This window comes from Streptomyces sp. NPDC044061, from assembly GCF_056434305.1.
This window is the reverse complement of record NZ_JBWKFL010000029.1, coordinates 8,902-66,572: the sequence shown is the minus strand read 5'-3', so window position 1 is coordinate 66,572 and position 57,671 is coordinate 8,902. Positions and strand designations below refer to the sequence as shown.

Annotated in this window: 44 protein-coding genes and 3 pseudogenes (1 of these 47 running past the window's edge); 18 read left to right on the top strand and 29 right to left on the bottom strand. The window is 71.3% G+C overall.

The genetic code is table 11. The features are described 5' to 3' along the window. The 5 genes in view from pgi to tkt are tightly spaced (at most 28 nt apart) and all read right to left on the bottom strand, a layout consistent with a single transcriptional unit that may run on beyond the window. Positions 1–1,628, bottom strand: the 5' portion of a protein-coding gene (gene pgi, locus AC07CM_RS35740) for a glucose-6-phosphate isomerase (RefSeq protein WP_478880646.1). Its footprint begins 25 nt before the window's first position; 1,628 of the gene's 1,653 nt are visible here — the first part of the coding sequence; it begins with the start codon at positions 1,626–1,628; the stop codon falls past the left edge of the window. Between the two features lies 1 nt (position 1,629). After that, on the bottom strand, positions 1,630–2,556 hold the full coding sequence (gene opcA / locus AC07CM_RS35735) for a glucose-6-phosphate dehydrogenase assembly protein OpcA (protein ID WP_478880645.1): 927 nt from the start codon (positions 2,554–2,556) through the stop codon (positions 1,630–1,632). Next, a complete protein-coding gene (gene zwf / locus AC07CM_RS35730; RefSeq protein WP_478880644.1) occupies positions 2,553–4,145 on the bottom strand; it encodes a glucose-6-phosphate dehydrogenase in 1,593 nt (530 codons plus the stop codon). Before zwf ends, opcA begins: the two co-directional genes overlap by 4 nt. Then, complete coding sequence (gene tal, locus AC07CM_RS35725) at positions 4,145–5,278, bottom strand: transaldolase (RefSeq protein WP_478880643.1); 1,134 nt, start codon at positions 5,276–5,278, stop codon at positions 4,145–4,147. Before tal ends, zwf begins: the two co-directional genes overlap by 1 nt. A gap of 28 nt (positions 5,279–5,306) precedes the next feature. Beyond that, on the bottom strand, positions 5,307–7,382 hold the full coding sequence (gene tkt / locus AC07CM_RS35720) for a transketolase (RefSeq protein WP_478880642.1): 2,076 nt from the start codon (positions 7,380–7,382) through the stop codon (positions 5,307–5,309). Between the two features lie 146 nt (positions 7,383–7,528). Between tkt and AC07CM_RS35715 the strand changes: the two genes are divergently transcribed. The 3 genes from AC07CM_RS35715 (at position 7,529) to AC07CM_RS35705 (ending at position 9,081) form a co-directional block, all read left to right on the top strand. Further along, positions 7,529–8,434: a helix-turn-helix domain-containing protein gene (locus AC07CM_RS35715; RefSeq protein ID WP_478880641.1), complete on the top strand. Its 906-nt coding sequence runs from the start codon at positions 7,529–7,531 to the stop codon at positions 8,432–8,434. A 248-nt stretch (positions 8,435–8,682) separates the two neighbouring features. Then, complete coding sequence (locus AC07CM_RS35710; RefSeq protein ID WP_478880640.1) at positions 8,683–8,898, top strand: hypothetical protein; 216 nt, start codon at positions 8,683–8,685, stop codon at positions 8,896–8,898. Between the two features lie 9 nt (positions 8,899–8,907). Continuing rightward, positions 8,908–9,081 carry a hypothetical protein gene (locus AC07CM_RS35705; RefSeq protein WP_478880639.1) on the top strand — a complete coding sequence of 58 codons (174 nt, stop codon included), beginning with the start codon at positions 8,908–8,910 and terminating at the stop codon, positions 9,079–9,081. 66 nt (positions 9,082–9,147) lie between these two features. Here the strand turns inward: AC07CM_RS35705 and AC07CM_RS35700 are convergent, their stop codons facing one another. The 3 genes from AC07CM_RS35700 to AC07CM_RS35690 all read right to left on the bottom strand — a co-directional run bounded on the left by AC07CM_RS35700 (position 9,148) and on the right by AC07CM_RS35690 (position 12,902). Beyond that, positions 9,148–10,548, bottom strand: a complete 1,401-nt coding sequence (locus AC07CM_RS35700) for a glycoside hydrolase family 16 protein (protein ID WP_478880638.1) — start codon at positions 10,546–10,548, stop codon at positions 9,148–9,150. Positions 10,549–10,722: 174 nt separating this feature from the next. Continuing rightward, positions 10,723–11,979, bottom strand: a complete 1,257-nt coding sequence (locus tag AC07CM_RS35695; RefSeq protein WP_478880637.1) for a L,D-transpeptidase — start codon at positions 11,977–11,979, stop codon at positions 10,723–10,725. 116 nt (positions 11,980–12,095) lie between these two features. Beyond that, complete coding sequence (locus tag AC07CM_RS35690) at positions 12,096–12,902, bottom strand: DUF817 domain-containing protein (protein ID WP_478880636.1); 807 nt, start codon at positions 12,900–12,902, stop codon at positions 12,096–12,098. 184 nt (positions 12,903–13,086) lie between these two features. Here AC07CM_RS35690 and AC07CM_RS35685 point away from each other — a divergent pair, with 184 nt between their 5' ends. Further along, positions 13,087–14,382 (top strand): lipase family protein, encoded by a 1,296-nt coding sequence (locus AC07CM_RS35685; protein WP_478880635.1) that lies wholly within the window; start codon positions 13,087–13,089, stop codon positions 14,380–14,382. A 62-nt stretch (positions 14,383–14,444) separates the two neighbouring features. Here AC07CM_RS35685 and AC07CM_RS35680 read toward each other — a convergent pair. The 9 genes and pseudogenes from AC07CM_RS35680 to AC07CM_RS35640 form a co-directional block, all read right to left on the bottom strand. Then, a pseudogene (locus tag AC07CM_RS35680) lies at positions 14,445–14,543 on the bottom strand (IclR family transcriptional regulator); the annotation flags it as partial. 28 nt (positions 14,544–14,571) lie between these two features. Further along, positions 14,572–15,414 carry a hypothetical protein gene (locus AC07CM_RS35675; protein ID WP_478880634.1) on the bottom strand — a complete coding sequence of 281 codons (843 nt, stop codon included), beginning with the start codon at positions 15,412–15,414 and terminating at the stop codon, positions 14,572–14,574. Beyond that, the gene (locus AC07CM_RS35670) at positions 15,414–17,090 is read right to left on the bottom strand and encodes a histidinol-phosphatase (protein ID WP_478880633.1); all 1,677 of its coding nucleotides are present in this window, start codon (positions 17,088–17,090) and stop codon (positions 15,414–15,416) included. The genes AC07CM_RS35675 and AC07CM_RS35670 overlap by 1 nt, the downstream gene beginning before the upstream one ends. A gap of 19 nt (positions 17,091–17,109) precedes the next feature. After that, the gene (locus tag AC07CM_RS35665; protein WP_478880632.1) at positions 17,110–18,936 is read right to left on the bottom strand and encodes a LamG-like jellyroll fold domain-containing protein; all 1,827 of its coding nucleotides are present in this window, start codon (positions 18,934–18,936) and stop codon (positions 17,110–17,112) included. Positions 18,937–18,979: 43 nt separating this feature from the next. Next, positions 18,980–21,931, bottom strand: coding sequence for a glycoside hydrolase family 2 TIM barrel-domain containing protein (locus AC07CM_RS35660; RefSeq protein ID WP_478880631.1), 2,952 nt, complete (start codon positions 21,929–21,931; stop codon positions 18,980–18,982). Next, complete coding sequence (locus AC07CM_RS35655; RefSeq protein ID WP_478880630.1) at positions 21,931–22,767, bottom strand: carbohydrate ABC transporter permease; 837 nt, start codon at positions 22,765–22,767, stop codon at positions 21,931–21,933. The genes AC07CM_RS35660 and AC07CM_RS35655 overlap by 1 nt, the downstream gene beginning before the upstream one ends. A gap of 14 nt (positions 22,768–22,781) precedes the next feature. Next, entirely contained in the window at positions 22,782–23,738 is a 957-nt protein-coding gene (locus tag AC07CM_RS35650) for a carbohydrate ABC transporter permease (protein ID WP_478880629.1), read from the bottom strand. After that, positions 23,738–25,024, bottom strand: coding sequence for an ABC transporter substrate-binding protein (locus AC07CM_RS35645; RefSeq protein ID WP_478880628.1), 1,287 nt, complete (start codon positions 25,022–25,024; stop codon positions 23,738–23,740). Before AC07CM_RS35645 ends, AC07CM_RS35650 begins: the two co-directional genes overlap by 1 nt. Before the next feature lie 51 nt (positions 25,025–25,075). Continuing rightward, on the bottom strand, positions 25,076–26,095 hold the full coding sequence (locus AC07CM_RS35640) for a carbohydrate kinase family protein (RefSeq protein ID WP_478880627.1): 1,020 nt from the start codon (positions 26,093–26,095) through the stop codon (positions 25,076–25,078). 140 nt (positions 26,096–26,235) lie between these two features. Between AC07CM_RS35640 and AC07CM_RS35635 the strand changes: the two genes are divergently transcribed. The 4 genes from AC07CM_RS35635 to AC07CM_RS35620 are packed head-to-tail and all read left to right on the top strand — an operon-like array spanning position 26,236 to position 32,718. Continuing rightward, positions 26,236–27,000: a DeoR/GlpR family DNA-binding transcription regulator gene (locus AC07CM_RS35635; protein ID WP_478880626.1), complete on the top strand. Its 765-nt coding sequence runs from the start codon at positions 26,236–26,238 to the stop codon at positions 26,998–27,000. Further along, positions 26,997–28,334: a 6-phospho-beta-glucosidase gene (locus tag AC07CM_RS35630; RefSeq protein WP_478880625.1), complete on the top strand. Its 1,338-nt coding sequence runs from the start codon at positions 26,997–26,999 to the stop codon at positions 28,332–28,334. Before AC07CM_RS35635 ends, AC07CM_RS35630 begins: the two co-directional genes overlap by 4 nt. A 50-nt stretch (positions 28,335–28,384) precedes the next feature. Continuing rightward, a complete protein-coding gene (locus tag AC07CM_RS35625) occupies positions 28,385–31,465 on the top strand; it encodes an alpha-mannosidase (RefSeq protein ID WP_478880624.1) in 3,081 nt (1,026 codons plus the stop codon). 2 nt (positions 31,466–31,467) lie between these two features. Then, complete coding sequence (locus AC07CM_RS35620) at positions 31,468–32,718, top strand: alpha-L-fucosidase (protein ID WP_478880623.1); 1,251 nt, start codon at positions 31,468–31,470, stop codon at positions 32,716–32,718. 387 nt (positions 32,719–33,105) lie between these two features. Here the strand turns inward: AC07CM_RS35620 and AC07CM_RS35615 are convergent, their stop codons facing one another. Then, positions 33,106–34,788, bottom strand: a complete 1,683-nt coding sequence (locus AC07CM_RS35615) for a carbohydrate binding domain-containing protein (RefSeq protein ID WP_478880622.1) — start codon at positions 34,786–34,788, stop codon at positions 33,106–33,108. 556 nt (positions 34,789–35,344) lie between these two features. Here AC07CM_RS35615 and AC07CM_RS35610 point away from each other — a divergent pair. Continuing rightward, positions 35,345–35,851, top strand: a pseudogene (locus AC07CM_RS35610) (DinB family protein); the annotation flags it as partial. 118 nt (positions 35,852–35,969) lie between these two features. Here AC07CM_RS35610 and AC07CM_RS35605 read toward each other — a convergent pair. Further along, positions 35,970–37,091: an ATP-grasp domain-containing protein gene (locus tag AC07CM_RS35605; protein WP_478880621.1), complete on the bottom strand. Its 1,122-nt coding sequence runs from the start codon at positions 37,089–37,091 to the stop codon at positions 35,970–35,972. Positions 37,092–37,355: 264 nt separating this feature from the next. Here AC07CM_RS35605 and AC07CM_RS35600 point away from each other — a divergent pair, with 264 nt between their 5' ends. Then, complete coding sequence (locus AC07CM_RS35600) at positions 37,356–38,261, top strand: metallophosphoesterase family protein (protein WP_478880620.1); 906 nt, start codon at positions 37,356–37,358, stop codon at positions 38,259–38,261. Continuing rightward, positions 38,209–38,889, top strand: coding sequence for a 4'-phosphopantetheinyl transferase family protein (locus AC07CM_RS35595; protein WP_478880619.1), 681 nt, complete (start codon positions 38,209–38,211; stop codon positions 38,887–38,889). The genes AC07CM_RS35600 and AC07CM_RS35595 overlap by 53 nt, the downstream gene beginning before the upstream one ends. A gap of 27 nt (positions 38,890–38,916) precedes the next feature. Here the strand turns inward: AC07CM_RS35595 and AC07CM_RS35590 are convergent, their stop codons facing one another. The 3 genes from AC07CM_RS35590 to AC07CM_RS35580 all read right to left on the bottom strand — a co-directional run bounded on the left by AC07CM_RS35590 (position 38,917) and on the right by AC07CM_RS35580 (position 40,767). Further along, positions 38,917–39,144, bottom strand: a complete 228-nt coding sequence (locus AC07CM_RS35590) for a hypothetical protein (protein WP_478880618.1) — start codon at positions 39,142–39,144, stop codon at positions 38,917–38,919. Positions 39,145–39,532: 388 nt separating this feature from the next. Beyond that, positions 39,533–40,078, bottom strand: coding sequence for a toxin-antitoxin system, toxin component (locus tag AC07CM_RS35585; protein ID WP_478880687.1), 546 nt, complete (start codon positions 40,076–40,078; stop codon positions 39,533–39,535). 32 nt (positions 40,079–40,110) lie between these two features. Next, on the bottom strand, positions 40,111–40,767 hold the full coding sequence (locus tag AC07CM_RS35580; protein ID WP_478880617.1) for a helix-turn-helix domain-containing protein: 657 nt from the start codon (positions 40,765–40,767) through the stop codon (positions 40,111–40,113). 256 nt (positions 40,768–41,023) lie between these two features. Here AC07CM_RS35580 and AC07CM_RS35575 point away from each other — a divergent pair, with 256 nt between their 5' ends. From AC07CM_RS35575 to AC07CM_RS35545, 7 genes are all read left to right on the top strand, one after another. Continuing rightward, positions 41,024–41,695, top strand: coding sequence for an MmyB family transcriptional regulator (locus tag AC07CM_RS35575; protein WP_478880616.1), 672 nt, complete (start codon positions 41,024–41,026; stop codon positions 41,693–41,695). 123 nt (positions 41,696–41,818) lie between these two features. After that, on the top strand, positions 41,819–42,817 hold the full coding sequence (locus AC07CM_RS35570) for a LacI family DNA-binding transcriptional regulator (protein WP_478880615.1): 999 nt from the start codon (positions 41,819–41,821) through the stop codon (positions 42,815–42,817). A 119-nt stretch (positions 42,818–42,936) separates the two neighbouring features. Continuing rightward, positions 42,937–44,289 carry an ABC transporter substrate-binding protein gene (locus AC07CM_RS35565; RefSeq protein ID WP_478880614.1) on the top strand — a complete coding sequence of 451 codons (1,353 nt, stop codon included), beginning with the start codon at positions 42,937–42,939 and terminating at the stop codon, positions 44,287–44,289. A gap of 5 nt (positions 44,290–44,294) precedes the next feature. Next, positions 44,295–45,248 carry a carbohydrate ABC transporter permease gene (locus AC07CM_RS35560; RefSeq protein ID WP_478880613.1) on the top strand — a complete coding sequence of 318 codons (954 nt, stop codon included), beginning with the start codon at positions 44,295–44,297 and terminating at the stop codon, positions 45,246–45,248. Beyond that, positions 45,245–46,120: a carbohydrate ABC transporter permease gene (locus tag AC07CM_RS35555; RefSeq protein WP_478880612.1), complete on the top strand. Its 876-nt coding sequence runs from the start codon at positions 45,245–45,247 to the stop codon at positions 46,118–46,120. Before AC07CM_RS35560 ends, AC07CM_RS35555 begins: the two co-directional genes overlap by 4 nt. 33 nt (positions 46,121–46,153) lie before the next feature. Continuing rightward, entirely contained in the window at positions 46,154–47,761 is a 1,608-nt protein-coding gene (locus tag AC07CM_RS35550) for a glycoside hydrolase family 13 protein (RefSeq protein WP_478880611.1), read from the top strand. A 55-nt stretch (positions 47,762–47,816) separates the two neighbouring features. Beyond that, entirely contained in the window at positions 47,817–49,988 is a 2,172-nt protein-coding gene (locus AC07CM_RS35545) for a discoidin domain-containing protein (protein ID WP_478880610.1), read from the top strand. 161 nt (positions 49,989–50,149) lie between these two features. Here AC07CM_RS35545 and AC07CM_RS35540 read toward each other — a convergent pair. The 7 genes and pseudogenes from AC07CM_RS35540 to AC07CM_RS35510 form a co-directional block, all read right to left on the bottom strand. After that, a pseudogene (locus AC07CM_RS35540) lies at positions 50,150–50,546 on the bottom strand (2Fe-2S iron-sulfur cluster-binding protein); the annotation flags it as partial. An 84-nt stretch (positions 50,547–50,630) separates the two neighbouring features. Then, positions 50,631–51,356, bottom strand: a complete 726-nt coding sequence (locus tag AC07CM_RS35535) for a hypothetical protein (RefSeq protein ID WP_478880609.1) — start codon at positions 51,354–51,356, stop codon at positions 50,631–50,633. A gap of 43 nt (positions 51,357–51,399) precedes the next feature. Continuing rightward, a complete protein-coding gene (locus tag AC07CM_RS35530) occupies positions 51,400–53,562 on the bottom strand; it encodes a M48 family metalloprotease (RefSeq protein ID WP_478880608.1) in 2,163 nt (720 codons plus the stop codon). Beyond that, positions 53,559–54,329, bottom strand: a complete 771-nt coding sequence (locus AC07CM_RS35525) for a hypothetical protein (protein WP_478880607.1) — start codon at positions 54,327–54,329, stop codon at positions 53,559–53,561. Before AC07CM_RS35525 ends, AC07CM_RS35530 begins: the two co-directional genes overlap by 4 nt. Before the next feature lie 70 nt (positions 54,330–54,399). Further along, complete coding sequence (locus tag AC07CM_RS35520) at positions 54,400–55,272, bottom strand: hypothetical protein (protein WP_478880606.1); 873 nt, start codon at positions 55,270–55,272, stop codon at positions 54,400–54,402. A gap of 144 nt (positions 55,273–55,416) precedes the next feature. Continuing rightward, a complete protein-coding gene (locus tag AC07CM_RS35515; protein ID WP_478880605.1) occupies positions 55,417–56,148 on the bottom strand; it encodes a hypothetical protein in 732 nt (243 codons plus the stop codon). Positions 56,149–56,348: 200 nt separating this feature from the next. After that, a complete protein-coding gene (locus AC07CM_RS35510; RefSeq protein WP_478880604.1) occupies positions 56,349–57,518 on the bottom strand; it encodes a C40 family peptidase in 1,170 nt (389 codons plus the stop codon). Positions 57,519–57,671: the final 153 nt, after the last annotated feature.

The following is a 57,671-nucleotide window of genomic DNA, read 5'->3' as shown; positions in this document are numbered from 1 at the left end:
GCGACGAGGGCCGTGGTGGAGGGGTCGAGACCGGGCACGTCGGCGCCCGTCGTGAGGGCGGGTTCGACGCGCTTGGCGAGGACCTTGCCCAGTTCCACGCCCCACTGGTCGAAGGAGTCGATGTTCCAGACCGCGCCCTGCACGAACACCTTGTGCTCGTAGAGGGCGACCAGCTGGCCGAGCACGGACGGGGTCAGCTCGCGCGCGAGGATCGTCGTCGTGGGGTGGTTGCCGCGGAAGGTGCGATGCGGCACCTGCTCCTCGGGCACGCCCTCCGAGCGGACCTCGTCCGCGGTCTTGCCGAAGGCGAGGGCCTGGGTCTGGGCGAAGAAGTTGGCCATCAACAGGTCGTGCTGGCCCGCCAGTTCGTCGCTCAGCTCGTCGACCGGGCGGGCGAAGCCGATGAAGTCCGCCGGGATCAGCCGGGTGCCCTGGTGGATCAACTGGTAGTAGGCGTGCTGCCCGTTGGTGCCGGGCGTGCCCCACACCACCGGCCCGGTCTGCCACTGCACCGGGCTGCCGTCACGCTGCACCGACTTGCCGTTGGACTCCATGTCCAGCTGCTGCAGGTACGCGGTGAACTTGGACAGGTAGTGCGAGTACGGCAGCACGGCATGGGTCTGGGCGTCGAAGAAGTTGTCGTACCAGATCCCCAGCAGGCCCAGCAGCAGAGGGACGTTGGCCTCGGCGGGCGCGGTGCGGAAGTGGTCGTCGACGATCCGGAAGCCGTCGAGCATCTCCCGGAAGCGAACGGGGCCGATGGCGATCATCAGGGACAGGCCGATCGCGGAGTCGTACGAGTAGCGCCCGCCGACCCAGTCCCAGAACTCGAACATGTTGTCCGGGTCGATGCCGAACCCGGTGACCTTCTCCGCGTTCGTGGACAGCGCCACGAAGTGCTTCGCCACGGCCTTCTCGTCGCCGTCGAAAGCCTCGAGCAGCCAGGAGCGGGCCGAGGTGGCGTTGGTGATCGTCTCGATCGTGGTGAACGTCTTGGACGCGACGATGAAGAGGGTCTCCGCGGGGTCCAGGTCGCGGGTGGCCTCGTGCAGGTCGGCGCCGTCCACGTTGGAGACGAAGCGGAACGTCAACTCCCGTGCGGTGTAGGCGCGCAGGGCCTCGTACGCCATCGCCGGGCCGAGGTCGGAGCCGCCGATGCCGATGTTGACGACGTTGCGGATCCGCCTGCCGGTGTGGCCGGTCCACTCGCCCGAGCGGACCCGCTCGGCGAAGCGGGCCATCTTGTCCAGTACGGCGTGCACCTTGGGGACGACGTTCTCGCCGTCGACCTCGATCACCGTGTCCCGGGCGGCGCGCAGCGCGGTGTGCAGCACGGCCCGCCGCTCGGTGATGTTGATCCCGTCGCCGCGGAACATGGCGTCCCGCAGGGCGAACACGCCGGTGGCGGTGGCGAGTTCCCGCAGCAGGGCCAGGGTCTCGTCGGTGATCAGGTGCTTGCTGTAGTCGATGTGCAGATCGCCGACCCGCACGACGTACCGCTCGGCGCGGCCGGGGTCCGTGGCGAACAGCTCTCGCAGGAGCGGTTGCCCCTCGGCGCGGTGGTCGGCGAGGGCGGTCCACTCGGGCCTGCGGGTGAGCAGGGGGGTGTCTGACGGTGCGTCGGACATGTCAGGCGTTCTCCTTGGCGGCCTCGCCCTTGAGGGCGATGGCGTACATCTCGTCGGCGTCGAGGCGGCGAAGCTCCTCGGCGATGAGTTCGGAGGTGGCGCGGACCTTCAGGGCGAGGGTGCGCGGCGGCTGGCCCGGCAAGGTCAGCGTGGCGAGGGGCCCTTCGGGCCGGTCGATGACGATCTCGCCGTTGTCGGTGCCGAGGCGCACCGCCGTGACCACCGGTCCCGCGGTGACCACCCGGTCCACGGTGACGTCGAGGCGGGCCTCCAGCCAGCGCGAGAGGAGTTCGGCGCTGGGGTTGTCCTGCTCGGCCTCGACGGCCGCCGACGTCACCTTGGTCCGTGCCTGGTCCAGGGCGGCGGCCAGCATGGACCGCCACAGCGTGAGCCGGGTCCAGGCGAGGTCGGTGTCGCCGGGAGCGTAGTTGCGGGTGCGGGTCTGCAGGACCTCCATCGGCCGCTCGACCGCGTACAGGTCGGTGATCCGCCGCTGGGCCAGCGCCCCCAGCGGGTCCTTCGACGGGACGTCGGGCGCGTCCACCGGCCACCACACGACGACCGGGGCGTCCGGCAGCAGCAGCGGCAGGACCACGGAGTCCGCGTGGTCGGACACCTCGCCGTAGGTGCGCAGCACGACCGTCTCGCCGGTGCCGGCCTCCGAGCCGACCCGGACCTCGGCGTCCAGGCGCGAGGTGGTGCGGTCGCGCAGGGTGCGGGCGTGCCGCTTGATGACCACCAGGGTCCGCGAGGGGTGCTCGTGCGAGGCCTCCTCGGCCGCCTTGATCGAGTCGTAGGCGTTCTCCTCGTCCGTGACGATGACCATCGTCAGGACCATGCCCACGGCCGGGGTGCCGATGGCGCGGCGGCCCTGCACCAGCGCCTTGTTGATCTTGCTTGCCGTGGTGTCGGTCAGGTCGATCTTCATGGCCTGCGCCAGCTCCGTCCGTCTCGTGCGAGCATCTCGTCCGCTTCCGTCGGTCCCCAGCTGCCCGACGAGTACTGCGCCGGCCTGCCGTGCGCCGCCCAGTACTCCTCGATCGGGTCGAGGATCTTCCAGGACTCTTCCACTTCCTGGTGACGGGGGAACAAATTGGCGTCGCCGAGCAGCACGTCCAGGATGAGCCGCTCGTACGCCTCAGGGCTCGACTCGGTGAACGACTCGCCGTAGGCGAAGTCCATGGACACGTCCCGGATCTCCATCGAGGTGCCGGGCACCTTCGAGCCGAACCGTACGGTCATGCCCTCGTCGGGCTGGACGCGGATGACGATCGCGTTCTGCCCCAGCTCCTCGGTGGCCGTGGAGTCGAACGGGGAGTGCGGGGCCCGCTTGAAGACCACCGCGATCTCGGTGACCCGGCGGCCGAGCCGCTTGCCCGCGCGCAGGTAGAAGGGGATGCCCGCCCAGCGGCGGTTGTCGATGCCCAGCTTGATCGCGGCGAAGGTGTCGGTCTTCGACTTGGGGTCGATGCCGTCCTCCTCCAGATAGCCGACGACCTTCTCGCCGCCCTGCCAGCCCGCCGAGTACTGCCCGAGCACGGTGCTGTGGCCCAGGTCGTGCGGCAGCCGCACCGACTTCAGCACCTTCAGCTTCTCGGTGAGCAGCGCCTCCGCGTCGAACGCGATGGGCTCCTCCATGGCGGTCAGCGCCAACAGCTGCAGCAGGTGGTTCTGGATGACGTCACGGGCGGCGCCGATGCCGTCGTAGTAGCCTGCGCGGCCGCCGATGCCGATGTCCTCGGCCATGGTGATCTGCACGTGGTCGACGTACGACCGGTTCCAGATCGGCTCGTACATCTGGTTGGCGAAGCGCAGCGCCAGGATGTTCTGGACGGTCTCCTTGCCGAGGTAGTGGTCGATCCGGAACACCTGCTCCGGATCGAACACGTCATGCACGATCGCGTTCAGCTCGCGCGCGCTGCCCAGGTCGTGGCCGAACGGCTTCTCGATGACCGCGCGCCGCCAGGCGCCCTGCGGCGGGCTCGCCAGACCGTGCTTCTTCAGCTGCTGCACGACCTTCGGGAAGAACTTCGGCGGCACCGAGAGGTAGAACGCGAAGTTGCCGCCGGTGCCGCGGGAGGTGTCCAGCTCGTCGACGGCGTCCTTCAGCTGCTTGAACGCCGTGTCGTCGTCGAAGTCGCCGGGGATGAACCGCATGCCCTCGGCGAGCTGCTGCCAGACCTCCTCGCGGAACGGGGTGCGGGAGTGCTCGCGCACCGCGTCGTGCACCACCTGCGCGAAGTCCTGGTCCTCCCAGTCCCGCCGGGCGAAGCCGACCAGGGAGAAGCCCGGCGGCAGCAGACCCCGGTTGGCGAGGTCGTACACGGCCGGCATCAGCTTCTTGCGGGACAGGTCGCCGGTCACACCGAAGATGACCAGGCCGGAGGGGCCCGCGATGCGGGGCAGCCGGCGGTCGCGGGTGTCGCGCAGCGGGTTCAGCCAGTCGGCGGCCGGGGCCACCGGGACGCGCACCTCCTCGACGGGGGGTGTCTCGGGTTCAGGAGCCTTGGTCGTCATTACGCGTCAACTCCCTTGCTGTTCAGGGACTTGGTGACGGCGTCCAGCAGCTCCTGCCAGGCCGTCTCGAACTTGGCGACGCCCTCGTCCTCCAGCTGCTGGACGACCTCGTCGTAGGAGATGCCGAGCCGCTCCACGGCGGCGAGGTCCTCGCGGGCCCGCGCGTAGCCGCCGGTCACCGTGTCACCGGTGATCTCGCCGTGGTCGGCCGTGGCCTTCAGGGTGGCCTCGGGCATCGTGTTCACGGTGCCGGGCGCGACCAGCTCGTCCACATACAGCGTGTCCTTGTACGCGGGATCCTTCACCCCGGTGGACGCCCACAGCGGACGCTGCCTGTTCGCCTTCTCCCCGGCCAGCGCCGACCAGCGCTCGGAGGCGAAGACCTCCTCGTACGCCTCGTAGGCCAGCCGGGCGTTGGCGAGGGCCGCCCGCCCCTTGAGGGCGAGGGCCTCGTCGGTGCCGAGGGCCGTCAGCCGCTTGTCGATCTCGGAGTCCACGCGGGAGACGAAGAAGGAGGCCACCGAGTGGATCCGGGACAGGTCCAGGCCGCGCTCCCTGGCCTTCTCGAGGCCGGCCAGATAGGCGTCCATGACCTCGCGGTAGCGCTCCAGGGAGAAGATCAGAGTCACGTTGACGCTGATGCCGAGGCCGATGACCTCGGTGATCGCCGGCAGGCCCGCCCGGGTCGCCGGGATCTTGATCATCGCGTTGGGGCGGTCGACCAGCCAGGCCAGCTGCCCGGCCTCGGCGACGGTCGCCCGGGTGTCGTGGGCGAGGCGCGGGTCGACCTCGATGGAGACCCTGCCGTCACGGCCCTCCGAGGCCGTGTACACGGGGCGCAGGATGTCGGCGGCGGCCCGCACGTCGGCGGTCGTCATCATCCGTACGGCCTCGTCGACCGTGACGCCCCGTACGGCGAGGTCGGTCAGCTGCTCCTCGTACCCCTCGCCGGAGCCTATGGCCGCCTGGAAGATCGACGGGTTGGTGGTGACGCCCACGACGCCGCCGCCGTCCACCAGCTCGGCCAGGCCGCCCGAGGTGATCCGCTTGCGCGACAGGTCGTCCAGCCAGACCGAGACACCCTCGTCGGCAAGGCGCTTGAGGGCTCCCGCGGTCCCGATTGCTTCGGTCACAGTGATCTTCTTTCCTATCGCGTCGATATCAGGCGCGCGCGGCGGCCAGCGACTCGCGGGCAGCGGCGGCGACGTTCTCGGGGGTGAAGCCGAACTCGGCGAACAGTGTGGTCGCATCGGCGGAGGCACCGAAGTGTTCGAGGGAGACAATCCGACCTGCGTCGCCCACGAACCGGTGCCAGGTCAGACCGATCCCGGCCTCGACGGCGACGCGCGCCTTCACGGCCGGCGGCAGCACGCTCTCGCGGTAGGCACGCGGCTGCTCCTCGAACCACTCCACGGACGGCATCGACACCACCCGCGTGCCGATCCCCTCGGCCTCCAGCTGCTTGCGCGCGGCGACGGCCAGCCGCACCTCGGAACCGGTCGCGATGATGATCACCTCCGGGGTCTCGGTCGACGACTCGCGCAGCACGTAACCGCCCTTGGCCGCGTCCTCGTGGGGCGCGTACGTCGGCACGCCCTGGCGGGTGAGCGCGAGTCCGTGCGGGGCCGGGTCGGTGGCGTGCCTCTTCAGGATCTCGGCCCAGGCGATCGCGGTCTCGTTGGCGTCCGCCGGGCGGACGACGTTCAGACCCGGGATCGCGCGCAGCGAGGCCAGGTGCTCGACCGGCTGGTGGGTCGGGCCGTCCTCGCCGAGACCGATGGAGTCGTGGGTCCAGACGTACGTCACGGGCAGCTGCATCAGCGCCGACATGCGGACGGCGTTGCGCATGTAGTCGGAGAAGACCAGAAAGGTGCCGCCGTAGACGCGGGTGTTGCCGTGCAGGGCGATGCCGTTCATCTCCGCGGCCATGGAGAACTCACGGATGCCGAAGTGGACGGTACGGCCGTACGGGTCCGCCTCGGGCAGCGGGATGCCCTCGGGGAGGAAGGAGCTGCTCTTGTCGATGGTGGTGTTGTTCGACCCGGCGAGGTCGGCGGAGCCGCCCCACAGCTCCGGGATCACCGGGCCGAGCGCCTGCAGCACCTTGCCGGATGCGGCACGGGTGGCGACGGACCGGCCCTCCTCGAACACCGGCACGGCGTCCTGCCAGCCCTCGGGCAGCTCGCCCTTGCCGATCCGGTCGAACAGGGCGGCCCGCTCCGGGTCGGCCGCGCGCCACTCGGTGATCTGCTTGTCCCAGGCCGCGTGCGCCTCGGCGCCCCGGTCCAGGGCCCGGCGGGTGTGCCGCAGGACCTCGTCGGTGACCTCGAAGGTCTGCTCGGGGTCGAAGCCGAGGACGCGCTTGGTGGCGGCGATCTCGTCCGCGCCGAGCGCCGAGCCGTGGGAGGCCTCGGTGTTCTTCGCGTTCGGTGCGGGCCAGGCGATGATCGTGCGCATCGCGATGATCGAGGGGCGGCCGGTCTCCGCCTGCGCCGCCTTCAGTGCCGCGTACAGCGCGGGCACGTCGATGTCGCCGTCGGCGGTGGGCTCGACGCGCTGGGTGTGCCAGCCGTAGGCCTCGTACCGCTTCAGCACGTCCTCGGAGAAGGCGGTGGCGGTGTCGCCCTCGATGGAGATGTGGTTGTCGTCGTAGAGGAATACCAGGTTGCCGAGCTTCTGGTGGCCCGCCAGGGAGGAGGCCTCGGCGGAGACGCCCTCCTCCAGGTCGCCGTCGGAGACGATTCCCCAGACGGTGTGGTCGAAGGGGGAGGTGCCCTGGGGGGCCTCCGGGTCGAACAGGCCGCGCTCGTAGCGGGCGGCCATCGCCATGCCGACGGCGTTGGCGACCCCCTGGCCGAGCGGGCCGGTGGTGGTCTCCACGCCGGCGGTGTGCCCGTACTCGGGGTGACCGGGCGTCTTCGAGCGGTGCGTGCGGAACGCCTTCAGGTCGTCCAGCTCCAGCTCGTACCCGGAGAGGAAGAGCTGGGTGTAGAGGGTCAGCGAGGTGTGGCCGGGGGACAGCACGAAGCGGTCACGGCCGGTCCACTCCGGGTCGGCCGGGTCGTGTCGCATCACCTTCTGAAAGATCGTGTACGCGGCGGGGGCCAGGCTCATCGCGGTGCCAGGGTGGCCGTTGCCGACCTTCTGCACGGCGTCGGCCGCGAGAAGCCGGGCGGTGTCCACGGCACGCCGGTCCAGGTCGGTCCACTCGAAGCCATCTGGCGTCTGCGTGCTCATCTTCAAGAAGTCCTCGTTCAATGCGTGATTGCTGGCCGAACGCGTTCAAACTTAAAAGTCTGACTTTTTAGAAGGAAGGGTGGGGTGTGTCAGCCTGTGGTGAATCTGGGACAGTGATCGCGTGACAGGGACGGCACGAAACAGCCATGGCGGACAGAACACCCCAAGCCGGTGACGACGGTCTGGACGGCGACGGGATCAGAACCTTCCCCTTCCCGGTCGAACTGGCCGTCGGTGGCGTCGGCATGCAGATCGGTCCCATGGGAGACGACCGCACCTGGCACGCCGACGCCCCGCTGCACCGTGTCCACCGCATCGACTTCCATGTGGTCATGCTCTTCACCGAGGGCCACGTACGGCACATGATCGACTTCGCCGAGTACGAGGCCCACGCCGGCGACCTGCTGTGGATCCGCCCCGGACAGGTCCACCGGTTCTCCCGCACGAGCGAGTACCGCGGAACCGTCCTGACCATGCAGCCCGGCTTTCTGCCGCGCGCCACCGTCGAGGCCACCGGCCTGTACCGCTACGAAATGCCGCCGCTGCTGCACCCCGAACCGGCGCAACTGGCCGCGCTCCGGGCTGCGCTCGCACAGCTGCGCCGCGAGTACGAGGACACCGCGACACTTCCGCTGAGCCTGCACACCGCCGTGCTCCGGCACAGCCTGACCGCGTTCCTGCTGCGCCTCGCCCACCTCGCGGCCAGTTCGGCGGAGGCGTCCCGGCAGCAGGCGGACACCACCTTCACCCTCTTCCGGGACGCGGTCGAGCAGGGCTTCGCCACCAACCACAGCGTCAGCGCCTACGCCGACGCGCTCGGTTACTCCCGCCGCACCCTCGTGCGCGCCGTGCGCGCGGCCACCGGCGAGACACCGAAGGGCTTCATCGACAAGCGGGTGATCCTGGAGGCCAAACGCCTCCTCGCCCACACGGACATGCCGATCGGCCGCGTCGGGGCGGCCGTGGGCTTCCCCGACGCGGCGAACTTCTCCAAGTTCTTCCATCTGCACACCGGCATCACCCCGGTGACGTTCCGGGCGGAGCTGCGCTAGTGCCCCGAAAGACAACGGTCGCCCCGTCGCGACGCCCGGCACGCTCCCCCAGAGGGGGCACCCCCACTCGCCGCACCGGCCGAAAGCCCAAGTACGTCCAGTACGAGGACTTCCGGCCGGCACGCCGAGAGCACGCACCGGACGCCGATCCTTGATGGGCAAACGTTGCCTGCCAGGGCGCTGGGCCGCCTCGAGGCGGCATCATTTCCCTGACGGGGTGCGCGAGTCGGACGGCGTTCGGGGGCGGCATGGGCCGGACAGTGCTGGGCAACGCGGGGATCGGACTCTTCTCCGCCGTGACGGTGGTGCTGGTGAAGTCATGGGCCGGAGGCGCGCCCCTGGGAGAAGCGCTTCGGCTCGGGCTGTGGTGGTTCGCCGCGGCCACGGTCGTCGGAACGGTCTACGACCGGCTGCGTGCTCGCAGACGGAAGCGGCGGGAGGCGGCCCGGCCCGGCGGTGACTGACGGTCCCTCGTGCGTCGCGAGCCGGTCGCCGACGTCCCCGGGGCCAGCGACGGCACCTTCGCCTTCGACGACGTCCCCCCCCTGCCGGGCTCGTCCACCTGCACCGCCGGATACGCGGGAGACGCCGGCCACGTCGCGGGAACGGCGTACATCACGGTGGAGATCGCCGACTGGCCACGGTGACCCCCCACGGGGGTCCGGCGCGTTCCCCGCGCCGGGCCCCCGCCGATCCGTCCTACCCGGCCGGGCTCAGTGACCGAAGTCGAACCAGTTCACGTTCACGAAGTCGGCCGGCTGGCCGCTGGTGAAGGTGAGATACACGTCGTGCGTGCCGGTCACCGCGCTGATGTTCGCCGGGATCGTCTGCCACGACTGCCAGCCCCCCGTGCCGGCCAGCGCGAAACTGCCGATCGGCGCGTTGCTCCGGCTGTCCAGGCGCACCTCGACCAGACCGCTCACCCCTCCCGCGGCACCGCTCGCGACCCGGGCGTAGAACTGCCTGGCCGCGGTGGAGCCGAAGTCGACGCCCTTGTACAGCGCCCAGTCACCGTTGCCGATGTACCCGATGTCCTGGCCGCCGCCCGTGTCCGCGGTCGTCTCGGTGCTGACGCCGGACTGGCTGTCGTAGGACTCGGCCTGGACGGGGCTGTAGGCGTCCCGGTTGCCGGGAGGCGGGGGAGTGGTGCCGCCCCCGTCGCCCGTGGACTGCAGGACCTGCACGTAGTCGACGACCATCGGGTGGTTGGGTTCGGTGCCGCCGTCCGGGCCGCCGCCGAAGGCCGCCGGGAAGCCGCCGCCCATCGCCACGTTGAGGATGAGGAAGTAGCCGTGGTTCGTGGCGTTGGCCCACGTCGTCGCGTCGACCTGGTTCGCCCGCACGGTGTGGAAGTTGACGCCGTCGAGGTAGAAGCGGATCTCCTCGGGGCTGGTCGAGCGGTCCCACTCCATCGCGTAGTTGTGGAAGCCCGCCTGGCAGGTGCTACCGGTGCAGGACGTCGAGTTGCCGATGCCGGAGGTCTCGTTGCAGGGGCCGCCCGGGTTGGTGCCGCAGTGCATCGTGGACCAGTCGGTGTTCAGGCCCTGGACGTTCTCCATGATGTCCAGCTCGCCGACGCTCGGCCAGTTCCAGTAGTTGCCGCGGAACGGCGACCCGAGCATCCAGAACGCCGGCCAGTAGCCCTTCGCGGCGGCGCCGGTGACATTGGGCATCTGGATCCGGGCCTGGACGCGCAGCTTGCCGCCGGCGGGGGGCTGGAAGTCGGTGCGGTTGGTCTCGATCCGGCCGGAGGTCCAGTTGCCGGAGGCGTCCCGGCGCGGGGTGATGAGCAGGTTGCCGCTGCCGTCCAGCGCGACGTTGTTGGTGCTCGACGTCATCGTCTCGACTTCGCCGGTGCCCCAGTTGGCGGCAGCCCCCGGATACGAAGTCCCGGTGTCGTACTGCCAGTTGGCCGTGTCGACGCCGGACCCTGCCGCGCCGTTGAAGTCGTCCGCGAAGACCTGCGTCCAGCCCGACGGGGGCGTGGGCGCGGAGGCGTCGGCGGGTGCGGTGGCCGCCAGGGCGACGGCTGCGGCAAGGCCGAACGTGGCCGCCGCGGCGGCCAGCGCGCGCCGCAGCGGACGGGATCTGGGTATGCCGGAGGATGCGCTCATGAAGGAGCCTCTCGGGTACGGATGTGCGGGGCGGTGAGAGCGCTCCCACTTCGATCTGAGAGCGCTCTCAAGATGCGGCTAATGTGCTCCCCGGCCGGTCGGTCGTCAAGACTTGAAGCAAAGAAAGTCCTTGCTCGGCACGGGAGTTCACCGGTCGAAGTCGCCCGGATCCGCTCAGACCGCGCTTCCGGCCCGCCACTCGGCCCACGACAGGTTCCATCCGTTGAGCCCGTTGGCGGCGTCGACGGTCCTCTCGCCCGAGTTCTCGACGATCACCACGTCGCCGAGCATCGAACTCTCGTAGAACTCGTAGCCCGCCACGGAGCTGTCGCCCGCGCCCTTGGCGTCGTGCAGGCCGATGCAGCCGTGACTGGTGTTCTGCTGCCCGAACACCGCCGTGGACGCCCAGTAGTTGCCGTGCACGAAGGTGCCGGAGGTGGTCAGCCGCTGGGCGTGCGGCACGTCGGGGATGTCGTACTCGTCGCCGAGCCCGACCGTGGACGACTCCATCCGGGTCTGCTTCAGCCGCTCGCTGATCACCATGATCCCGGACCAGGTGGTGTGCGCGGCGTCGCCGCCGGTGACGGGATAGGTGGCGACGGTCCTGCCGTCCCTGCGGACCGTCATCGTCCTCGCGGCGAGGTCGACCGTGCTGATCTGCTCGCGGCCGATGTGGAACGTCACGTCCTTGTGCTGAACGCCGTAGACCCCGTCCGCGCCCTCGACGTCCTTCAGCCGCAGACTCAGGGTGATCCTCGTGCCGGGGGCCCAGTAGGTCCTGGGCCGGAAGTCGAGCCGGGTGTCGCCGAACCAGTGGCCGACCACCTCGACGGCCGGCTCGGCGGTCACCGTGATCGCCTTCCGGACGGCCGCCCGGTCGGCGACGGCGTGCGTGAAGTCGATCGACACCGGCATGCCGACGCCGGAGGTGGAGTTCGCCTCGGGCGTGAACCGGCCGGCGAACGTGGCGCCGGGCGACCTGGTGGTGAACGTCGTCACCGACGCCTCGGCGGCCCCCTCCGCCCGGACGGTCACCGTGTACTTCGTGCCCGAGTGGGGATTGCGGGCCGAGGTCCACTTCGTCCGCGCCGAGTCGAGGGTGCCCGCCAGGGTGGAGCCGTCGTTGCCGGTGACATGGACGGAGGTCAGCGTGCCGTCCGTGACGGTGACCTCGACGGGGCTGGTGAAGTCGGCCTTCCTCGTGCCGGGCGCGGGTGTGACGGCGATGGTCGCCTGCTTCGCCGTGGCCGCCCGGGCCGGTGCCGTGGTGCCGCCGCCCTTGCCGTCGGCGCGGGCCGGGGCGTTCGCGGAGGAACCGCACCCGGCCAGGGCCGCCACCGCGGGCGCGGCGCCGAGAACCGCGAGGATGCCCCGCCGGGACCAGCCCGGCGCCTGGTGTCCTGACCGGTTCGATATGTGCGGGACGCCCACGACACGCCTTTCTGAGTTGTCCGTCGGTGCCTGGGCATCATGCGCCGGTCGTCTGGGTCGTTCCTTTGAATCCCGGGGGGGCGCCGCCTGAGATTCCGGTGAGGACACGCCGCCGGTCAGGGCGCCGGCGGCCTGCGCTCGGTGCCGGGATTGCCCCGGCCGAGCGCCGCGAGCACGAAGGTGACGCTGATGAGGAGGGCCCATGAGCCGAACTTCCCCACATCGACGGGCTGCCAGCCGTGCAACTGGTTCGGGTAGCGCCACGCGCCCACATAGGTGGCCATGTTCTCCGCCAGCCACAGGAAGAACCCGATCAGGGTGAACGACAGCGCGAGCGGCATGCGCCACCGTGCCCCGCGCACCGTGAAGCGCACGGAGGTGCCCGCGGTGACGAGGACGAGGACGGCGGCGAGCGGCCAGCGGGCGTCGGGGAGCCAGTGGTGGCTGAAGAAGTTGACGTAGACGGCGGCGGCCACCAGCGCCGTCGCCCGCGGCCGGTAGCGGATCAGCTCCAGGTCGAACAGGTGCCAGGCCCGGCAGACGTAGCTGCCGACGGCCGCGTAGAGGAAGCCGCCGTACAGCGGGACGCCCGCGAACTTCAGCACGGCCGGTTCCGGGTAGCTCCACGAGCCCTGCGCGACCTTCACCAGCTCGAAGGCGAGGCCGATGACATGGCAGGCGCTGATGACGGCGACGTCCCGTCCGCTCTCCCAGCCGCGCCGCCAGAACAGCACGGTGAGCAGCACTCCGTAGACCACGAGCAGGTCGTAGCGGGCCACCGGGAGCGGCGGCAGCAGGGTCGACGCCGCCACCCCGGACAGCAGGGCGACGGCGAAGGCGCAGGCCCGGGTCTGTGTCCAGGTGAAATCGAGCAACTGGCCGATCGGGGAGGCCGGGGAGCCGGCCGCGTTTGTGGTGAGCATGATGATAAGGGAGACGGTGATCGACTCGTTTCCGGTTGCCTGGGCGCGCTAGTCAACGGCACACAGGTCTGTCCCCGCCGGTTCGTCGTCCTTTAACTACCAGCGCTTACCTACGCCTCCGTAACCTCTCAGCCTGCTCAGCTTCACCTACCTCTTCACCCCACAGAAGGGACGCTCTGAGGTGATGACTCACAGGTCGAGGAAGCCACTTCCCAGAAAAGTCGCACTGCTTGCCGCGGCCGGGCTGCTCGGCGGACTGCTGGCGGTGCCGGCGGTCACCGCGGCGGCCGGGACGCCGGAGGACTGCTCCACCGCGGACGCCGACATATACCGGCCTCCGGACCGCGCCACCGCCGCACCGGGCGCCGTCGTCGCGTGCCGCCGGACGGACTCGCTGCCCCTGGTCGTCGGCGGCCCCCCGCTGACCGCGTGGAAGGTGCAGTACGGCTCCACCGACGCGCAGGGCGGGCGGGTCTCCACCGTCGGCACCGTCGTCGTACCGCGCAAGCCCTGGACCGGTCCGGGGCAGCGCCCGCTCGTCGCGTTCGTGCCGGGCACCCTCGGCATCGGACCGCAGTGCGCCTTCTCCAAGCAGCTCGCGGGCCAGTACCAGGACGCCTACGAGGGCCCGAACATCACGGCGCTGCTCAACGCCGGCTACGCAGTGGCCGCGACGGACGGCCAGGGATACATGGACGGGCAGGTCCACCCCTACGCCTCCGGGATCGAGGCCGGTCACGCCGCACTCGACATGGCGCGCGCGGCCTCCCGCGTGCCCGGCACCGGGGTGAGCCCCGACGCCCGGGTCGGGATCTGGGGCTACTCGGAGGGCGGCTCGGGCAGCCTGTGGGCGGCCCAGCTCGCCCGGTCGTACGCCCCCGAACTGAACGTCGTCGGCGCGGCCTCCGGCGGGACACCCTCCGACCTGAAGCAGGTGGCGAGCAACCTCGACGGACGGTTCTTCGCCGGGTTCCTGACGGACGCGTTCATCGGTCTGGCCGTCACCCATCCCGGCCTGCCCTTCGACGAGTTGCTCAACGACACCGGCCGCAAGGCCGTCAAGGACGCCGAGTCGCTGTGCGCGCTGGGCACCGTGAGCCGCTTCGCCGGAGCGCGTATCGAGCAGTACACCAAGGACGGGCTGACGCTCGACCGGATCTACGCCCTGCGCGCTCCCGACGGCACCAGCTGGGGCGACGCCGTCGAGGCCAACAAGCTGGGAGCGGGGGTCGGCGCGCCCGGCTCCGGCGCCCGGTACGAGATCGGCTTCCCGGTGCTCCAGTACCGCGGCCTGCTCGACGAGGTGATCCCCGCCGACACCGCGAGCGTCACCCGCCGTGCCTACTGCGACGCCGGTGTCACCACCCGCTGGACCTCGTACGCGGGTGACCACCTCACCGGCGACGCCCAGGCGATCGGCGACGTGGTGTCCTGGCTCGGCGACCGGTTCGGGGGCAAGGCGGACAGCGGCAACTGCTGACCCGGCACCCGCCTTCGCCCCGCCTCGTACGTCCCCGCGCCACGACCCCCGGCGCGGGGACGTCACGGTTCCGGCCGCCGGCCCAGCGCCCGGGAGATGCCCCGGGCGGCAAGGCGCACCGCCGGTGTCAACGCCTGTGTCGGAGCGCCCGCTTGCGGCACCGTCCGTCCCGCTTCTACACGTGAGCGCCTACTGCCGGCGGTAGGCGTACACGGTCGTCGCGACCGCGCACACGCCCGGCGCGATCACCTCGGCCCGCAGCGTGCCGCTGCCCGGGTCGTAGTCGACGCCCTCCGCCTCGAAGGTGCCGGTGCACACGCTCTTCTGGGGCAGCCCGAACAGGCTCGTCACCGTGCCGGTGACCGGCCTGCCGTCCAGCGGGTGCGGCAGATCGACCTGGAGCAGCGGCCTGCTCTGCGGGAAGAGCGCTCCGGAGGCGTCGTCGGAGGCGCACAGCAGCCGGGTGGCGGTGACGAAGTCACAGCCCTGGATGTCCCGCACCGGCTTGTCCAGGCCGATCTGCCCGGCCTGCGCCAGTGACCCGCCGGTGGCCGGCGTGGCCGGGTTGAGCAGGGGCGCCGGGAACACCTGGAGCCGGCTCTGGTCGCCCCACTCGCCCGACACCAGCCACTGTCCGTCGGGCGAGACGGTCGCGAAGGAGTTGTTCACCTTCTCGCCCGGATCCAGCGCGTGCACGTAGTCGTAGCGCTTCCCGGACGGCGTGGTGACCGCGTACAGCTTCGACGTGGCCGTGTCGGCGCCCTGGTAGGCGTCGAAGACGTAACCGCGGGCGATGTCCGGGTCGCCCACGTGGTTCCAGCCCTTGACCCTGAGGTCCAGGGGGATGTCGAGAAGACCGCGGTGGAGCAGCGACCCGTCCGCCCGGCTCGCGAGGCCCTGTCCGCCGCCGAGGGTGTCGGTGTACGACGTCCCGGCCGCTGCCCACTGGGGTCCCTCGGCCGCCGAGGCGCTCGGCGCGCCGAGCGCGAGGGCACCCAATAAGGCGGTGAGGGTGAGGAGATGACGCTTCATCAGGCTCCTGCCACGTCTACGAAGATGGGGTTGGAATAGAACCACGTATCGACCCACGGGTCACCGTTTCCGGGCTCGTGCGGGATCGGTCCGTGCGGGTCGATCGCCGCGCCGAGGCAGCCGGTGCCGTGCCGGTTGCCGTCACTGCCGCGCAGGCGCACGTAGAAGGACTCGTCGCCCGCGGTCAGCGGGATCCGCAGGGTGTAGGTGCCGGTGCGACCGCCGACGTCCTCGGTCCGGACGACCCTGGTGTCGGGCGCCTTCCAGGTGTCGCGGTCGGTCACCGGGCCACGTACGGCACCCCGGATCACGTCCACATGGGCCAACCGCGGCAGGATTCCCCGCGGGTTGGCCCGGGAGGCGGTGGTCACGGTCACGTGCAGGGTGATGCGCTCGCCCCTGCGGACGTGCAGCCGGCCGCCGAGTGTGACGCCCCGACCCCGGTCGCAGTCCCGCTTCAGGCGCACGTCGAGCCCGTCGAGCAGATGCCCGTGGTCCAGCCAGATCCGGCCCGCGCGCAGGCCCGCCATCACCGCGCGGTGGCCGAAGCGGGTCACGCCGACGTGGGTGCGGCTGAACTCGCCGGGCCAGAAGTCGCTGCCGGGCTGCGGGGTGCCGGTGTCGACCGGGTCGGGCAGCCTGCCGGTGTTGTCGAAGTTCTGCCCCGGCTGCCAGTCCCCGTTCCGCCAGGTGTCGAAGACGGTCCGGTGGTTGTCGGAGTTGGTGGTGATCGAGAACAGCCGGCCCTCGGCCAGCATCGAGTCCCACAGCCCGCCGACGGTCGCCGTCGCCCAGTCGAAGCCGCCGTACGTCAGATACGCGTCCGCCGGATAGCCCGCCCACGACTGCGCGGACGGCTTGTTCTCGTACTCGCCGCGGATGGACGTGGAGCTCCGCAGGCCCGGGAGCGCGGCACCCTGGGCACCGGGCGCGCCCTCCATGCCGATCATGATCTCGGGGGCCGCGTCGCGCCAGTTGCGCATCTCGTGCGGGGAGTCGATGCCCAGGCGCAGCGGGTGGTTGGCGAGGACCAGGACGTCGTCGACGTAGCCCGTGCGGCGCTGTTCGGCCAGCCACTGGATGGCCTTGACGGCGTGCGCCTCGTTGCGTGCGGTGTCCGCGCCGCCGGCGGAGCCGTCGGTGTAGCCGAGCAGCTTGCCGTCGTAGGCGAGCTCGAACCGGGTGAGCAGGTCGACCTCGCCCGGACCGGGGGCGGCGAAGACCGTGCAGTGTTCGGCGGCCGGGATGTACCACTCCAGGCCCTGGAAGATCAGCTGGCGCGGGTTCTCGGCGCGGGCCCTGAGGATCTCCTGGTGTTCCAGTTGGGCGCCGTAGCGGGCGTGCCCGAAGTTGGAGTGCTCGTTGAACACCATCCAGTCGAGGCCGTACTCGGCGGTGGCCCGGGCCAGCTGCGAGAACGTGTACTTCGCGTCGTGGCTGTAGACGGAGTGGACGTGGTGGTCGCCCACGAGGTAGGCGAGGCGCGGGTCGTCGCCGCCGAAAGCCTTCCTGCCGGAGGCGGAGGCGGAGGCCGGCGTGGCGGCCGAGCCGAGGGCGAACGCGGCGCCGAACAGGCCCGCGCGGCGCAGGAGTCCACGTCTGGAGAGGCCCTGGGCGTCGAGCGAGGCGGAGGAGACGGACGGGTCGGCCCAGGCGGGCAGCCGCTGCTCGGTCATGGTGATCCTTCGTGCGGGGTCAGTGGGTCATGAAGGAGGTCACGGGCAGCGCCCGGGACACGATCCGGACGTCGCCGAGGCGTCCGTGCAGGATCTGGTCGATCCTGTCGGCGTACTCGTAGCCGCCGAGCAGCCAGGGCAGCCCGGCCGAGGCGATGCCGACGGCGGGGGCGTGCGGGTTGCGGGCCACCGGGCAGCCCTGGACGTACAGGACCGTGTGCCGTCCGTCGTTGACCACGGCGACGTGCCACCAGGTCTCGCGGGCGGTCTCGTCGCCCCAGTTGGTGGCGAGCCGCTGCTGGTTGAGCGGATGGGCCGCCCACTGCGGGCCCGGCCCGTCGGAGATCGACAGCGTGGCCAGCGGTTCGTCCGGATCGTCGGTGACCTGGCCCACGGAGCCGTTGCGGCCGGTGCGGCTGACCAGGCTGGACCAGGCGTGGTGGGAGGCGTCCCAGTCGGCGGGGAGCCGGTAGAAGGCTTCGATGGTGTAACCGTCCTCGAAGACCGCGGAGTTGAGTGGAGCCCCGTCGACCGTGCGCAGACAGGCGCCCTTCAGCGGCGACTTGTACCCCTGGAACTCCAGGCTGCCGTGGCCGGGCTGGTCCGGGTGGTGGTCCGCCGACCAGCCGAGCGCGCCGCCGCCCACCGAGACCACGGTGAGGTCGTTGCCGCGGCCGGACAGGTCGCGGACGGTGTCGGAGGCGGGCGACTCGAAGCGCCAGTAGGCGACCGTGCCCGGTATCAGCATCCTCGACGCGGGCCGTGCCGGGCGGGCCGGCACCGGGTCGAAGCCGGAGAACCGGTCCGCGAAGTCGATCTCGACCGAGAAGCGGTCCTCGGCGCCGCTCAGCTCGATCTCCTGCCGTTCCAGCTCGTTCAGGCCCTTCGCCGCCCGGCCCAGGATCCACGGCGAGACCGTCTCCACGTCGATGACGTTCCGGTCCAGGTCGAAGTGGTACAGGCGGATCATCGCCGCGCCGCCGAAGTAGCGGTTCTGGTAGTTCGTCAGGTGCAGGTGCACCTCGTGGCCGGCCGCGTTCCTGCGGGTCGCGCGGCCCGCGGGCCAGTAGTGGCCGTTCAGGGTCAGGAAGATCTGGTCGTGGTGCTCGATCAGCCGGTCCCACAGCTGCTGCCCGTACGTCGACAACGTGTCGTCCTCGACGACCAGTTCGTGCGTGGTGAGGACGACCGGAGTCTTCGGGTGCCGGGCGAGGACGTCCTTCGCCCAGGCGTACCCCTGTGCCGACAGCCGCCAGTCCAGCGCCAGCACCATCCACTCGCGGCCGGCCGCCCGGAACAGGTGGTAGGTGTTGTAGCCGTCCGAAGAGGCGCCCCCGAACGTCGGCCTGTCCTTGAGGCGCCGCGGCCCGAACGCGTCCAGGTACGGCGTGGGGCCGCGCTGGTCGTCCGTCGAGGACCGCACGTCGTGGTTGCCGGCCAGGACGCTGTAGCCGACGCCTCGCCGGTCCAGGACCCCGAACGCCTCGCCGATCGCGGCGAACTCCTCCTCGGCGCCGTTCTGGGTGAGGTCGCCGAGGTGGGACAGGAAGGCGATGTTCTCCGCTTTGCCGTGCTCCAGCAGATAGCGCAGGGAGGCCTCGACGGGTGCCTTGTCGATGCTCGGACCGTCGAAGAGGTACTGGGTGTCGGGCATCACCGCCAGGGTGAAGCGACGGCTCTCCGGATCGGGCCGCCAACCGCTCCCGGGCGCCGCCTCGGCGACGGCCGGCAGCGCGACCGAGGCCGTGGCGGCGGCGCCGAGCAGCGCGGTGGCCCTGAGGAAGCCGCGTCTTCCGGCTCCGGCCTGCGCGGCCTCGCCCTGGGGGTGGTCATGCGAAGTACACACATGTGCTCCGTGAGAGGTGAAGGGGAGAGGTGGCGCGGGGCGGTCAGAGCGCGCGCAGGGTCCAGCTCCAGCGGTGGATCCCGGCGGGCACCAGGTAGGAGGGGGCGGTGTCGGGGCCGCAGGACGCCGTGCCGAGGCCCCGGTGCGCGGCGTCCAGGTGCACCACGCAGCCCGGGCGCGGCACCAGTTCGTCGTGGTGGGCGGCGGCGGTCAGATCCTCGGCGCGATAGTGCGTCACGGACACCTGCCGCGGCTCGTCCAGCTCCACCGTCAGGCGGCCCCCGGGGTCGTCTCGCCCGGTGGCGTCCGGCGCCGACAGCGTGAACCGCCGTACCCCGTGCCGGCCGCCGCTCTCCTGCGGGCGCAGATACGGTGTGAACAACTCGTCCACCGGCAGCGCGTAGTGGCCGACCGGCGCCCCCGTCGAGCGGTCCGGGTACGACTCCCAGGGCCCCTGTCCGAACCACTCCAGCAGATCGAGGCCCGGCACCGTCTCGAACACCGAGCCGACCCGGGCGACATCGGCGAACTCCGGCGGCAGCTCGGCCGATTCGGTCACCCGGATCCCGCCGTCGACCGCCATGAACTCCTGCCGGTGCCGTACGACACCCGCGGTCCCCGCGTACTCGGCGAGCACCGTCACGCTCCCGCCCTCGCGGCGCACCGAGACGACCTTGCGGACCAGGGCGTCCAGTCCCCAGGTGCGCCAGCGCCCGGCGACGCCGCCCAGCTCGTCGTTGTCGGTGGGCGCACGCCACAGGGACAGCACCGGCGCGGCCGTCAGCAGCGGATGCGTCAGCAGCCCGTCGTCGTCCACCTCCACGGGCCGCCCGGCCACGGCGGGCCGGGGTTCCGGCGGCGCACCTGCGGCGGGCGCCCGCAGCCGCACCTGCGGCGCGCACACCTCCGTGCCGCGCGGTGCCCACGACTCGTCGTCGGCGGCCGTCACCCGCAGCGTCAGCCACGCCTCGCCGCCGTCCTGAGGCAGCGCGAAGGGCAGCGGTACGGCCGCGGTCTCGCCGGGCCTCAGATCGGGCAGCTCGGCCGGCGCGGTCAGGACGCGACCGTCGGCCAGGGACAGCTCCCAGGTGGCCGCCAGCCAGTTCAGGCCGCGGAAGTGCTGATGGTTGGCGAGGACGATCCCCTCGTGCCGGTAGCACCGGATGCGCACCGGCGCCGCCAGCTCCCGGTGCTCGTACAGCACGGGCTTGGGCGTCCGGTCCGGGAAGACGATCCCGTCGGCGATGAAGGCACCGTCGTGGAGGGGCTCGCCGAAGTCACCGCCGTACGCCCAGCGATGCCCGGGCGCGGCGACACCGTTGTCATACAGCCCGGCGCCCGCGGGCCCGGCCGGTCTTCCATCGCTCACGCGCTGCAGAATTCCGTGGTCCCAGAACTCCCAGATGAAGCCCCCCTGAAGACCCGGCGTTGACTCGATGGCCGCCCAGTGGTCCGCGAGGGTGCCGTTGCTGTTGCCCATCGCGTGCGAGTACTCGCACTGGATCAGCGGCTTCGTCTGCTCCCCGGACAGGGCGTGCGCCACACAGTCCTCGATCGGCGCGTACATCGGACAGGCGATGTCGGACGCCACGTCCGGATCCGCCCAGCCCCGCTTGGCGGCCCCCTCGTACTGGACCGGCCGGGTCGGATCGTGCCGCCGCACCCAGCCGGCCGCAGCGTCGTGGTTCGCGCCGTAGTCGGACTCGTTGCCGAGCGACCAGATGATGACGGACGGGTGGTTCTCGTCCCGCAGCACCATCCGGGAGACCCGGTCCGCGAAGGCGTTGAGATAGCGCGGGTCGTCGGCGATCTCGTGCGCGTGGTCGTGCGACTCGATGTCGGCCTCGTCGACGACGTAGAGACCCAGCTCGTCCGCGAGGTCGTACAGGGCGGGGTCGTTCGGGTAGTGCGAGGTGCGGACCGCGTTGAAGCCGAACCGCTTGAGCAGCACGAGGTCCGCCCGCATGTCGTCGTACGACACCGTCCGCCCGGTCAGCGGATGGAAGTCGTGCCGGTTCACGCCCCGGACGAACACGCGCTCGCCGTTGACCAGCAGGTCGCGTCCGACGATCTCGACGTCGCGGAAGCCGACGCGGTGGCGGGAGGTGTCGGCGACGGTGCCGTCGGCGCGGTGCAGGCGGACGGTGAGGGCGTACAGCTCTGGCGTCTCGGCGGTCCAGGTGCGGACCTCGGGGACGACGGCACCGATGCGTGCCTCGCCCAGGAAGTCGGAGACACGATCGTCCGCGGAGTTGGCCCGGTCGAACTCCTCGTCCTGGGGAAGGGAGCGCCCGTCCAGCTCGCCGGTCACGTACCAGCCGTCGGGCAGCGCCCCGTCCACGCATCGCACCTGGCAGCCCACCCGCAGGTCACCGTCGCGGCGCGCCCGTACGGTCACATCGGCCAGGTACAGCGGATCCGTCGCGTACAGCAGTACGGACCGGGTGATCCCGCCGTGCCACCACTGGTCCTGGTCCTCGATGTGCGAGGCGTCCGACCACTTCACCACGGTCAGCCGTACGACGGACCGCTCCCCGGCGCGTACGAGCTGCGACAGCTCGAACTCGGCGGCCAGGTGGGAGTCCTTGGAGATGCCGACGGGACGGCCGTCCACGTGCACCAGCAGGACGCTCTCGGCGGCGCCGACCTGGAGGACGACGCGGCGGCCGGACCACTCGTCGGGGATGTCGATCTCGCGTTCGTAGACGCCCGTCGGATTGTCCGCGGGCGGGTGCGGAGGGAACTCGGCGTACGGCATACGGACGTTGGTGTACTGCGGGCGGTCGTCCGTGTCCTGCATGGTCCAGACGCCCGGCACGTACGCGATCGACCACGTACCGGACACCGCCGCCTCCGGCGCCGGCAGCAGCTGGAACCGCCACTCGCCGTCCAGGGACACCGCGTCCCGTCGACGGTCGACCGCGTGCATCGGCAACCGCCCCCAGGACGTCACCTCGGGCGCCTCCCAGGGACGCAGCGCCGACAGCGGATCCATCAGCGGATGGCTCCCATGCCCAGGTCCCCGATGATCTGCCGGGCACCGACCGCGAAGACGAGCAGCAGCGGGACCAGGGCCAGCAGCGCGCCGGTCATCACCATGCCGTAGTCCGTCGTGCCGTGGGTGCCGTTGAGCTGGGAGAGGGCCACCTGGAGGGTGACGTTGTCCGGGTTGGTGAGGGCGATCAGCGGCCAGGCGTAGTCGTTCCACTGGCCCATGAAGGTGAAGATGCCGAGGAAGGCCAGTCCGGGCCGGACCACCGGCAGGGCCACGTGCCAGTACTGGCGCAGGAAGTTCGCGCCGTCGATGCGGGAGGCGTCCAGCAGTTCGTCGTGGATGGCGCCCTTCATGTACTGCCGCATCCAGAAGATGCCGAACGCGTTGGCCGCCGCCGGCACGATCAGCGAGGTCATCGAGCCGATCCAGCCGAGCTTCGCCATGATCACGAACTGCGGAATGGCGGCGAGCTGCGCCGGGACCATGAAGATGAGCATCAGCAGCCCGAACAGCGGCCGCCTGCCCGGGAAGTCGAACTTGGCGAACACGAACGCGGCGAGCGAGTCGAAGAACAGCACGAGCACCGTCACCGAGCCGGCGACCAGCAGCGAGTTCAGCATGGAGCCGAAGAAGTCGACGCTGTCGAACAGGTGGCGGGCGTTCTGGAGGAAGTGCGAGCCGGGAAGCAGCTTCGGCGGGTAGGAGAAGATCTCGCTCGAGGTGTGGGTCGACATGATGACGGCCCAGTAGAACGGGAGGGCCGACAGCAGCAGGCCGACGACCAGGACGGTGTGCAGCGCGATTCCTCTGCCGCGGGTTCCCTTGATGGATGCCATGGTGAGCGGCCTGCCTATTCCTCGCCCCGGCGCTGCAGCAGGCGCCAGTTGACGATCGAGAAGAGGACGACGACGAGGAAGATCCCCCAGGCCACGGCGGCGCCGTAGCCGAAGTCGTTGTTGTCGAAGGTCTGCTGGAAGAAGTAGAGGACCATGGTCCGGCCGGCGTGGCCCGGACCGCCCGAGAACGTGGAGTCGTTGGCGGTGGTCTGCAGCAGCACCTGCGGTTCGGAGAAGCTCTGCAGACCGGTGACCGTCGAGACGACCAGCACGAACAGCAGGACCGGCCGCATCATCGGCAGCGTGATCCGGAAGAAGGTCTGCACGGGGCCGGCGCCGTCCATACGGGCCGCTTCGTACAGTTCACCGGGGATCGTCTGGAGTCCCGCGAGGAAGATGATCGCGTTGTAGCCGGTCCACTGCCAGGTCATCAGGGTGGCGATGGCGATCTTGATACCCCACGGTGTGTTCAGCCAGGCCACCTGGTCGAGACCGGCCGCCCGCGAAAGGGCGTTCACCAGGCCGAAGTTGGTGGAGAACACCGACCCGAAGATGATCGCGACGGCGACGACCGAGGTGACGTTCGGCAGGAAGTAGGCGAAGCGGTAGACGTTCTTGAAGCGGACCGCCGAGTTGAGCATCACGGCCGTGACCATCGCCAGGAAGACCATCGGGAAGGTGGCCAGCGCCCAGATGAGGACGGTGTTGCCGACCGAGCTCCAGAAGTCGCTGTCGCCCAGCAGGTACCGGTACTGCGACAGGCCCGCCCACTCCATGGAGCCGAGGCCGTCCCAGCGGTGGAAGGAGACGTAGAGGGAGAAGCCGACGGGGATCAGGCCGAAGCCGAGGAAGAGGAGGTAGAAGGGGGAGATCGCGGCGTAGAGGTGCCAGTACCTGCGCAGGCCCTTCCTGGGCTGTGCGGTGGCGCTCCGTTCCACGGTCGTCGTGGGCTTCTCCAGCGCGGTGGCCATCAGTGGCTCACCCCCAGGTGCTGTGCGATCCGCCGGCACTTGCTCATGGCGTCACTCCAGGCCTTGTCCGGGTCCTTGCCGAGGACGCCGACGTTCTTGATCTCGTCCTTGAGGGGCTGCCCGAGCGCGATGTCGTACGGGCTGTTGTAGGCGACCGCGATCCGCTGCGCGGCGGGTCCGAAGACGTCCATCGTCACCTGGCCGCCGAAGAAGGGGTCGGGCTCGCGCAGTTGCCTCAGACCGTAGGAGGCGGGGGTGGAGGGGAAGAGGCCCGCGTCGACGAAGCCCTGGGCCTGGTTGGCCGCGTTCAGGAGCCAGGTGATGATCCGGAAGGCCTGCTCGGGCTCGCGGCACGCCTTGGTGATCGACAGGAACGAGCCGCCGCTGTTGGAGGGGCGCACGGGCATCTGCGCCACCCGCCAGCGGCCCTTGGTCCTCGGGACACCGTTCTTGATGTCGTTGGTGGCCCAGGAGGCGTTGAGCTGGCTCGGGAGCCTGCCGTCCTGGACGGCGGAGAGCTGGTCGGGGGTGCCGCTGACGAGGTCCGAGGCGATCTTCCGCTGCTTCGCCTCCACGGCCAGCGCCCAGGCCCGGCGCACATGCTCCTGGTCGCCGATGAAGTGGCGGTCCTTGTCGACATAGCGCTTGCCGCCCTGCTGCACCACGTTCTCGAAGACGGCGTTGACGTCGGTGAGCAGACAGGCGCCGGGTATGCGCTTCCGCAGCTGCTCGCCCGCCGCGAAGAACGCGTCCCAGGTGTTCAACTCCCGTGAGACGTGCTCGGGTTCGAACGGCAGCCCGGCCTTCCGGAAGACGTCGTACTGGTAGTAGTGCGCGACCGGGCCGCAGTCGATGGGGAAGCCGATCATCGTGCCGTCGTCGGCGACGCCCTGGTCCCACTTCCAGGACAGGTACCGGCCGCGGTACTTGTCGGCGCCCAGGGTGCGCAGGTCGACGAACTGGTCGGCGTTGGGCAGGTAGGACGCCATGTCCTCGCCCTTGAGGCCGGCGATGTCGGGGATGTGGGCGCGGCCGGTCATCGTGGTGATCAGCTTGGAGCGGTAGTAGCCGCCGATCTTGATGGCCTGGAGGTCGACCGCGCTGCCGTAGCGGGCCTTCGCGTTCTTCAGGACCGTGTCGCCGAGGCCGCCGTCCCAGTACCACAGGACCATGTTCCGGCCGGTGGAGCCGGTCGGAACGGCACAGCCGGACGCCAGGCCGCCGAGCGCCGTGGCGGCCGTACCGGCCAGGCCCGCGCGGAGCAGGCCTCTTCGTGAGAGCCGCACAGCTCCCACCGCCTTTCGGGTCTGTTCGGGACTTCGCATGGGTGCGGGGGTTCAGTGGCGCGGTGCGGGGGGAGTGACGGGGGCGTGGCTCACGGGCGGGCCGGGGTCCGCCGGGAGGCGGTCGGCGAAGAAGCCGTACGCGCGCCTGAGGTCCGGGTCGGTCAGCGAGCGCCACCAGCGGTCGACGCCGTACCAGCCGGGCGCCGCGAGAGCCCCGCCGTGCCGTCCCACGGACAGGCCGGCGGCGAGGACGGCGAACCGCAGCCGTTCCTCCAGGGGCCAGCCGCCGAGGGAGGCGGCGACGAAGCTCGCGCCGAAGACGTCGCCGGCGCCGGTGGCGTCCACGACATCGATGTCGAGGGCCGGCACGTCCGCGTACTCGCCGGTGGTCTGGTCGACGGCGACCGCGCCGTCCCCGCCGCGGGTCACGACCGCCACCGGGACCCGCCCGGCGAGCGTGCCGAGAGCGGCGCGGGCGCTGTCGGTGCGGGTGTAGGCCATCGCCTCGGTCTCGTTGGGGAGGAAGGCGTGGCACAGCGAGAGCTGGTCGAGGAGATCGCGGGACCACTGCCGGGTGGGGTCCCAGCCGACGTCGGCGTAGACGTGGGTGCCGGCCGCGGCGGCCTTGGCGAGCCAGGCGCGCGGTTCGGCCTCGAGGTGCACCAGGGCGGTGCGCGCCTCGGGCGGGTCGCCCATCAACTCGTCCTGGGAGTAAGGAGGTGCGTCGCCATGGGTGACCAGGGCGCGGTCGCGGCCGTAGGTGAGGGAGACGGTGACCGGGGTCGGCCAGTCGTCCGCCCCGCGGGAGAGCGAGAGGTCGACGCCCTCCTGGCCGGCGAGGACCTCCTGGCAGTGGACGCCGTAGAAGTCGTCGCCGAAGACCGTGGCCAGCGAGGTGCGCAGGCCGAACCGGGAGGTGGCCACCGCGAGGTTGGCTATGCCGCCCGGCCCGCAGCCCATGCCCGTCGTCCAGATCTCCTCGCCCGGCGTCGGCGGCCCGCCCAGACCCGTGAGGACGAGGTCGTAGAAGAGCAGCCCGGTCAGCAGCACATCGGGCCGGTCGTCGTCCACGGAGGCGTCCTCTCGTCGAACCGCTCGTCAGAACTGTTCAAATTCGGTGCACGGAATCGTGCGCCCCTCCATGAGATTGGTCAATACCCGAGCAGAAGTGAGCATGGATTTGATTGAAGATGACGAGTAGTGTTCATGCCGTGCTGGCAGAACGACGACACCAACTCATCCTGCGGGCCCTGCGCTCGGGCGGCCCCGCCGCCGTCACCGACCTCTCCGAGCGGCTGGGCGTGAGTCCGGCGACGATCAGGCGCGACCTGGTCAAGCTCGAGGAGGACGGCCTCCTCACCCGGGTCCACGGCGGCGCCCGCGCCGAGGAGGGCGACCAGCCCTTCGCCGAGGTCGCCGAGGTGCGCGTACCCGAGAAGGACGCCATAGCGGCGCGCGCGGCGGCGATGGTCGAGGACGGCCAGTCGGTACTGCTCGACATCGGCACCACCGCCTACCGGCTCGCCCGCCAGCTGCACGGCCGCCGCCTCACGGTGATCACCAGCAACCTGGTGGTCTACGAGGAACTCGCCGACGACGAGGGCATCGAGCTGGTGCTGCTCGGCGGCATGGTCCGCCGCGAGTACCGCTCCCTGGTCGGCTTCCTCACCGAGGACAACCTGCGCCAGCTGCACGCCGACTGGCTCTTCCTCGGCACCAGTGGAGTGCGTCCGGGCGGGCAGGTGATGGACACGACGGTCGTCGAGGTGCCGGTCAAGCGCGCCATGATCAAGGCAGGCGACAGGGTCGTGCTGCTCGCCGACGCGGCGAAGTTCCCGGGTACGGGGATGGCGAAGGTCTGCGGTCCCGAGGACCTGGACGTGCTGGTGACGAACGCGCCGGTCGACCCGGCGACCCGCTCCGCGCTGGAGGAGGCGGGCGTCGAGGTGGTCCTGGCGGGAAAGGTGCAGGAGTGAGGCTGACGATTCTGGGCGGCGGCGGATTCCGGGTGCCGCTCGTGTACGGGGCGCTGCTCGGGGACCGCGGCGAGGGCCGGGTCACGGAGGTCGTGCTGCACGACCTGGACGGCGGCCGGCTGGACGCGGTCGCCCGGGTGCTGGCCGAACAGGCGGCGGCCGTGGCCGACGCGCCCCGGGTGACCGCCACGACCGACCTCGACGAGGCCCTGCGGGGCGCCGACTTCGTCTTCTCCGCCATCCGTGTCGGCGGCCTGGAGGGCCGGGCGAACGACGAGCGGGTGGCCCTGGCGGAGGGCGTCCTCGGCCAGGAGACGGTCGGTGCGGGCGGCATCGCCTACGGTCTGCGGACGGTGCCGGTCGCCGTCGACATCGCGCGGCGGGTGGCCCGGCTCGCCCCAGACGCCTGGGTCATCAACTTCACCAACCCGGCCGGGCTGGTCACCGAGGCCATGTCCCGCCACCTCGGTGACCGGGTCATCGGCATCTGCGACTCGCCGGTCGGCCTCGGCCGCCGTATCGCCCGGGTGCTCGGCGCGAACCCGAGGGAGGCGTGGATCGACTACGTCGGCCTCAACCACCTCGGCTGGGTCCGCGGCCTGCGGGTCGCGGGACGGGACCAACTGCCGCGCCTGCTCGCCGACCCCGACCTGCTCGGCTCCTTCGAGGAGGGCAAGCTCTTCGGCGCCGACTGGCTCCGGTCGCTGGGCGCGATCCCCAACGAGTACCTGCACTACTACTACTTCAACCGTGAGGCCGTACGCGCCTACCAGGAGGCCGAGAAGACCCGCGGTGCCTTCCTGCGCGACCAGCAGGCGCGGTTCTACGCGGAGGCCCGGCGTGCGGACGTCTCCGCCCTCGACGTCTGGGACCGCACCCGCGCCGAGCGCGAGGCGACCTACATGGCCGAGAACCGGGAGACGGCCGGCGCCGGCGAACGCGACGCAGACGACCTCTCCGGCGGCTACGAGAAGGTCGCCCTCGCGCTGATGCGGGCCATCGCCCGCGACGAGCGCACCACCCTGATCCTCAACGTCCGCAACCGCGGAACCCTGTCCGTGCTCGACGGCGAGGCCGTCATCGAGGTCCCGTGTCTGGTCGACGCCAACGGCGCGCACCCGGTCGCCGTCGATCCGCTGCCCGGCCACGCCACCGGCCTGGTCTGCGCGGTCAAGGCCGTCGAGCGCGAGGTGCTCGCCGCCGCCGAGTCCGGCTCCCGTGCGACCGCCGTGAAGGCCTTCGCACTGCATCCGCTGGTCGACTCGGTGAACGTGGCCCGCAGGCTGGTCGAGGGCTACAGCGAGGTGCATCCCGGCCTGGCCTACCTTGAGTAGACGCTTTCGGTGCTTTTGGCGCTTTCCCGCCCCGTTCACTGGAGACATCCATGCACGATGAACGCCGCCGTATCGAGGAGCGCGTGGAGCGCCTCCACAACCAGCGCATCAGGCCGGCGATCTACGCGGCCACCGTCCCCCTCGAGGTGTCGGCCTGGCAGGCCCCGGGGGAGCCGGTGCCCTTCGCGCAGGCCGCGGCCGCGCCGTACGAGCCCTTCGCGGCCGGCACCCCGTGGGGACCGCCCTGGGGCACGACCTGGTTCCGGATGCGCGGACGGGTGCCGGCCGAGTTCGCGGGCAGGCGTGTCGAGGCCGTCGTCGACCTCGGCTTCGTGGGCGACTGGCCCGGCAACCAGGCCGAAGCGCTGGTGCATCTGACCGACGGCAGGCCGCTGAAGGCGGTCAACCCGCTCAACCAGTACGTCCCGATCGCCCACCCGGCCGTGGGCGGCGAGCCGGTCGACTATCTGGTCGAGGCGGCCTCGAATCCGGACATCCTGGCGAACGACTTCGCGGGACCGACGCCGCTCGGCGATGTGCGCACGGCAGGGGACCGTCCCCTGTACACGTTCCGCCGCGCCGACATCGCCGTCCTCGACGAGGACGTCTGGCACCTCGACCTCGACCTCCAGGTGCTGCGCGAGCTGATGTCGGAGCTCGGCGAGCACGACCCGCGCCGGCACGAGATCATGCACGCCCTCGACCGGGCCATGGACCTCCTCGACCTGGACGACATCACCGGCTCGGCGGCCGCCGTGCGCGAGGCCCTGAAGCCGGTGCTCGCCAAACCCGCGCACGCCAGCGCGCACCGCATCTCCGGCGTCGGCCACGCGCACATCGACTCGGCCTGGCTGTGGCCGATCCGCGAGACCAAGCGCAAGACGTCCCGCACCTTCTCCAACGTGACCTCGCTGGCCGACGAGTACGAGGAGTTCGTCTTCGCCTGCTCCCAGGCCCAGCAGTACGAGTGGGTGCGCGACAACTACCCGCACGTGTGGGCCCGGATCCAGGAGTCGGTGAAGAAGGGCCAGTGGGCGCCGGTCGGCGGCATGTGGGTGGAGGCCGACGGCAACCTGCCCGGTGGCGAGGCGCTCGCCCGACAACTGGTCCACGGCAAGCGGTTCTTCATCGAGCACTTCGGCATCGAGACCAAGGGCGTGTGGCTGCCGGACTCCTTCGGCTACACCGCCGCCTACCCGCAGCTGGCCAGGCTCGCCGGCAACGAGTGGTTCCTCACCCAGAAGATCTCCTGGAACCAGACCAACAGGTTCCCCCACCACACCTTCTGGTGGGAGGGCATCGACGGCACCCGCATCTTCACCCACTTCCCGCCCGTCGACACCTACAACGCCCGCTTCAGCGGCGAGGAGATGTCCCGCGCGGTCCGCAACTACAGCGAGAAGGGAGGCGCCACGCGCTCGCTGGCCCCCTTCGGCTGGGGCGACGGCGGTGGCGGCCCCACCCGCGAGATCATGGAACGGGCCCGGCGGCTGAGGGATCTGGAGGGCTCCCCGAAGGTCGAGATCGAGCACCCCGACGCGTTCTTCGCCAAGGCCCTCGCCGAGTACCCGGACGCCCCGGTCTGGGTCGGCGAGCTGTACCTGGAGCTGCATCGCGCCACCTACACCTCACAGGCCCGCACCAAGCAGGGCAACCGGCGCAGCGAACACCGGCTGCGCGAGGCCGAGTTGTGGGCGACGACGGCCGCGCTGCACGCACCGGGCTACGACTACCCGTACAACAAACTCGACCGCCTGTGGAAGACGGTCCTGCTCCACCAGTTCCACGACATCCTGCCCGGCTCGTCCATCGCCTGGGTGCACCGTGAGGCGGAGGCCGAATACGCCCGGGTGGCACAGGAGTTGGAGGAGCTGACCGCCGAGGCGGTGGCCGCGCTCGGCACCGGCGGGACGCGTGTGTTCAACACGAGCCCGTTCGACCGCGCGGAGGTGGTCCGCACGCCCGAGGGCACACCGGCCTACGTCCAGGTGCCCGCAGGCGGATCCGCGGCCCTCACGGGAGCGCGGCCCCCGCGGCCCGTGACGGTGAGCGGGCGGGTGCTCGACAACGGCCTGGTGCGGGTGGACATCGCGGAGGACGGCACGCTGTCGTCCGTCCGTGATCTGCGGGCGGACCGGGAGGTCCTCGCCGAACCGGGCAACCTGCTCCGGCTGCACACCGACCTCCCGAACTACTGGGACGCCTGGGACATCGACAAGCACTACAGGAACCGGTACACGGACCTGCTGGACGCCGAGTCGGTCACGGTCGTCGAGGAGGACCCGCTGGTCGCCGCGGTCAGGGTCGAAAGGGCCTTCGGAAAGGGCTCGCGGATCACCCAGACGATCACCGTGCGCGCGGGGAGCCCCCGCATCGACATCGAGACGGACATCGACTGGCACGAGACCGAGAAGATCCTCAAGGCTGCCTTCCCGGTGGACCTCCGTGCCCCGCACTCCTCGGCGGAGATCCAGTTCGGCCACGTCCAGCGTCCCACCCACACCAACACCAGTTGGGAGGCGGCCCGTTTCGAGGTCTCCGGCCACCGCTGGGTGCACATCGCCGAGCCCGGCTACGGCGTCGCGATCATCAACGACTCCACCTACGGCCACGACGTCTCCCGCTCGGTACGCGAGGCGAGCGAAGCGAGTTGGGGGTCCGCCCGGCCGGAGGCCGGGGGAGGCACGACGACCACGGTGCGGCTGAGCCTGGTGCGCGCCCCGCGCGTCCCGGACCCGGGCGCCGACCAGGGCCGGCACCGGTTCACCTACTCCCTGCTGCCCGGCGCGGACATCGCGGACGCGGTCGCCGAGGGCTACGCGCTGAACCTCCCGCTGCGGGTGGCGCGGGCGGCCGGGGAGCCGGAGCCGGTGGTCTCGGTGGACGGCGAGGGTGTGACGGTCGAGGCGGTCAAGCTCGCCGACGACCGCTCCGGTGACGTCGTCGTACGGCTCTACGAGTCTCGGGGCGGCCGGGCGAGCGGTGTGCTGCGCACCGGGTTCCCGCTCGCGGGCGCCCAGGTCACCGACCTGCTGGAGCGGCCGCTGGAAGAGGCGGACGTCATCGACGGCGGCGTCGCCGTCGCGCTGCGGCCCTTCCAGGTCCTGACCCTGCGCCTGCGGAGGGGATGACCGTGCCCATGCAACCCTGGTTCACCGACGCCAAGTTGGGGATCTTCGTGCACTGGGGCATCTACGCCGTCGACGGCGTCCAGGAGTCCTGGTCGTTCTACGACGACATCGTCCCCTACGACCGCTACATGTCCCAGCTCGGCCGGTTCACGGCCGCCCGCTACAACCCCCGTGAGTGGGCGGCCCTGTTCGCCCGCGCGGGCGCCGGGTACGCCGTGCTGACCAGCCGGCACCACGACGGCGTCGCCCTGTGGGACACGGCGTACGGCGATCTCAACCTCGGCCGCGACCTCATCGGGCCGTACGCCGACGCCCTGCGGGAGCAGGGCCTCAAGGTCGGCCTGTACTACTCGCACTCCGACTGGAGCCACCCCGACTACGCCTCCACGCGCAAGCCAGGGCGGCCACCGGAGCAGGAGGACAACAGGTACTCCGAGGTCGCGGCCGAGTTCGAGGACCTGGACGCCTGGGAGCGGTTCCTCGCCTACCGGGACGGGCAGATACGGGAGCTGGCCTCCCGCCACCGGCCCGACCTGATGTGGTTCGACGGCGAGTGGGAGCGCAGCGAGGAGCAGTGGCGCATCCGCGAACTCGCCGCGCTGGTCCGCTCGTACTCTCCCGACGTCGTCTTCAACGCCCGCATGCTCAGTGAGGGCGACTACGCGACGCCCGAGCAGGGCGCCCCGGTGATCCCGCCGGACGGCCCCTGGGAGCTGTGCCTGACGATCAACGACTCCTGGGGCTTCCAGCACCACGACGACAACCACAAGTCGGTCGACCAGCTGATCCGGTACTTCACCGAGACCATCGGCGGCGGGGGCAACCTGCTGCTCGACGTCGGCCCCAGGGAGGACGGCACCATCCCGGCCGAGCAGGCCGAGCGCCTCGAAGGGCTCGGCGACTGGATCCGCCGGCACGCCGAGGCGGTCCACGGCACCGTGCGGGGACTGCTCGCCGGGCACCACTACGGCCCGAGCACCCTGTCCCCGGACCGCCGCACCCTGTATCTGGTCCTGTTCGACGCGCCGCGCGCCGAGATCAACGTACGCGGGCTGCTCGGGAAGGTGCGCCGGGTCAGTGTGCTCGGCAGCGGCAGGGAACTGGCCCACCGGGTCACCGGCGGTCTGCACGAGACGCCCGGGGTGCTGTGGATCGAGCCGCCCGCTCCGGCCGACCTCGACCCGCACGCCACGGTGCTCGCGGTGGAACTGGACGGGGAGCTGGAGCTGTACCGAGGGGCGGGCCGCTTCTGAAGGCGGTGCGCCCGACGGGTCCCCGGGCGGTGTGCCTCGGGGGGGGGGGGGGGGGCGCCGGGGGGGGGGTGGGGGGAGCCGGGCCCCCAGTTCCCCCGGGGGGTTTTCCCCCCCTTGTTTTCCCCTTCTTTGTAGGGAGGGAGGGCCCTTTTCGGAGGGTGGTATTCCCGACGGGTCCCGGGGTGGTGTTCTGGGGTTCGCCCGGTCCCCCCCCGTCACCGCGCCCGCCCCCCCCGATCCCCCCGTTCCCCCGTCGGTGCTTCCCCCCGTTGGTTCCCCCGTTCCTGATATGGAGAGCGGCCGGGATGCCCCCTGATACACCCCGGGCGGAAAAAAAATCCCCCCGGCCCGTGAGCCGGGGGGATCGCGGTCGTGCGGGTGCCGTGCTCAGCCGGTGAAGCCGGCCGTGATCGAGGTGAACTGCCAGTTGTTCTGGCTGATGCCGGAGCAGTTGCTCACCACGCCGCCGCCCGCGCACGGCCGGTCGCGGTTGACCGCCCAGAACGCGAGCCGGGCGATGTGGTGCGAGTTGGCCCAGTCGCGGATCTGGGTCCAGATCGCCGGGGTGGTGTTCTCCTGCTGGTCGGACAGGCCGTTCATGCCGGAGATGCCGATGTGGGAGTAGGCGGTCGCGTCGTCCCAGCCGAACGTGGACTTCAGCTTGGTCTTCAGGCCCTCGGCGGCGTTGACGGTGTTGCCGTACATGTCCGAGCCGCCGCCGAAGTCGAACGGCATGATCGTGAAGACGTCGATGTTGGCGCCGAGCGACTGCGCCTGCTCGATGAGCCGGTTGCCGTAGTAGGTCGGGCCGGTGGTCGAGGTGCCGAAGGTGACGATCGTCTTCAGACCGGGGTTGTTGGCCTTGACCGTCTTCAGCGCGGTGAGGATCTTCGCCTGCACGGCCTCGTTCTCGAACTCGTCCGTGTTCTCGATGTCCATGTCGATCGCCTTGAGCGAATAGGCGTCGATCACCTTCTGCAGCGCCCCGGCGAGAGCGCTCGCGGAGGAGCAGTTGGCGCCCAGCTTGCTGCCCTGCCAGCCGCCGAACGACGGGACGATGTCACCGCCCGCGGAGCGGATCTGGTTGATGGCGGTCTGGTCCACCCCACCGGTCAGCGCCCGGCTGCCGTCCCAGGCCGGCGTGCAGCCGCCCGAGTCGAGCACGAACGCCATCGTGAACCACTTGATGCCGGTCGCGCTCATCACGGTGGACGGGCTCGGCGGGTCGCCCCAGCCCTCGTACAGGTACGGAGCCGCCTGCTTGAAGGACGTACCGCCGCTGCCCGCGTTCGTCGTCACCGTCACCGAGTTGGAGGCCCCGGAGGTGTTACCGGCAGCGTCGCGCGCCTTCACGCTGAAGGTGTACGACGTGCTGGGCGACAGCCCGCTGACCGTGGCGGACGTACCGGAGACACTCAGGACCTGGCTCGATCCGCTGTAGATGTCGTACGCCGTCACGCCCACGTTGTCGGAGGAGGCGTTCCACTGCAGCGACACGCTCGACGACGTCTTCCCGGTGGAGGTGAGCCCGCTGGGCGCGGTCGGCGCCTGGGTGTCACCGCCGCCTCCGCCGCCCGGTCCGTCGAGGCTGATGTCGTCGGCGTAGTACGAGCCCTGCGCGTACCAGCCGTGCACGTAGATGGTGGCGCTGGTCTGCGAGGCGCCGGTGGTGAAGGAGACGCTGAGCTGGCTGTACGCGGACGGGGACGTGGTCCAGGTGGAGGCGCCGCCGTTCACGCCCAGGTAGACGTAGGAGCCGCGGACCCAGCCGCTGAGCTGGTACGTCGTGTTCGGCTTGACGGCGAGCGTCTGGCTGCACTGTGCGTTGTCGCTGTCGGTCACCGCGCCCTGCAGGGCGCGGGAGCCGCCGTGCACGGGGGAGGAGACGACCGAGCCGAGATTGCCGGTACAGGTCCAGGGGGACAGACCGCCCGACTCGAAGCCGGGGTTGGTGAGGATGTTGGCCGCCTGAGCGGTACCGGGAAGGGCGACGGCTCCGCCCAGGGCCAGGGCGGCGGTGCCGAGCATGGCGAGTATCCGACGTCTGGAACGTCTGAGTATGTGGCGCACGCGATCTCCCTGTGGGGATGGGGGTGTTCGGGAGTGCAGGGGGAGTGCGGAAGGTGCGCCAACCAAGTTGGTATGGACCAATCGGGCTGTCAAGGAGAACAGCGGAATTGGTCCATACCGGTGGGGAGAAGCGCTTCGGAAGGGGCGCGGGGCCGTGCTCGACATGCGGCTGCGCCGCGCGGGTCAGAGCGACCACGTGGGTGCATCGGCCGGAGAAGTACGGCAACTGGCGGGGCGTCTGCAACCGTCTGCGGACGTGGGCAGTCGACAGCACCTGGGATCGGGGGCGTTGTCGTACCCCGGGTGTAGCGTCCCGGCCGGAGCCAGGCTCACGCTGCGGTTGACGGAGGCGCGCGAACGACGGGTACGACAGGCGAGGCCGTGGTGGCGGTGGCCCGGCGTACCAAGGCCCACGAGCACTACGGCGACTACGAGATGAACAACCACGTCGTCGAGTACGAGCCGGACCGACCGTCGCATCGGCTGGGAGCCGAAGCCTGGTGGCGGACGCAGATGGCGAGCACCGTGGAATGCCTGCCGAGCTGTGCGCCGCCCGGTGAACGCCGAACTCGCCGCCCTCAAGTACGCCCTGGACCGCCGGCGCGAGCACGTCGTCGGCATCCTTCAGGGGCTCTCGGAGGACGATCTGCGGCGGCCGGTGCTGCGCAGCGGCTGGAGCTGCCTGGCATTGCTGCGCCACCTCACCCTGGATGTCGAACGCTTCTGGTTCTCCGGGGTGATCGCGGGCGAGCCGGACGTGGCCGGCCGGCTCACGGCGGGCGCGGAGGCCCACTGGTACGTACCCGAGGGAATGAGCGCCGAGGAGGTCTTCGCCGACTACCGGACGGCCATCGCGCGCGCGGACGCCGTGCTCGCCGCCGCCACGCCCGAGCAGCGGCCCGCCGCGTGGCCCGTGGAGATCTGGCCGGCCTGGCGGCTGCCCGACGTGCGGCACGTCCTGATCCACGTGCTCACCGAAGTCGCCTGCCACAGCGGCCACTTGGACGCGGCGCGTGAACTGATCGACGGCACCACCTGGCTCGGCGGCAACCCCTACGCCGGCTGGTTGTGGGGCCGGTTTCGGTTTCGCCGGGTTCTTCGGGCCGCGATGGCGCGGCGACGTCTGCCCCTGCGGATACGCTTCTCGTTGCGGTTGCGGTTGCGGCTCCAAACGAAACCGTCTAGAGCGGCAGGACCTCCGCCGCCGAAGCCGCCTGTACTGGGGAGGGCACCGCCGGCAGCAGTACCTCGGCCTCCTCCACCCTCTGCTGCGGCAGCGACACCGTACGCAGCGGACGCGGCGCCGACACCACCGTGTAGTCCTGCCCCAGGAACGGCGGCTGGATCACCCCCGGGTCCTCACCGAGCGCCAACCGCACGGCCGCCCAGGGTGCGTTCACGCCGCAGAGCGACAGCTGGTGCAGGCCCCCCGCGGGCCTGGTGTTGACGTCGAGCAGTACCGGGCGGTCGCCGAACATCCGGAACTGGATGTTGGACAGGTGGTGCAGCCCGAAGCCCTCCGCGATCAGCCGGGCCGGCTCCAGCCAGCGCTCGAGGAGCGTGAAGCCCCGGCGGCGGCCGTTCTTGGTACGGCCCACGGCCAGCCGGACACGGTTGTCCGGCCCAGTCAGGCAGTCGACGGACACCTCCGGCTGTTCCAGGCGCGGCATCACCAGCCAGTCCACGGGCTCCTCGGCCCGCCGCAGCGCCTCGACGACCAGGTCCAGCTGCACGTACGGACCGGGGAAACCGCTCAGGTGCGTCAGCGAGAAGGGGGCGCGCGTGATCATCCGGAAGCCGACCCCGCCGGCGCCGGCCGCCGGCTTGAAGCACGCCGTGTGTCCGGCCTCCTCCAACTCCTCGACAGCGGCGATGAGTTCGTCGGCCGTACGCACCCGCCACCACGGCGGCACCGGCACGCCGACCGAGCGGACCGCCGCGTACGCGGTCGCCTTGTCCTCGAACACGGCCACCGCCTCGGGCGTCGGCGCCAGCAGCGCCGTACCCACCGCCGCGAACTCGGCGCGGTGCGCCACGATCGCCGCCTGGTGCAGCCGGGGCACGAACACGTCGATCCCGCGCCGCGCGCACTGGTCCAGGGCGTACTCGACGTACCCGGCCGGGGAGAGGCCCTCCGGCTCCAGGTCGGCGGTGTCGGCGGCGGCCAGCACGGGGGAGTCGGCGTCACCGTGCGTCGCGTGGATCTCGACCGCCCGGTCGCTGGGATTTCTCCGCAGCTGATCCATGAAGAACACGTTCTCCGCGTACGTGCGGTTGAGCCAGACGCGTACGCGAGAGGGCATGCAGGCCGCCTTTCAGGGTTTTCGGGCACGGCGCAGCGGCCCGGGCCCGGGCAGGAGGGAGGAAGGGACACCAAACAGCCCTGTGCGAAGGGGGATTAGGGGTGTTGATGTCGGGGCGATCATACGGCTTTCAAGGGTCCGCGCGTGCAACGCGCATGTTACGGATTGACCCGGGCCGAGCGGGCCGGCCCGGCCGGGTCGCCCTTGTCCCCGGCCGGTGAATGTGTTCTCGTGGTGCCGACGGATGATCGGAAGGGGCGCGAGGTGGAGTCGACGGCCGGGGCCGGACAGCTGCTGGCCATCAGCGACCTGCACGTCTCCTATCCGGAGAACCGCGCGCTCGTCGAGCGCATGCGCCCCCACACGGACGACGACTGGCTGATCGTGGCCGGGGACGTCGCGGAGACCGTCGAGGACATCCGCTGGACCCTCGCCACGCTCGCGGACCGCTTCCGCAAGGTTCTGTGGGCGCCCGGCAACCACGACCTGTGGACCCATCCGAGGGACACCGTCACCCTGCGCGGCGTCGCCCGCTACGAGCACCTCGTCGCCCTGTGCCGGGACCTCGGCGTGACCACGCCGGAGGACCCGTACCCGGTGTGGCACGGCCCCGGCGGGCCGGTGGCCGTGGCCCCGCTGTTCCTGCTGTACGACTACTCCTTCCTGCCGGCCGGCTGCGCCACCAAGGAAGAGGGTCTCGCCTACGCGGAGAGCACCGGCATCGTCTGCAACGATGAGTATCTGCTCCACTCCGACCCGTATCCGGCCCGCGAGGACTGGTGCCGGGCCCGCGTCGCCGAGACCGAGCGCAGACTGGCCGAGCTGCCCGCTGACCTGCCGGTTGTCCTCGCCAATCACTACCCGCTCGACCGGCACCCGACGGACGTGCTGTGGCACCCGGAGTTCGCCATGTGGTGCGGCACCGCCCTCACCGCCGACTGGCACCGCCGGTTCCGGGTCGAGACGATGGTCTATGGCCATCTGCACATCCCGCGGACCACCTGGCACGAGGGCGTCCGCTTCGAAGAGGTGTCCGTGGGATACCCCCGCGAATGGCGCAAGCGCCCCGAACCCCCGGGGCGACCGCGCCGCATCCTGCCGATGGAGGTCGGGCCCGGTGATCGAGGAGCTGCTCCCGGAGTCGGTGGTGGCCGTGGAAGCGTTCGGTGACGAGGAGTCCCGCAACGCCTCGCTGTACCCGGAGGAGGAGCTGCTCGTGGCACGGGCGGTGGACAAGCGCCGCCGCGAGTTCACGACCGTACGGGTCTGCGCCCGGCTCGCCATGGAGAAGCTCGGTGTCCCGCCGCAGCCCGTGCTGTCGGGTGAGCGCGGCGCCCCGCGGTGGCCGCAGGGCCTGGCCGGCAGCATGACCCACTGCGACGGCTACCGCGCGGCGGCACTGGTCCGTGCCGCCGACCTCGCCTCCCTCGGGATCGACGCCGAATCCCATGGACCGCTGCCGGACGGCGTGTTCGAGAGCATCGCGCTGCCCGCCGAGCTGGACCGGCACCGCGGTCTGTGCGCCACCCGGCCCGGCGTTCACTGGGACCGGCTGCTCTTCAGCGCCAAGGAGTCCGTCTACAAGGCGTGGTTCCCCCTCGCCCAGGCCTGGCTGGACTTCTCCGAGGCCGACATCGAGCTGGTCACCGGACCGGGGCCCGGCATGCGCGGCGGCTTCCGTGCCCGGCTGCTCGTTCCCGGGCCGCTGGTGAACGGCGTGCGCCTGACCACGTTCGAGGGCCGCTGGCTGATCGCGAACGGCCTCGTGCTGACGGCGGTGACCGTCCCGCACCTCTGAGCGGGACAGCCGCGGAACCGCCGGGCCTCACTCCTGCGGGCACCAGTGGCGCAGCAGCCGGAAGAACTCCTCCTCGTTGCCCGCCAGCCCCGCCCGCGTCAGCGCCCGCTCCGCCTCGGCGAGCACGGCCGGGGGCACCACCACGGGCCGGCCGCCGTCCGGAGGACCGTCGAGGGCGGCGCGTACGGTGTGCAGCAGCCGCAGATAGGCCTGTACGGCGGTGCGCTCACGGTCGGTCAGTACGGCGGTGGGCATCGGTCGGCTCTCCCCGGTTCGGCGTCACGGTCACGCGCCCTGCGGCGCCGTGCACCGCGTCGTGCGGCGCACGCATCCAGCTTGCCGTCCACCACTGACAACGCCGTTCCTGCCGCACTCCCGGCTTCGCCCGGGAGGGGGGAGGCCCGGCGCCTCGATTCGCCCGCTCGGCGGAGGCGGAACGCACACCGGTACGAGGGCACATGCCTGACCGCGCTCGGCGGGTGACGGTACGTCGCTCCGAGCGAGCTGTCACCGGGAGCGTCCCGACGAGCCGGCACGGGAGCGTCCCGACGAGCCGGCACCCGGAGCGTCCGGCCGGGCCGGCTCGGCGACCCGCCGCACTCCGAGCGACCGCGACAATTGCCGCCCCGCGCCGCCGGTCCGTTCAGCCCTGCGGGCCCGGGTACCCCAGGGACGCTCCGATGCGGCCCGCCACGTCGTCCCGTTGCACCGGGCCGCGCAGACCCGAACCGGTCAGCCGGGTACGGCACTTGCTGGCGAGGAGCAGGCCGAAGGCCTCGGCCTCGCGCTCCTCGGCCTGGTCGAAGCGGGTGCGGGCGGCGACCCGGTGGACGGTGGCCTCGAGCGCGGCCTGGTCGGTGTCGTCGCTCAGCAGCCGTGTGGCCACGCCCACGCCCGCACCGTCGACGTGGTGGCCGCAGTGGTCGGCCTGCATGTGCCACAGTTCGTGGCCGAGGATCACCAACTGGTGCTCCGGCGCGGTGCGTTCCTCCACGACGACCAGGTCGCGGTCGGCCATGTCCAGCCAGAGCCCGCTGGCCGTACCGGGTGGGAAGACGGCCGTACGGAAGTGCACGGGCCGGCCGCGGCGGCGGCTCATCGCCTCGCACAGCGCCCGGTACAGCTCGTGCGGCGGGGCCGGTGCGGGCAGCGCGAGTTCTCCGACCAGCTCGGCGCACAGCCGGCGCATGTCCCTGCCGATGCCCACGCTCCTCCCCCGGCTCACGACTCGGGCCGCTTGACGCTCTCCAGGAGCATGTCGAGCCACTCGGCGACCTTGTCCCGGTGCTGGTCGGTGGGCAGTTGCGCGGCCCGCCAGGCGATCCCGCGCACCCCGTGGTCCTGCAGCAGCCGCTCCAGCGGATCCTCCACCGCCCCGGCCGCGGCCCGCTCCCGGTCGGCGAGTTTCTGCAGCAGCTCCTGCTCGGTGCGCTGCAGCGCACCGGCCAGCGCCTCGGGATCCTCCGCCGTGAGGAAACCCGCGTGCACACGGAAGAACCGCTGCAACGCGTCGCAGTGCTCCATGGTGGGCCGGCGGTCGCCGTTGATGAGCGCGCCGGCCTGCTGCCGGGACATGCCGGCGCCGTCGGCGATCTCCTGCTGGGTGTACTTGCGGCCGCCCGGTTTCAGGCGGGTGCGGCGCAGCAGGTCCAGGCGCTGCAGAAAGCGGGCCTGTACGTCCGGTTCGCCCGCCGGACGCCCGCTGAGCAGGGCCTTGACCACCGGTTCCGGGACACCGCAGGCGACGGAGAGCCGCCCGACGCCGAAGACCTCGGCCTGCGGCACGCCGAGGCGGTCGGCGAGCGCGGTGACGCGGGCGACGACGGCCGGCAGCTGTGCGGTCTCCGTTGCGCCCGGATCCTCGTAGCCATCCGTCACCGACAGAACTCCTACGTCTCTCGAGGGCTTCAGGGGCGTCCGTGCTTCTCACGAGGGGGTCGTGTCACAAGCGGTTGTCGTGAACTTCCCGGAGAGTAGCGGGTGCTTCGAACTCACATCCAGGTCTCGCCACAACTGTGGCGAATTTCAGCCGTCAACCGGCATGAAATGCCACGATAGTTGACATGGCTCTCGTCGGGGCAGCAGGATCGCTTCGCCGCGTGAAGGGCGCAGAGGCAAGAGGGGTGACCTCCCGATGGCACATCAGGCAGGAGGGCAGTGGCCGGCGCCGCGGGCCGTCCCCGAGGGCTGCGATGCCCAGGCGTACCTCCAGGACTGCGCCACGCTCCTCGATGCCGTCCCCTTCCCGTCCCTGGTCGTCGACCACCGCTGGAACGTGGTGATGGCCAACGGCGCCTTCGAGACGCTGTTCCGCGGTGTGCGGCCCCATCCGACGGCCATGCCCGGAGACAACTTCCTGCGGTTCGTCCTCTTCCATCCCGACGCCGGCGAGATCCTCGGCGAGCACGAGCCCGGCTGGTGCCTGCCGATGCTGGCCCACCTCAGGACCGCGATGGAGCGCTACGGCCACGACCTGGAACTCCAGACCGTCCGCCGGGACGTCGCCCAGGACCCGATCATGGAGGCCGCCTACCGGCAGGGTCTGCCGCACTGGATCCGCGCCGTGGGAGAGGCCGGGACGCAGCTCGACGGCGCCGTGCGCCTCCTGCTCCACCCCGACCCGCGCCGGGGCCCGACCGAGTGCCGGATCGTCGACGAGACGCCCCCGACCCTGCGCGAGATCGGTTTCACCCGGCTGACGATGGTCCTGCGCGACGCCCGCCGCCCGGCCGCGGCCGCGCGCCGTCCGCGCCGGCCGCGCGGCCCGGGCGCGCATCTGACGGTCGTCCCGGCACCCGAGGACTGACCCGGCTCCGTCGGCGTTCAGGTCGCCGACGGGGCCGGGCCGGAAAAACCTTCCTCCAGCCCCGGGCGCAACCATGCCCCGTCTACGCAAACAGCTTGCGTAAATTGCGCTAGGCTTGCGCTCATGACGCGACGACTTGCGGAAGTGGCGAAGAAGGTCGGGGTCAGTGAGGCGACGGTCAGCCGGGTGCTCAACGGCAAGCCCGGGGTCTCCGAAGCCACCCGGCAGGCGGTCCTGACGGCCCTCGACGTCCTCGGCTACGAGCGCCCCACGCAGCTGCGCGGCGAACGCGCGCGGCTCGTCGGCCTGGTCCTGCCGGAGCTGCAGAACCCCATCTTCCCGGCGTTCGCCGAGGTCATCGGGGGTGCGCTGGCCCAGCTGGGGCTCACCCCGGTGCTGTGCACGCAGACCAAGGGCGGGGTCTCGGAGGCGGACTACGTGGAACTGCTGCTGCAGCAGCAGGTCTCCGGCGTCGTCTTCGCCGGCGGCCTGTACGCGCAGGCCGACGCGCCCCACGACCACTACCGGCTGCTCGCCGAGCGCAACATCCCGGTCGTGCTGGTCAACGCGGCCATCGAGCACCTCGGTTTCCCGGGCGTGTCCTGCGACGACGCCGTGGCCGTCGAGCAGGCCTGGCGGCACCTGGCCTCCCTCGGTCACGAGCGCATCGGCCTGGTCCTCGGCCCCGGCGACCACGTCCCCTCGGCGCGCAAACTGGCGGCCGCGCGTGCCGTCGCGGGCGACCTGCCGGACGAGTTCGTCGCCCGGGCCATCTTCTCCATCGAGGGCGGCCACGCGGCCGCCTCCCGGCTCATCGACCGGGGCGTCACCGGCCTCATCTGCGCCAGCGACCCGCTCGCCCTGGGCGCCGTGCGCGCGGCCCGCCGCAAGGGCTTGGACGTCCCCGGCCGGATCTCCGTCGTCGGCTACGACGACTCGGCGTTCATGAACTGCACCGAACCCCCGCTGACCACCGTCCGCCAGCCCATCGAGGCCATGGGCCGCGCGGCCGTCGAGCTGCTGAACGCCCAGATCGGCGGGACCGCGGTCCCCGCCGAAGAGCTGCTGTTCGAGCCCGAGCTGGTGGTGCGCGGCTCCACCGCGCAAGCCCCGCGCGGCTGACATCGGGAAGATCCGCGCTTCTGCCAAATAATTTCAGATTCTGCGCGACATCTTGCGATGCGATGTCGTCGGTGCTTGAGTGTGCGGCGCCCACCGCTCCTGCCTTGAGGGGTCCACCGATGAGAAGCACCGGGTTCCGCCGTACCTTCGCCGCGATCGGCGTCTGCTCGTCCCTCGCGCTGGCCGCGACCGCCTGCGGGTCGGGCGACGACGACGCGGCGAACGGCAAGACACGCATCACCGTCAACTGCGAGCCGCCGAAGAGCGCCAAGGTCGACCGGAAGTTCTTCGATGCGGACGTCGCCGACTTCGAGAAGAAGAACCCGGACATCGACGTCGTCGCCCACGACGCCTTCCCCTGCCAGGACCCGAAGACCTTCGACGCCAAGCTCGCCGGCGGGCAGATGGAGGACGTCTTCTACACGTACTTCACCGACGCCGGGCACGTCGTCGACATCAACCAGGCGGCCGACCTCACGCCGTACCTCGCGGAACTGAAGAGCTACGACACCATCCAGAAGCAGCTGCGGGACATCTACACCGTGGACGGAAAGGTCTACGGCATACCGCGCACCGGGTACTCCATGGGGCTGATCTACAACCGCAAGCTCTTCGAGAGGGCCGGACTCGACCCCGACAAGCCCCCGGCGACCTGGGAAGAGCTTCGGGCCGACGCCAAGAGGATCGCCGCGCTCGGAGGCGGCACCGTCGGATACGCCGACTACAGCGCCCAGAACCAGGGCGGCTGGCACTTCACCGCGGAGCTGTACTCCCAGGGCGGCGACGTCGTCAGCGCCGACGGCAAGAAGGCCACCGTCGACTCCGCCGAGGGCCACGCCGTCCTGCAGAACCTGCACGACATGCGGTGGACCGACAACTCGATGGGCAGCAAGCAGCTCCTCGTCATCAACGACGTCCAGCAGCTGATGGGTTCGGGCAAGCTCGGCATGTACCTCTCCGCCCCCGACAACATCCCGATCCTGGTCAAGGAGAAGGGCGGCGACTACAAGGACCTGGCCCTCGCCCCCATGCCCGGCGGCAAGGGCACCCTCATCGGCGGCGACGGCTACATGTTCAACAAGAGGGACACGCCCGCCCAGATCCGCGCCGGCCTGAAGTGGCTCGACCACATGTTCCTCACCCCCGGTTCGGGCTTCCTCGGCGACTACGCCCGCGCCAAGAAGAACGACGCACCGGTCGGCCTGCCCGAGCCGCGCCTGTTCACCGGCGCCGCCGACGCCAAGGACCAGCAGGTCAAGAAGGCCAACGCCAACGTCCCCGTGGAGAACTACCAGGCCTTCCTCGACGGCGACCAGCAGCTCCGGATGAAGATCGAGCCGCCCGACGCCCAGCAGATCTACTCCGTCCTCGACGGCGTCGTCTCCGCCGTCCTCACCAAGAAGGACGCGGACATCGACCAGCTCCTCGAGGAGGCGTCCGGCAAGATCGACAGCATCCTCGCCCGGAGCTGACTGCCATGACGAAGACGGCCGAGCGGCGCCCGGTCCAGCGGGCCGCCGCCCACCCGGTCCCGGCGCCGCCCCCGGCAGGGGGCCGGAGGCGGCGCCGCCTTCTCGACCAGGCCCGTGCCTACGCCTTCCTCCTCGGCGGCCTGATCTGCTTCGCCCTGTTCTCCTGGTACCCGGCGATCCGCGCGGTCGTCATCGCCTTCCAGAAGTACACGCCCGGCTCCTCGCCCCAGTGGGTCGGCACCGCCAACTTCACCCGCGTCCTGCACGACCCCGAGTTCACCGAGGCCTGGCGCAACACCGTCACCTTCACCCTGTTCGCCCTGCTGATCGGCTTCGCCGTCCCCTTCGTCCTCGCCCTCGTCCTCAACGAGCTGCGGCACGCGAAGGCCTTCTTCCGGGTCGTGGTCTACCTGCCGGTGATGATCCCACCCGTGGTCAGCGCCCTGCTGTGGAAGTGGTTCTACGACCCCGGAGCCGGCCTCGCCAACGAGGCGCTGCGCTTCCTGCACCTGCCCACCTCGAACTGGTCCAACGGCACCGACACCGCACTCGTCTCACTGGTGATCGTGGCCACCTGGGCCAACCTGGGGGGCACCGTCCTCATCTACCTGGCCGCCCTGCAGTCCATCCCGGGCGAGCTGTACGAGGCCGCCGAACTGGACGGCGCGAACCTGCTCCAGCGCATCCGGCACGTGACGATCCCGCAGACCCGGTTCGTCATCCTCATGCTGATGCTCCTTCAGATCATCGCCACCATGCAGGTGTTCACCGAACCGTTCGTCATCACCGGCGGCGGCCCCGAGAACGCCACGGTCACCGTGCTCTACCTCATCTACAAGTACGCGTTCCTCTACAACGACTTCGGCGGCGCCTGCGCGCTCAGCGTGATGCTCCTCGTCCTGCTCGGCGCCTTCTCCGTCCTCTACCTGCGGCTCACCCGCTCCGAGGGGGACGCATGAGCAGCCGGACCCTGATCTCCCCGGCCACCCTCGCCCGCCCGCGCGGCAAGGCCGCCTACTGGACGGTGTTCACCGCCGTCGTCCTGCTCTTCGCGCTCGCCTTCCTCTTCCCGGTCTACTGGATGGTGACCGGCGCGCTGAAGTCCCCGGACGAGGTGGCCCGGACGCCGCCCACGCTCGTGCCGGAGCACTGGCACCTCGACGGCTACACCGACGCCTGGGACCTGATGCAGCTGCCGCACCACCTGTGGAACACGGTGGTGCAGGCGGCCGGCGCCTGGGCCTTCCAGCTGGTGTTCTGCACGGCCGCCGCCTACGCCCTGTCCAAGCTGAGGCCCGCCTTCGGCAAGGTGATCCTCGGCGGCATCCTCGCCACCCTGATGGTCCCGGCCCAGGCGCTCGTCGTACCCAAGTACCTGACCGCCGCCGAGCTGCCGCTGATCCACACCAGCCTGCTCAACGACCCCCTCGCCATCTGGCTGCCGGCGGCCGCCAACGCCTTCAACCTGTACCTGCTCAAGCGGTTCTTCGACCAACTGCCGCGCGAGATCCTGGAGGCCGCCCAGATCGACGGCGCCGGCCCGTTGCGCATCCTGTGGTCGGTCGTGCTCCCGATGTCCCGGCCGGTGCTCGGCGTGGTGTCGATCTTCGCTCTGGTCGCGGTGTGGCAGGACTTCCTGTGGCCGCTGATGGTCTTCTCCGACACCGACAAGCAGCCGATCAGCGTGGCCCTGGTCCAGTTGTCGCAGAACATCCAGCTCACCGTGCTCATCGCCGCGATGGTGATCGCCAGCGTCCCGATGGTGGCGCTGTTCCTCGTCTTCCAGCGGCACATCATCGCCGGGATCAGCGCGGGCAGCACCAAGGGCTGACGCCGACGCCCCGTCTACAGAAAGGCAAGCTCAGTGGGACAGCCCACCCATGCCCCGAAGGACCGTGACTGGTGGCGCTCGGCCGTCATCTACCAGGTGTACGTCCGCAGCTTCGCCGACGGCGACGGCGACGGCACCGGCGACCTCGCCGGAGTCCGCGCGCGACTGCCGTACCTCGCCGAACTCGGCGTCGACGCACTGTGGTTCAACCCCTGGTACCTGTCGCCGATGAAGGACGGCGGCTACGACGTCGCCGACTACCGTGCCGTCGACCCGGCCTTCGGCACCCTCGCGGAGGCCGAGAAGCTCATCGCCGAGGCACACGAGCTGGGCATCCGCACGATCACCGACATCGTGCCCAACCACGTCTCCGACCAGCACCCCTGGTTCCGGGCGGCCCTCGCCGCGGAGCCCGGCAGCCCCGAGCGCGAGCTGTTCCACTTCCGGCCCGGACGCGGCGCGCACGGCGAACTCCCGCCCAACGACTGGCCCTCGCAGTTCGCCGGCTCCACCGAACCGGTGTGGACACGCCTGCCCGACGGCGACTGGTACCTGCACCTGTTCACCCCCGAGCAGCCCGACCTCAACTGGGCCCACCCGGCGGTCCGCCAGGAGCACGAGGACATCCTGCGCTTCTGGTTCGAGCGCGGTGTCGCCGGTGTCCGCATCGACTCGGCCGCCCTGCTCGCCAAGGACCCGGCTCTGCCCGACCTCGCCACGCACCCCGAACCGCACCCGTTCGTCGACCGCGACGAACTCCACGACGTCTACCGCTCCTGGCGGTCCGTCGCCGACGCCTACGACGGCGTGTTCGTCGGCGAGGTCTGGCTCCCCGACCCCGAACGCTTCGCCCGCTACCTGCGCCCCGACGAACTCCACACCGCCTTCAACTTCTCCTTCCTGTCCTGCCCGTGGGAGGCCGGGAGGCTGCGCGCCTCGATCGACACCACCCTCGCCGAGCACGCCCCCGTCGGCGCCCCGGCCACCTGGGTGCTGTGCAACCACGACGTGACCCGAACCGTCACCCGCTACGGCCGCGTCGACACCGGTTTCGACTTCGCGGCCAAGGCCTTCGGCACCCCGACGGACCTGGCGCTCGGCACTCGCCGGGCCCGGGCGGCCGCGCTGCTGTCGCTGGCCCTGCCCGGAGCCGTGTACCTCTACCAGGGAGAGGAGTTGGGGCTGCCGGAGGCCGAGATCCCGGTCGGGCGCATCCAGGACCCGATGTACTTCCGCTCGCACGGCGCCGACCCGGGCCGCGACGGCTGCCGGGTACCGCTGCCCTGGGCGGCCGACGCGCCGTACGCGGGATTCGGCTCGCGCGAGGAGCCCTGGCTGCCGCAGCCGGCCGGCTGGACCTCGTACGCGGCCGACCGTCAGCAGCGGGACCCCGACTCCATGCTGGCCCTCTACCGCCGGGCCATCGCCACCCGCCCGGTCTTCGGCGACGGCCCCCTGACCTGGCTGCCCGCCCCCGAGGGCCTGCTGGCCTTCTCCCGCGCGCAGGGCGCGCTGTGCGTGGTGAACCTCGCCGCGACACCCGCCGAACTGCCCGCGCACTCCAGACTCCTGCTCAGCAGCGGCCCGCTGGACGCCGAGGGCCGGCTGCCACAGGACACGGCGGCCTGGCTGCGCGCCTGAGCCGCCCGCGCACCGCCTGCTATCCCACGCACCCCCACCACGAAGGGATCAGCACATGCCCAGCAGCACCGCCAGAAATGTCATGCCGGCGATCGGGGCGGTCGTCGCCCTCGCCGCCGGCACGCTCGTCGCCGTGGCCCCCGCCGCCCACGCGGCCGCGGGCGCCACCCTCCCCTTCACCTCCGTGGAGGCCGAGTCGGAGACGACGAACGGCACGAGGATCGGCCCCGACTACACACAGGGCACACTCGCCTCGGAAGCCTCCGGCCGGCAGGCCGTACGACTGACCTCCGGACAGCGCGTGGAGTTCACCGTGCCGCGCGCGGCCAACGCCGTGAACGTCGCCTACAGCGTCCCGGACGGCCAGTCCGGCTCGCTCGACGTGTACGTCAACGGCACCAGGCTGGCCAAGACGCTCCCCGTGACCTCCAAGTACTCCTACATCGACACCGGCTGGATCCCGGGCGCGAAGACCCACCACTTCTTCGACGACACCCGCCTGCTGCTGGGGCAGAACGTCCAGGCCGGCGACAGGGTCTCCCTCGAGTCGACCGGCACCCAGGTCACCGTCGACGTCGCCGACTTCGAGCAGGTCGCGGCCGCCGCCTCCCAGCTTGCGGGTTCGGTGTCCGTCGTCTCCAAGGGCGCCGACCCCAGTGGCAACGGCGACTCCACCCAGGCCTTCCGGGACGCCATCGCCGCCGCCCAGGGCGGCACGGTCTGGATACCGCCCGGCGACTACCGGGTCACGTCCTCCCTGAACGGCGTGCAGAACGTGACCCTGCAGGGCGCCGGCAGCTGGTACTCGGTCGTGCACACCTCCCGCTTCATCGACCAGACCAGCTCCTCCGGAAACGTCCACATCAAGGACTTCGCGGTCATCGGCGAGGTCACCGAGCGCGTCGACTCCAGCCCCGACAACTTCGTCAACGGCTCCCTCGGCCCGAACTCCTCCGTCTCCGGCATGTGGATCCAGCACATGAAGGTCGGGCTCTGGCTGACCGGCAACAACGACAACCTGATGGTGGAGAACAGCCGCATCCTCGACACCACCGCCGACGGCCTCAACCTCAACGGCACGGCGAAGGGCGTCCGCGTCCGCAACAACTTCCTGCGCAACCAGGGGGACGACTCCCTCGCCATGTGGTCGCTGTACTCCCCGGACACGGACTCCAGCTTCGAGAACAACACGATCTCGCAGCCCAACCTCGCGAACGGCATCGCCGTCTACGGCGGCACCGACATCGCCGTGAGGAACAACCTCATCTCCGACACCAACGCCCTCGGCAGCGGTATCGCGATCTCCAACCAGAAGTTCCTCGACCCCTTCCACCCCCTGTCCGGCACCATCACGGTCGACGGCAACACCCTGGTGCGCACCGGCGCGATGAACCCCAACTGGAACCACCCCATGGGCGCCCTGCGGGTCGACTCCTACGACAGCGCCATCAACGCCACCGTCAACATCACCGACACGACCATCATCGACAGCCCGTACGGCGCCTTCGAGTTCGTCTCCGGAGGCGGCCAGGGCTACCCGGTCAGGAACGTCAACGTGACCGGCGCGACCGTGAAGAACACGGGAACGGTCGTGGTCCAGGCCGAGGCGCAGGGCGAGGCCGCCTTCAAGAACGTCACCGCCACCCAGGTCGGCGTCGCCGGTGTCTACAACTGCCCCTACCCGGCGAACTCCGGCTCCTTCACGCTCACCGACGGCGGCGGCAACTCCGGCTGGAACAGCACCTGGTCCGACTGCTCCAGCTGGCCCCAGCCCGGCCAGGGCAATCCCGACCCCGACCCGAACCGCAACCTGGCCAAGGGCCGCCCGGCCACCGCGACCGGCTCGCAGGACGTCTACACGCCGGGCAAGGCGGTCGACGGCGACGCGAACAGCTACTGGGAGTCGACCAACAACGCCTTCCCGCAGTCCTGGACGGTCGATCTCGGCTCCTCCTACGCGGTACGCCGGCTGGTGCTCAAGCTGCCTCCCTCCTCGGCGTGGGGCGCCCGCACCCAGACCATCACGGTGCTCGGCAGCACGGACGGCTCGTCCTACTCCACGGTCGTGGGCTCGCAGGGCTACCGCTTCGACCCGGCCACCGGCAACACGGCCACCGTCTCCCTGCCCAGCGGTACCGACCTGCGCTACCTGCGCCTGAGCGTCAGCGCCAACACGGGCTGGCCCGCAGGGCAGTTCAGTGAGGTGGAGGCCTATCTGACGAGCTGACACCCGACCGGAACGGTCAGTCCCTCTCCGGCAAGGTGGATCGGCCACCGGCCCGGCGCGTGAGGAGCCGTTACGAACGGTTCCTCCGCAACCGGGCCGTCACCGAGGGGGGTCCGACAGGCATGGAGCGCAAGGGTGGCGGTGAGCGAAGGGCCCGACCCTCACAGGTCCAGGACGAGCCGAGGTCCCCGGCAGCGCGACACGCAGATCATCATCTCGCCCGCCGCCCGCTCCTCCTCGGTGAGGACCGAGTCCCGGTGGTCCGGGGCGCCCTCCAGGACGTCAGTCTCACAGGTGCCGCAGGTGCCCTCGGCGCACGAGTACAGCACCTCGATCCCGGCGGCGTGCACCGCGTCCAGCACGGACACGTGCGGCGGGACGGCCGCTGCGCGCGAGCTCGACCTCGAACTCCTGGTCGGCGTTGCTCGGTCGGGGCTTGGGCCGGAAGCGCTCGACCCGGAGCAGCCCGGCCGGGCAGCGCTCCTCGACGGCGTCCAGCAGCGGTCCCGGACCGCAGCAGTACACCAGGGTGCCCTCGGCGGTGCCGTCCAGGACCGCATGGTGGCGACATCGTCGGGACGGGCGTCACCGGCCCACAACAGCGCTTCCGCCTCACGGAAGGCTGTTTGCAGAGCCGCCCGGTCAGGGGACTCTCGCCGCTGCCGTACGGGCCAGGGTCAGTGTTCTGGAGAGGTCGGGTGCCGTGGGGCTGCCCGCGTCGCTGAGCACGACCAGGGTCCTCCGCACGACGACCAGGACCAGGGTCTCCTGGACGGTGAAGGTTCCGGTGGTCGCGGTCACCGTGGCGTGCCACGACGCGTCCCCGATGCCCGCCGAGCCCCGGGGCACCACCCGCTCCGTACCGGTGGTGCCGTCGCTCCAGCCGATGGAGAACGCGGCACAGCCGGACAGCGCACTCGCCGCCTGCTCCAGGTCCTGTCGCGCCCCGGAGCCCGGCAGTCGCCGCAGTACCTGCTGGAGGAACGGCCCGCTCTGGCTCATGGCGAAGGTGACCCTGGCCTCGACCGAGCCGGTGCGGGTGCTCGGAGCGGACTCGAGTCCGTTGAGCGTGGCGATGCATCGGGGGTGGTCGGAGCGTGTGGGCGGCTCGTTCCGCAGCACGGTCCTCACATAGCCTCGCGGTAACTGGGCCGTGGTGAGCAGGGCGTCGGACAGGGGCGTGGTGCCGTGGGAGGCGCCGGTGGGGGGTGCCTGCGTCGGCACCACGGTGTCCGATCGGTGGCCCCCGCCGGCACAGCCGGTGAGGGCGGAACCGGCCAGCACCGCCACCACGGCCGACAGCGCGGCGAGCCGTCGCCGGCCGCCGGCGGAGGTCCGGGTCGGTCTCGGGGCGGGTCTCGGGCTCATGCGGGTCTCCTCGAACGGCGGGCGGATCGGCGAGTGCGGCCGGTCAGCGGCCGTAGCGGAAGTACAGGTCGCAGCGCAGCACGGAGGCGACCAGCGCGTGATCGTCCACGGGCCCCGACGGGTCGCGCAGGAGGACGGCGGAGGCGGCCCGCAGCACGGGGTCGTCGAGACCTCCGAGCAACTCGGCCGTGTCGGCGCGGCGTTGCGGGTCGGTCCAGACGGTGGTCCCGCCCAGGGACAACGCACGACAGACGAGGGCGGTGTCCGCCGCCATGGCGTCCGTCCGCTGCTCCTCGGGCGGCAGCACGGGGAGCTGGTCCAGGGGGACGGTCCGGTCATCGTCGTCGGAGTCCGGCGAGGCCGGTGGGTGGGTCGGCAGTGCGGACACCGCTGATTCGCCGGAGACGTGTGCGGCCGGTGCCTCGACCAGTCCGCCACCGAATGCCGCCCATCCGGCCCCGGCAGCGACCAGCACCGCGGCGGCGGCCGGCAGGACCAGGGACCGCAACCGTCGGGTGCCGCGCGGCGCCGGACGCCTCGGCCGGCGGGCGACGGCAGCCGGCAGCAGCAGCGCGCCGACCACGCTCGTCACCACCCCCGTCACCCACCAGGGCGTGTCGATCACGGCCCACCGGACGTCAGGGGCGGCGCGGGCCGCCGTCAGCCGGGCGAACAGGAACCAACTGCCCAGCGGCACCGAGAGCAGGAACCCGGACAGCCCTACGGCCACCGCGCAGGCGGACGCCGAACGCGGACCGTCCACCGCGGCCCCCAGAGCCCTGGCGAGGGACGTGGTCCACAGGGCGAACAGCGCCCCGCCGACCACGAGCACCAACCCCAGGGCCAGCGCCTGCACGCGCGGCACATCGGTCAGGGAGAGCGCCGTCGCCAAGCCGTCCGCCGTGCCGGTGTCCCGCACCCAGTCACCGGCCGCCCGGCCGGCGAGCTGGCTGCCCAGGAGCACACCGAGGCCGAGCGCGGCTCCGGCCGGCGCCGCGCGCAGGCCGGACGCGTCCCGGTGCCCCACGGCGACGGCCCGCCACCAGGCCACGGTCACCACCCCGGCCATGGCCCAGCCGGTCAGCAACCCGCCAACCGCATAAGCGAGTTGGGTGTGGTCTGGCACCAGGGCGGCCACCAGCAGGGTGAGATCGGTGAAGACCAGGCCCGCGGCGAGCCCGGTGGTGAGGCACTCCAGGGACGACAGACCCCAGGACCGGGCCGGGTCGGCGAGCACGGCCAGGCGGTCCGCGGGTGTGGGATGCGTGGCGAGGCCCAGGGACCGTACGAGGCGCTCGACGCGGCGCGGCGGGAGGGCCGAGCCGATGTGGGCGGCGGTGGAGTCCCCCGATGCGCGTGGATCGGCCGCAGCGGCGAGATCGGCGTCGTGCTCCCGCACGCGCAGCACGGCGCACAGGGTGAGCAGCACGACGACCAGGACGACCGCCATCCGCACCAACAGGCCGGCACCCAGCAGTCCGGGGTCGCGGGCCGACGCGACCGCCGTCGGCAGGGTGACGCCGAACAGCAGCAGCCACCAGGCCGCGAGGGCCAGCCGTACCCGGCCCACGTCCCGCAGCCGCAGATGGGCCAGTTCATGGCGGAACAACGCGTCCACGCGCCGGTCGGGCAGCCCGAAGACATGGGAGTCGGCCACGATCCGCGGCCGGCGGACGGTGCCCGCCGCGCGCGCCCGTACCCCGATGCGCCGGCGGCGCACCCACAGCACCGGCCGGGGCCCCGTCGCGCCGGGTGTCAGGGCGGCCAGACGCAGGGCGAGCGGTGAGGAGTGGTCCGGCTCGGCCCGCCACCGCCACAGGCTCAGCCGGCGTCCGGCGGCTCGGCACAGCACGGCGAGGGCCAGCAGGGCGAGCGGCCCGCACACCACCACCGCCGACTGCGCCAGTCGTACGTCGCCCACGCAGTCGGTGAACCGGGTGAGAACCTCGTCGGGCGCGGCGTCGGAAGCGGGCAGGCAGGCGAGTTGGGCGTCCGGCCAGTTGCCCCGGCCCAGCACCAGCCACCACCAGGTGGCGAACGCGGCACCGGCGCCGGCCACGAGGACCAGCAGGGCCAGCCGGGTCGTGGTCGGCAGCGGCAGCGGGCTGGAGACCAGCGCGCGGGCGACGTCGCGCCGCTCGCGGGGAGTGGCGGCGTCGGTGGTGGTGGAGGAGGGCGGGCCGTGGGAGCCCGGCACGGCGCTCACGACGGCGACGGGTTCGCGGCCGCGGGCGCGTCACTGGTCTCCGAAGTCCCCGACCGGAGCCCCGCCCCCACGTCGTCGCCCGGCCCGGCGGCATCCGCACGCGGGTCGGGAGCGGTCCGGTGCTCGGTGCGCGGGGCCGGCGCCGACCGGTGCCCGGACTCCGGTTCCGCCCGGTGCCGGGTCTCCGGCCCGGTCTCGGGACCGCTTCGCTGTCGTGGTTCCGAGACCGGTTCCGGTTCCGGTCCCGGTCCTGATTGCGGTTCCGGTTCCGGCCAGTCGTCCGGTGCCGTGCAGTCTTCCGTCGCCGCGTTCCCGCGTACGACGGCCACGACGATGATCTGGGCGCAGGCTTCGGCCTGGGGCGCGGACAGGCCGGCGGCACGGCCCTGGGCCGCGGCCCAGTCCGCGAGTTCCTGGCGTGTCACCTCGGAGAGTTCCGGGACGGCCGAGGTCAGCGCGGCCCGCCTCCCCTCGGCGTCGGCCCCGCTCCGGCGCCGCCACCAGCGCTTCAGCCGGGTGCCGCCCGCCTGGATGCGCCCGGAGGCGAGGTCGGCGAGTACCTGCGAGACCACCGCGACCAGAACCGGCAGTACGACCGCCGATTCGAAGCCGATGCCCAGCGGGTCCCCGGCCGGCCGGTGCAGGCGCTGCGGGGCATGGGGCCGCGCGGCGTACGCCCGGCAGGTCTCGTCCAGCTTCTCCAGTTCGGCCGGAGCGACGCGGCGGACCACGTCGCGCAGGACATCCTGGCCCGTGCGGTGGTGCATGAGTTCCTCCCGTGAGGACGGACCGGCGGGGCGCTCGTACGGACGGCGGCTGCCTGGGCCGCGGGCGCGTTCAGTGCCGCCCGCGGCGACGCTGCCTCACGCCGACGGCGACGACGGCGGTGAACACGAGGGCGGCCACGCCGGCCGCCACGATCGATGCGGATGTGCCGATGCCCGCGAGCCTGTCTCCTCCGGTGTCGCCGGACAGGGCCGACGGCGCGGAGGCGGCGGCGGACGGGGGAGACGAAGAGGGTGCGGAGGGCGAGGAGGGCGGAGCGGACGGGGTGTCGGTCACTGTCGCCGCCGCACTCGCGGGGCTGCCGGGCGAGAGGCTCGCCGTCGCCGAAACCGTGTCCACCGGCGGGCCCGTGTCCGATTCCGTCGTCTCGTCGACCACGGAGTAGGACGCCTTGCCGTCCATCAGGGCCACCGGGTCGACCGATGCCGTCGGCTGGATCAGGCCCTGCGTGACGAACTGGAGGGTGGTCGGTGCGGGCACCCCGGAGACCAGTGAGACGCGCAGCGGCACACGGGCCGAGTCACCTGCCGGGAGCGAACCCACGGACGGGAGTCCGGCGTCGGTGCTGAGGTAGCCGCTGAGCGCGGTGTCGCCCGGGGTCAGCTGGACCGGTCGCCATACGGACGGGCCGGCGTCGAACCATTCCACCGTGACCTGATCGGGCGTCAGCGGGGCGGCGGGCGGCGCGAGCCGGATGCCGACGGCGACGACGAAGCTGTCCGTGATGTCGGTGTCCAGCGTGTTGTGGAACGTGGCGTCCAAGGCCAGCGGGGCGCCGCCCGGCTCCAACTGACCAGAGTCCGGCGTCAGTTCGGCGTAGGGGGCGGCCGGGTCGGCGGCGTACGCCGACGCCGCGCCAAGGACTGCCGGGACGAGGAACGCGACGCAGCCCAGGAGGGACGCGCACAACGATCTACGGCGCACGAGAACCAGCTCCCCCCGGCGCGCCCCCAGCGCACCTCCTGGCGTGATGCGGAAAAGTTTAAGAGATAATGCGCCTTAAAGGGATACCAATTCACATTCGGTCAATAAAGAACAGAAGTGAATTCCTGGGTCCCGTGAGGTGGCTCAGTAGCCGTCGGGGTCGACGACTACGTCGTAGGACGGCGTGGACAGGGAGCGCAGCGGGGAGTCGAGTTTCTCCGTACGGAGGATGTAGGTGCCCGGAGCCAGATCCGAGATCTGCTGGTAGCGGCCGGTGAAGTCGGGCTCCGTTCCGGTCCAGTAGCCGGATCCGAGGCTGTGCTTGAGGACCCATCCGTTGGGCTGGACGATCGCCGGGTACACCGGTCCGAGCGCGTCCTGGGTGAGGGTGAAGGACGCCCCGGCATGGGCGTTCGTGCCCGGCGCGGCGGACAGGGTGAACGAGAAGTAGCGGACGTTGAACGGGGAGCCGGAGGTCAGCGGCGCGCAGCCCCGAGCCGTCACGGGGCCGTCCACGGAGCCGAGTTGCAGCGGGTCGGTGAAGGTTCCGCTGCCGGAGAGACTGCCGCAGTCCAGGCTCCCGTCCGAGGCGGGCTGTTCGTCGTCACCGCTCGCATCGCCCTCGCTCCCCGTCTCCGTTGCGTCGTCGGAGGTCGCGCTCTCGGTGGTGGGGGTCTCCTCGACCGGTTCCTCGGTCGTGGGGGTCGGCTCCGGGGAGGAGGAGGCGGCGTCCGGCGTCGGCGAACCGGTGTCGGAGGCGGACTCCGAGACGTCTGCCGACGGTGACTCGGCCGCACTCGACCCGCGGTGCGAGGAGCCGCCGCAGCCGCTCGCGAGAAGTATCGCCCCGAGCGTCAACGCGCACTTTCTGATCATGGATTTCCTCCCCCTCCGCACCGCCGAGAACAGCCCGGCGGACGTCATGTGCGCGGGATATTACATCTCTTCATCCCTTCGATCCGCCCATATGCGGACTTCTGCGAACCGTCTTCTCCGAGCCGTCTTCTCCGCGTCACTGTCTTTCCGGGTCATCGTCTTCCCGGAGCCGTCGGGACCGGCTCCGGGAAGACACCCGTTCAGCAGGAAGGCACGTCGGTCAGCCAGGCCGGACCCTTGAGGTAGATGTTGGTGATCCACGAGCCGTCGGTCAGCTTGGACCAGGCGTCATTGGTGTAGCCGTCGGCCGTCACCTCCTGCGCGTGGGTCTGGCAGACGACGTTGACCGTGGTGGGCTGGGCGAAGTAGTCGACCACGGACGCGTTGACGTTCGGCTGGCTGTGCGTGCGGACGCTCGTGCCCCACGTCTGGTGGGGCTTGCTGCCCCCGCTCGGCGGCGCCGGGCTGCTGCCGCCGCAGTCCGGGACGCCGGGCAGCGAGGCCGGGCCCTTGATGTAGATGTTCGTCAGCCACGAACCGTCGGCCAGCTTGGACCAGATGTCGTTGGTGTAGCCCTCGGCGGTGACGGTCTCCGCGTGCTCCTGGCACTGGACCGAGACCTGGGTCGGCCCGCCGAAGGTGTCCACGACGGAGGCCCGCACGCTCGGTGAGCTGTGGGTGCGCACACTGGTGCCCCAGGTCTCGAAGACCGTGCCGCCGTCGGCAGGCGGGGGAGTCGGGGCGCCCGACGGATTGATGCGGATGGCGCCCGCGTAGTCGCCGCCCGTGCGCACGGGGGTGACCCGGATGTGGGTGCCGGACTCGTACGCCTCGACCATCTGCCCCGCGCCCAGGTACATGGCCACGTGGTGGATGTGGCCGCTGCCCCAGAACATCAGGTCACCGGGGACCAGCGGGCCCGTGCCCTGCCCGGCCGAGAAGCGGGCGGCGGCCTGGGAGCTGTGGAACTGGTCGTTCGCCGTGCCGTTGAGCAGGTCCTTGCCGGTCGCCCGGTAGTACGCGTAGCGCATCAGGCCCGAGCAGTCGAAGCCCTTGCGTTCGTTGTCGTGCATGCTGTCGGGATCGGAGCCGTCGTAGTAGCCGTAGGTGGCGCCGGGTGTGGCGCCGTGGCCGCCGCCCCAGCTGTACCAGACGCCGATCTGCGAACAGGCCGCGTCCACGGCGGCCTGCGCGGTAGCCGAGGCGCCGGGAGCGAGGACACCGCAACTCGCGTCCTTTGCCGCGGCGTTGGGGTGCGGGGCGGTAGTGGCCGCATGGGCCGTGGCGGGCGGGAGAGCGGCCAGGGCTGCCGCGGCCACCGCGGGTGCGAGCGCCCGGCCGGCGAGCCGGCGCGTGGTTCCGGTCTTCAAGGAGCACATCCTTCGTCGACGTTGACGTCACCGGGGTAACGGTGACGGCGGTGGGGGGTGTGTGCCCGGCGCCCGCACAGCGGCGGGCGCCGGTTCCGGGGGCGCGGCCCCCCCCCCCGGGGGGCGTAACAGAGTCGACGGGGGGGGGCGCGG

Excerpts from the sequence above, each read along its gene's own strand:
- opcA (WP_478880645.1), bottom strand. The coding sequence starts at position 2,556 with ATGAAGATCGACCTGACCGACACCACGGCAAGCAAGATCAACAAGGCG.
- zwf (WP_478880644.1), bottom strand. The coding sequence starts at position 4,145 with ATGACGACCAAGGCTCCTGAACCCGAGACACCCCCCGTCGAGGAGGTG.
- tkt (WP_478880642.1), bottom strand. The coding sequence starts at position 7,382 with ATGAGCACGCAGACGCCAGATGGCTTCGAGTGGACCGACCTGGACCGG.
- AC07CM_RS35715 (WP_478880641.1), top strand. The coding sequence starts at position 7,529 with ATGGCGGACAGAACACCCCAAGCCGGTGACGACGGTCTGGACGGCGAC.
- AC07CM_RS35710 (WP_478880640.1), top strand. The coding sequence starts at position 8,683 with ATGGGCCGGACAGTGCTGGGCAACGCGGGGATCGGACTCTTCTCCGCC.
- AC07CM_RS35700 (WP_478880638.1), bottom strand. The coding sequence starts at position 10,548 with ATGAGCGCATCCTCCGGCATACCCAGATCCCGTCCGCTGCGGCGCGCG.
- AC07CM_RS35690 (WP_478880636.1), bottom strand. The coding sequence starts at position 12,902 with ATGCTCACCACAAACGCGGCCGGCTCCCCGGCCTCCCCGATCGGCCAG.
- AC07CM_RS35685 (WP_478880635.1), top strand. The coding sequence starts at position 13,087 with ATGACTCACAGGTCGAGGAAGCCACTTCCCAGAAAAGTCGCACTGCTT.
- AC07CM_RS35675 (WP_478880634.1), bottom strand. The coding sequence starts at position 15,414 with ATGAAGCGTCATCTCCTCACCCTCACCGCCTTATTGGGTGCCCTCGCG.
- AC07CM_RS35670 (WP_478880633.1), bottom strand. The coding sequence starts at position 17,090 with ATGACCGAGCAGCGGCTGCCCGCCTGGGCCGACCCGTCCGTCTCCTCC.
- AC07CM_RS35660 (WP_478880631.1), bottom strand. The coding sequence starts at position 21,931 with ATGGATCCGCTGTCGGCGCTGCGTCCCTGGGAGGCGCCCGAGGTGACG.
- AC07CM_RS35655 (WP_478880630.1), bottom strand. The coding sequence starts at position 22,767 with ATGGCATCCATCAAGGGAACCCGCGGCAGAGGAATCGCGCTGCACACC.
- AC07CM_RS35650 (WP_478880629.1), bottom strand. The coding sequence starts at position 23,738 with ATGGCCACCGCGCTGGAGAAGCCCACGACGACCGTGGAACGGAGCGCC.
- AC07CM_RS35625 (WP_478880624.1), top strand. The coding sequence starts at position 28,385 with ATGCACGATGAACGCCGCCGTATCGAGGAGCGCGTGGAGCGCCTCCAC.
- AC07CM_RS35605 (WP_478880621.1), bottom strand. The coding sequence starts at position 37,091 with ATGCCCTCTCGCGTACGCGTCTGGCTCAACCGCACGTACGCGGAGAAC.
- AC07CM_RS35590 (WP_478880618.1), bottom strand. The coding sequence starts at position 39,144 with ATGCCCACCGCCGTACTGACCGACCGTGAGCGCACCGCCGTACAGGCC.
- AC07CM_RS35585 (WP_478880687.1), bottom strand. The coding sequence starts at position 40,078 with ATGCGCCGGCTGTGCGCCGAGCTGGTCGGAGAACTCGCGCTGCCCGCA.
- AC07CM_RS35575 (WP_478880616.1), top strand. The coding sequence starts at position 41,024 with ATGGCACATCAGGCAGGAGGGCAGTGGCCGGCGCCGCGGGCCGTCCCC.
- AC07CM_RS35570 (WP_478880615.1), top strand. The coding sequence starts at position 41,819 with ATGACGCGACGACTTGCGGAAGTGGCGAAGAAGGTCGGGGTCAGTGAG.
- AC07CM_RS35565 (WP_478880614.1), top strand. The coding sequence starts at position 42,937 with ATGAGAAGCACCGGGTTCCGCCGTACCTTCGCCGCGATCGGCGTCTGC.
- AC07CM_RS35560 (WP_478880613.1), top strand. The coding sequence starts at position 44,295 with ATGACGAAGACGGCCGAGCGGCGCCCGGTCCAGCGGGCCGCCGCCCAC.
- AC07CM_RS35555 (WP_478880612.1), top strand. The coding sequence starts at position 45,245 with ATGAGCAGCCGGACCCTGATCTCCCCGGCCACCCTCGCCCGCCCGCGC.
- AC07CM_RS35545 (WP_478880610.1), top strand. The coding sequence starts at position 47,817 with ATGCCCAGCAGCACCGCCAGAAATGTCATGCCGGCGATCGGGGCGGTC.
- AC07CM_RS35535 (WP_478880609.1), bottom strand. The coding sequence starts at position 51,356 with ATGAGCCCGAGACCCGCCCCGAGACCGACCCGGACCTCCGCCGGCGGC.
- AC07CM_RS35525 (WP_478880607.1), bottom strand. The coding sequence starts at position 54,329 with ATGCACCACCGCACGGGCCAGGATGTCCTGCGCGACGTGGTCCGCCGC.
- AC07CM_RS35515 (WP_478880605.1), bottom strand. The coding sequence starts at position 56,148 with ATGATCAGAAAGTGCGCGTTGACGCTCGGGGCGATACTTCTCGCGAGC.